This is a genomic window from Polyangium fumosum (assembly GCF_005144585.1).
GTDB lineage: Bacteria > Myxococcota_A > Polyangia > Polyangiales > Polyangiaceae > Polyangium > Polyangium fumosum.
This window is the reverse complement of record NZ_SSMQ01000011.1, coordinates 173,015-220,390: the sequence shown is the minus strand read 5'-3', so window position 1 is coordinate 220,390 and position 47,376 is coordinate 173,015. Positions and strand designations below refer to the sequence as shown.

Annotated in this window: 29 protein-coding genes and 1 pseudogene (1 of these 30 running past the window's edge); 14 read left to right on the top strand and 16 right to left on the bottom strand. The window is 70.2% G+C overall.

Translation table 11 applies throughout. The annotated features are described in order from the left end of the window. From E8A74_RS13505 to E8A74_RS13495, 3 genes and pseudogenes are all read right to left on the bottom strand, one after another. Positions 1-574, bottom strand: a pseudogene (locus tag E8A74_RS13505) (hypothetical protein); the annotation flags it as partial. Positions 575-759: 185 nt separating this feature from the next. After that, on the bottom strand, positions 760-1,266 hold the full coding sequence (locus tag E8A74_RS13500; protein ID WP_136929387.1) for a hypothetical protein: 507 nt from the start codon (positions 1,264-1,266) through the stop codon (positions 760-762). An 8-nt stretch (positions 1,267-1,274) separates the two neighbouring features. Further along, positions 1,275-2,690 (bottom strand): hypothetical protein, encoded by a 1,416-nt coding sequence (locus E8A74_RS13495; RefSeq protein WP_136929386.1) that lies wholly within the window; start codon positions 2,688-2,690, stop codon positions 1,275-1,277. Positions 2,691-3,502: 812 nt separating this feature from the next. Here E8A74_RS13495 and E8A74_RS13490 point away from each other — a divergent pair. The 9 genes from E8A74_RS13490 to E8A74_RS13450 all read left to right on the top strand — a co-directional run bounded on the left by E8A74_RS13490 (position 3,503) and on the right by E8A74_RS13450 (position 20,220). Further along, complete coding sequence (locus tag E8A74_RS13490) at positions 3,503-4,300, top strand: hypothetical protein (RefSeq protein ID WP_136929385.1); 798 nt, start codon at positions 3,503-3,505, stop codon at positions 4,298-4,300. 62 nt (positions 4,301-4,362) lie between these two features. After that, positions 4,363-8,547: an aminotransferase class V-fold PLP-dependent enzyme gene (locus E8A74_RS13485; protein WP_136929384.1), complete on the top strand. Its 4,185-nt coding sequence runs from the start codon at positions 4,363-4,365 to the stop codon at positions 8,545-8,547. A gap of 631 nt (positions 8,548-9,178) precedes the next feature. After that, complete coding sequence (locus tag E8A74_RS13480; protein WP_170229106.1) at positions 9,179-10,243, top strand: hypothetical protein; 1,065 nt, start codon at positions 9,179-9,181, stop codon at positions 10,241-10,243. 271 nt (positions 10,244-10,514) lie between these two features. Further along, positions 10,515-11,156 carry a hypothetical protein gene (locus tag E8A74_RS13475; protein ID WP_136929382.1) on the top strand — a complete coding sequence of 214 codons (642 nt, stop codon included), beginning with the start codon at positions 10,515-10,517 and terminating at the stop codon, positions 11,154-11,156. Between the two features lie 197 nt (positions 11,157-11,353). Next, a complete protein-coding gene (locus E8A74_RS13470; RefSeq protein ID WP_136929381.1) occupies positions 11,354-13,696 on the top strand; it encodes an HAD-IC family P-type ATPase in 2,343 nt (780 codons plus the stop codon). Between the two features lie 66 nt (positions 13,697-13,762). After that, positions 13,763-15,397 (top strand): hypothetical protein, encoded by a 1,635-nt coding sequence (locus E8A74_RS13465; RefSeq protein WP_136929380.1) that lies wholly within the window; start codon positions 13,763-13,765, stop codon positions 15,395-15,397. Between the two features lie 56 nt (positions 15,398-15,453). Next, complete coding sequence (locus tag E8A74_RS13460) at positions 15,454-18,513, top strand: alpha/beta hydrolase (protein WP_136929379.1); 3,060 nt, start codon at positions 15,454-15,456, stop codon at positions 18,511-18,513. A 38-nt stretch (positions 18,514-18,551) separates the two neighbouring features. Beyond that, positions 18,552-19,457 (top strand): tRNA (N6-threonylcarbamoyladenosine(37)-N6)-methyltransferase TrmO, encoded by a 906-nt coding sequence (tsaA, locus tag E8A74_RS13455; RefSeq protein ID WP_136929378.1) that lies wholly within the window; start codon positions 18,552-18,554, stop codon positions 19,455-19,457. Between the two features lie 10 nt (positions 19,458-19,467). Next, complete coding sequence (locus tag E8A74_RS13450) at positions 19,468-20,220, top strand: class I SAM-dependent methyltransferase (protein ID WP_136929377.1); 753 nt, start codon at positions 19,468-19,470, stop codon at positions 20,218-20,220. A gap of 147 nt (positions 20,221-20,367) precedes the next feature. Here the strand turns inward: E8A74_RS13450 and E8A74_RS13445 are convergent, their stop codons facing one another. Then, a complete protein-coding gene (locus E8A74_RS13445; RefSeq protein WP_136929376.1) occupies positions 20,368-23,484 on the bottom strand; it encodes a hypothetical protein in 3,117 nt (1,038 codons plus the stop codon). Positions 23,485-23,562: 78 nt separating this feature from the next. On the opposite strand from E8A74_RS13445, the gene E8A74_RS13440 reads away from it, so the two are divergent. From E8A74_RS13440 to E8A74_RS13425, 4 genes are all read left to right on the top strand, one after another. Next, positions 23,563-24,567, top strand: a complete 1,005-nt coding sequence (locus tag E8A74_RS13440; protein WP_136929375.1) for an aspartate-semialdehyde dehydrogenase — start codon at positions 23,563-23,565, stop codon at positions 24,565-24,567. A 284-nt stretch (positions 24,568-24,851) separates the two neighbouring features. After that, positions 24,852-25,247, top strand: a complete 396-nt coding sequence (locus E8A74_RS13435; RefSeq protein WP_136929374.1) for a hypothetical protein — start codon at positions 24,852-24,854, stop codon at positions 25,245-25,247. Positions 25,248-25,520: 273 nt separating this feature from the next. Next, positions 25,521-25,673 carry a hypothetical protein gene (locus tag E8A74_RS52245; RefSeq protein ID WP_170229105.1) on the top strand — a complete coding sequence of 51 codons (153 nt, stop codon included), beginning with the start codon at positions 25,521-25,523 and terminating at the stop codon, positions 25,671-25,673. A gap of 449 nt (positions 25,674-26,122) precedes the next feature. Continuing rightward, entirely contained in the window at positions 26,123-30,073 is a 3,951-nt protein-coding gene (locus E8A74_RS13425; RefSeq protein ID WP_136929372.1) for a hypothetical protein, read from the top strand. 2 nt (positions 30,074-30,075) lie between these two features. Here E8A74_RS13425 and E8A74_RS13420 read toward each other — a convergent pair whose 3' ends face one another. The 5 genes from E8A74_RS13420 to E8A74_RS53905 form a co-directional block, all read right to left on the bottom strand. Continuing rightward, entirely contained in the window at positions 30,076-31,521 is a 1,446-nt protein-coding gene (locus tag E8A74_RS13420; protein ID WP_136929371.1) for a hypothetical protein, read from the bottom strand. A 143-nt stretch (positions 31,522-31,664) separates the two neighbouring features. Continuing rightward, positions 31,665-33,188 carry a hypothetical protein gene (locus E8A74_RS13415; RefSeq protein WP_136929370.1) on the bottom strand — a complete coding sequence of 508 codons (1,524 nt, stop codon included), beginning with the start codon at positions 33,186-33,188 and terminating at the stop codon, positions 31,665-31,667. An 11-nt stretch (positions 33,189-33,199) separates the two neighbouring features. Continuing rightward, positions 33,200-34,033, bottom strand: coding sequence for a hypothetical protein (locus E8A74_RS13410; protein ID WP_136929369.1), 834 nt, complete (start codon positions 34,031-34,033; stop codon positions 33,200-33,202). Between the two features lie 2 nt (positions 34,034-34,035). Continuing rightward, on the bottom strand, positions 34,036-35,313 hold the full coding sequence (locus E8A74_RS13405) for a hypothetical protein (protein ID WP_136929368.1): 1,278 nt from the start codon (positions 35,311-35,313) through the stop codon (positions 34,036-34,038). Between the two features lie 41 nt (positions 35,314-35,354). Next, positions 35,355-36,587, bottom strand: a complete 1,233-nt coding sequence (locus E8A74_RS53905; protein ID WP_211365351.1) for a hypothetical protein — start codon at positions 36,585-36,587, stop codon at positions 35,355-35,357. 231 nt (positions 36,588-36,818) lie between these two features. On the opposite strand from E8A74_RS53905, the gene E8A74_RS13395 reads away from it, so the two are divergent. Continuing rightward, the gene (locus E8A74_RS13395; RefSeq protein ID WP_136929367.1) at positions 36,819-38,318 is read left to right on the top strand and encodes a kelch repeat-containing protein; all 1,500 of its coding nucleotides are present in this window, start codon (positions 36,819-36,821) and stop codon (positions 38,316-38,318) included. 176 nt (positions 38,319-38,494) lie between these two features. Here E8A74_RS13395 and E8A74_RS13390 read toward each other — a convergent pair whose 3' ends face one another. The 7 genes from E8A74_RS13390 to E8A74_RS13360 all read right to left on the bottom strand — a co-directional run. Continuing rightward, positions 38,495-39,982 carry a hypothetical protein gene (locus E8A74_RS13390; protein ID WP_136929366.1) on the bottom strand — a complete coding sequence of 496 codons (1,488 nt, stop codon included), beginning with the start codon at positions 39,980-39,982 and terminating at the stop codon, positions 38,495-38,497. After that, a complete protein-coding gene (locus E8A74_RS13385) occupies positions 39,979-41,466 on the bottom strand; it encodes a di-heme oxidoredictase family protein (RefSeq protein WP_136929365.1) in 1,488 nt (495 codons plus the stop codon). The genes E8A74_RS13390 and E8A74_RS13385 overlap by 4 nt, the downstream gene beginning before the upstream one ends. Further along, positions 41,463-42,941 (bottom strand): di-heme oxidoredictase family protein, encoded by a 1,479-nt coding sequence (locus tag E8A74_RS13380; RefSeq protein ID WP_170229104.1) that lies wholly within the window; start codon positions 42,939-42,941, stop codon positions 41,463-41,465. Before E8A74_RS13380 ends, E8A74_RS13385 begins: the two co-directional genes overlap by 4 nt. Positions 42,942-42,957: 16 nt before the next feature. Next, complete coding sequence (locus tag E8A74_RS13375; protein ID WP_136929363.1) at positions 42,958-43,986, bottom strand: hypothetical protein; 1,029 nt, start codon at positions 43,984-43,986, stop codon at positions 42,958-42,960. Positions 43,987-44,290: 304 nt separating this feature from the next. Further along, positions 44,291-46,267: a serine/threonine protein kinase gene (locus tag E8A74_RS13370; RefSeq protein ID WP_136929362.1), complete on the bottom strand. Its 1,977-nt coding sequence runs from the start codon at positions 46,265-46,267 to the stop codon at positions 44,291-44,293. Between the two features lie 96 nt (positions 46,268-46,363). After that, complete coding sequence (locus tag E8A74_RS13365) at positions 46,364-46,930, bottom strand: hypothetical protein (RefSeq protein WP_136929361.1); 567 nt, start codon at positions 46,928-46,930, stop codon at positions 46,364-46,366. After that, positions 46,927-47,376 carry the 3' portion of a hypothetical protein gene (locus E8A74_RS13360; protein ID WP_136929360.1) on the bottom strand. Its footprint extends 114 nt past the window's final position, so 450 of the gene's 564 nt are visible here — the last part of the coding sequence; the start codon falls outside the window, past its right edge; its stop codon occupies positions 46,927-46,929. Before E8A74_RS13360 ends, E8A74_RS13365 begins: the two co-directional genes overlap by 4 nt.

Sequence of the window (47,376 nt, the reverse complement as noted above, 5' to 3'; positions counted from 1 at the left end):
GTCTGCGCGCGCTTGCTGTCGAAGCTCGATGCGCCCGGCGGCCGGACGAACGCGCGTGCGCGCGGCGCCTGCCACGGCAGCGGGCCGGCGTCCAGACGGGGGTGAGCGAGGTGATACCATTGAGGCTCTCCTTCATCTGCTCCGCCATCTCGGCGAAAGCATTCTTCAGGACCCCATCCACCTGCGCCCGGACATCCGGCGGGATCGGCGAATCCAAGAACCAATCCGCCGTATCCATGAACTGCCGCACGTACTCCGTGACGCGAATCTGCGCCTGCAAGAACGCGCTCGTCTCTGCCTGCGAGACACTCACCCGCGCGGCCAGCGCTTTCTCGATCGCCGCCGTGTTCGACCGCCACGCCCGCACGTTGGTGACGAAGTCCCCGCGCAGGATCACCTTGCCGCCCTGCACATCCTGCGACAGCGCTTCAATCACGGCATCCGCATACGCCGCATAAGGGTCCTTCCCCGGCTCGAACGCCCCCGCCGCGCCCGAAACATCGGGCACCTCGACCCACGGCACCTCCGACGACGTCAGCGAATACTCGAACGGATCGTCCGGCGAGAATCCCACCGCCCGCGCCTCCCGCGAGCGGGAAGCGCGGTTCCTGCGAACGTTACCGCTGCGGCAGTGGTCGTGGAGGGTTTTCCGCCGTCGTTGCGATGGGCGCAGCGGACGACCGGCGCGCCTCTCCGGCCCGAGGATGCGCTGGGGCTCAGGCCTACAGGCCGTCCGCTACCCGTGACGGGTTGCCCACTTCAGTCGACGAGCTGCCCACCTGCATCGACCCACGCCTGCGCGTCCGCGCCGATGTACTCGACATACTTCGAATCACGCCGCTTCAACGATTTCTTGAGGGTCGTATGCACCATCCTCGCCCACTTCCGGAACGCCTCGCTCTTCTCCACCCACCCGCCGTCCGGACCATAAAACCCGTCGACGTAATACACGCGCCCCTCCCGCAGGATCTTCCCGTCGAAGAAGCAGCCGCTGAACTCGAGCACGGGCGAAAAAAGGTCCTCCACGGTCCAATAGCCCTGCGTTTTCACGTAATCCGTCACGACCTTGTCGAGGTCCTCGGGCCGCGCGAGGTACTTGCTCAACCACGGGTTGTCGGGCTCGGAGAAGTTCAGCGAGTCCACGACACGCGGCGACGCCGTGGGGGACTCATCGAGAAGGATGATGAAGTCCGTCTTCTCCCGAAGCCGCTGCTCAAGCTCCGCCTTGTCCGTGGGCGTGAGGTAGAAGGCTGATTGATGTCCCATGATGCTCCTCACTTGTCCTTGTTGTAGGGGTGGAACGTCGGGCGCCGCCTCTTCGCGCGTTCCACGTCGTCAAGCGCCTTTCGCTCACGTTCCACGGGCTGCCCGTCCTTCCTTTGCTTCCCGACCTGGTGGTATTCCACGGGCTGCCCCGTTTTCTTGTCAAGCCCAGCGACGTCCACGTAGCGGTTTTCCTTGTGGCCGCCCGGGGTTTTGACGTGATGTTCTTTCTTCGGCGTGAGGCCGCGATTCTTGATATCCTGCATGACCTCCCGCACCTTGTCTTGATGCGCCTCCCCGCCGTTCCTACCATTCGGATTCGGCACGCGCCTCTCGTTCGTCGCCGCGCCCGTGTTCCCGGGTGACGCCTCTCCCGCCGCAGCGCCGTTTGGCTTCCCGAAGGTCCGCGTCTTGGTCCGGACCTTCGTCTTCGGCGGGGGCTGCGGCGGGCTCGCTCCCCCACCGCTCCCCGTGGACAACGATTGCCCGTCGTGCCCGCTGGCGGTGCTCTGCTTGCCATTTTGAAAGTTTTTATGCCGAGCATGGCAAGATCCCGTGAGGCACTCCTGTGCTCGGTCGAGCAGCGCGGCCTCCTCGGGCGTTTGGCTCCAGGTCTCATACTGCCATGTTTCACCCGGGAGCACCTCGCTCGGATCCTTTGGCACGGGCGCCTCGACCGGGCGCGGCTGGTTCTCCGCGACGATTTGCTCCGTGTCGCCCCGGCCCCGGTGGACGAGGATCCTCGTGCAGGTCCGCCCGCCCGTTTTGCTGCGCCTTCGCGTCTGGCCAGGCTCTACGTACGCCGTGCAGCGATGCGCCTCGACACGCCTCTCCACCGCGGACGCGCCGCGCGGATTCGGTCGCGGCAGCGGCTTCGGCGGCTCGTCCTTCCGGGCCTCGTCCTTCTTTGGTTCGCCCTCCTTCTCCTTTGCCGCGAGCTTCTCCGGCGCGGGTTGCGGCGGCGGTCGTTTGTCGCAGGGCAGATCCTGGAATGCAATTCCCAAAAGCTTTCGGCTCTCGGGCGGCGCGCTGGCATCAAGAATGAAGATGGCCTTGGCCTCGCGGCCCTCCAGAAGCGCGTCGAGCGGCAGGGACGTCGTTCGAGGTGTTCCATCCCCGCGATCGTACCAATAACGCGCATTCGAATCGACGTGGGGATGGCGCCGGCATATACGGAACAAGCGCTTTCCGCTCGGCGTCGCCTGCGCCCACGTCTGCGTATGCGCAGGCGTCGCACCGCATGCGAGAAGCCATGCCGAGATGCAAATCGCGCCGAGGAACAGAAGCCCAAGCCGAAAGAACCGCAGCAGCGACGCGCAAATGCGCCCCTGCTCTTCGTCCTCTCCAAACGACCACAAACACCCAGGCAACACGACGCCCGGCGCCGCGACGACGAACGCCGCGACGAGAGAATCCCCTCGTCTCATTGGAATGCCCCTCCTGCGATGAGCTGTGGCCTATCTATCAAGAGGACGAACGGGTCGGGCAAGACAAATCACGAAACGCTCGGACCTTGTCTGTCCGGGGTCGAGCCCCGCGCCGCATGGCCGCGCCCCTCCCCCCTCCCGGGTCGAACCCCCTCTCCCGCCCCTCGCCCCTCCCCCGTCCCCCGCGGGGCCCCCCGCCGAGACGCCCGCGCCCCTCCCCCCACGTCACCCGAACGCCGCCACAGGACCCCCTCGGCCTCGTCCCTTCTTTCTCGATCGCGGACAAAACCGGGCCCGCCCCTCGCCGCCTCGTTCCCACGCGCGAACTTCGATGCTCTCCCCCCTCGAAAGCGCCGACCCGAACCCGACGACGGCCCCCCACGGCCCTCGAACATCGCGACACGAAGCTCGATCGGGGAGGTCGTGCCCCTCTTCCGCTCGCACGAAGGCGCGGGCGCGAGAGGCCTTGGACCTCTTTCATCGCGATGCATACGGGAACGTAAGAGGGCACGAGCCTCCTCGATCGGCGCTCGTGGAGCGCTCCTGGAGCCCCCGTGCCTCCTCGCGCGCGCATCGAGCGCGACGCGAAGACCTCCGCGCCCGCGTGGGTCCGCGCGCGTGTTCCAAACGAGGACCCCCGCGCCCTCCTTCACCGGGATCCACCCCGCAGCCCGCGCGCCCCACCCCCTCCCGCGCTCGTGTTGGGGTCCCACCTACGGAACCCGCTTGCCTTCCTCGTCGTACCTCGGGCAGCATGCGACTCGCCTCACCACCCCCCAGGCCGAGGTTCGACCCCCGAAAGGACCGCCCGCATGGATCCCCTCCTCGCGTCCCTGCTCACTTTCTACACGTTCTCGACCGGCCGCCGCCTCTTCGCCCTCTACCAGGTGCGAGAGGCTGCCGTGGCCGCGTCCCACGCAGATCTCGCCGCGCACGCGGCCCACGCCATCGCGCACGACACCGAGACACGCGCGCTGGAGGCGAAGTGGGCGGGACGCAAGCTCACGACCTATTCGCCGGAGGCCAGGCAGATCGACATTTACGTGGACGCCGCGATCACGGCATTCCGCGACGGAACCGACGCTCAGATCCGAGCCTCCGCGCCGGGCGATCCGCTCGCGGACGCGGCGCAAAAGATGATCGCGGTTCTGCTCCCGAAGGGGGCGGGCGCGATCACCTCGCTCCCCTTCGTGGAGGAGCTGGCGGAGGTCCAGCGAATCTTGTCGCGCGTCGACGAGCCCGATTACAAATCGCTCGTGACGGAGCTTGGCCTGACGCGGCAGGTGGCGCGGTTGAAAAACCTCGAAGGGCAATATCGCGCGGCCATCGAGGGGCCGGGCGGCCCGTTGACGTTCGCCAAGGTGAAGGACGCGCGCGCCAAAGGGCAGTCCCTCCTGCTGCAAGCCGTGGCGATGATCCTCGGCAAGTACCCCTCCGACAGCGAGGCCGATCGGACGGCGCGCGGCGCGCTCCTTTCGCCCATTCTCGTACAAAACGAAGCCATCCGGCGTTACCTCCGCGAGCGCAAGCCCATCGAGGACGTGAACCCGGAAACAGGTGAAATCGAGCCGGAGCCGCCTGCGCCGGGTGAGGCGCCCGCCAAGGCCTGATTTCGACGTCGTTCGCCGCTGATTCGCCTTGCCGCCCCCACGTGCTCGCCTACCATCGCGGCGTGTTCGAATCGGGCCGTTCCCCCCCGCCGCCGGCTTCCACCGCCCTCCGGTCCCTCACGGAGTTCGACGGCTATCGCCTCCTCGAGCGGCTCGGCGAAGGCGCGATGGGCGAGGTTTGGCGCGCCCTCGATCTCACGATCGATCGCCACGTCGCGATCAAAATGATCCGCGGCGCCTATCCGCAGGAGCGCGACCGCGAGCGCTTCCGCCTCGAAGCCCTCGCGCTCGGGCGGATCGAGCATCCGAACGTCGTCGCCGTCTACCGCAGCGGAGAAACGCTCGGGCAGCCTTACATCGTGTACGAGCTCGTCGCCGGGCAGAGCGTCGATACCCTCGTCGGCACCCTCGAGTGGCAAGAGATCCTCGCGCTCGGCGTCGACGTCGCGCGCGGGCTCGCGGCGGCCCATCGCGCCTCCGTCCTGCACCGCGACCTCAAGCCGGCGAATGTCATGCGCACCCGCACGGGCGCCGGCAAGCTCATCGATTTCGGCGTCGCCAAGGTGCCCGCGCGGCCCGCGTTCCTCGAAGAGGCGGGGCCCGAGAGCATCGCGCGCTTCGTGGCGAATGGGGGCCTGCCCGCCGATGTGACCCGGAAAGGGGACATCCTCGGCACGCCCCGCTACCTCGCGCCCGAGCTGTGGAAAGGCGCGCCCGCGACCGTCGCGAGCGACATCTATGCGCTCGGCCTCGTCCTGTGGGAGCTCCTCGCCGGCCATCCGCCGTATGGGCCCAAGCGGCCCTTGATGCAGCTCGTCGACGCGATCCTCAAAGAGCCCCTGCCGAGCATCGCCTCGCTCCGGCCCGACATCCCCTTCGAGCTCTCCGCGACCGTGGATCGTGCGGTGCAGAAGGATCCGGCCAAACGCTTCGCCTCGGCGGACGCCCTCGTCGCCGCCCTCGAAGGCGTGATCGCGACGATGCGCGCGCTCGGCTTGCTCCCCGAGACCGCGGCCTCCCCCTCGGAGCGGCAGGCCGAGCTCGTGCGGATGATGTTCAAGCGGGCGGTCTCGCGATCGAGCTTCCCGCAGCGATTCTACGAGCGCCTCTTCGCGCGGCACCCGGAGATGCGGCATTTGTTCCCCGAGGATCTCACGGGCCAGGGGCGCAAGCTCGTCACCGCCCTGACCGCGAGCGTCGCCTGCCTGCGCGATCCCCACGGGCTTTATGCGATGCTCGAAGAGCTCGGCGCGCGACACGTGCTTTACGGCGTCCGCGAGACCCACGTCGATTCTTTTGGCGAGGCGCTCCGCGCGGAGCTCGATCTCACCGAGGGCGGCCGCATGGACGACGAGCTCGCCGAGGCGTGGGGCCAGGCATGGGAGCAGCTCGCGGGCGCCGTACGCCGCGGGATCCAGCGCGCCTCGCTCGCGGAGGTGGAGGCCAAAGTGGACTCCGGCATCGCCCCGCGGACGTCGAGGGACCCCGACGCGCTCGCCGCCTTGCTCGGCGCCACGGCGCTCTTTTCGGATCTCGACGCCGACGAGCGGCGTGACCTCGCCGCGCGGATGCGGCCCTTCCACGCCGAGCCCGGCGAGGTCCTCTGCACGCAGGGCGCGCCGGCCGACCAGCTTTACCTCGTCGAAGACGGGCTGCTCGCGGTCTCGATCCGGACGCCCGGGGACGATCGAATCTTCGTCGGCGAGAGCGGCCCGGGGGGCGTGCTCGGCGAGCACGCCTTGAACCAGCCCATGCTCCGCGCGGCCACCGTCACCACGGTCCGGCGCGTGTCAGGCCATACGCTGGAGATCGCCGATTTCGAGCACCTCCGGCGCGTGCACAACCCCGCCGCGCTGAAGGTCCTGCGCCGCCTCTCGCGTCTCCTTTGCAACGAGCTGCGGAGCGTGACCCGCGAATGGATGGGGCCCGCGCCTCCGGCCGCGAGCCCATCGGCCTCGGACCTCGGCGAGGGCCACCCCCTCACGCCGGCCCTCGTCTCCTCCCTCCGGAGCCTGTCTTTTTTCGAATCGTTCAGCGATGAACGATTCGCGGAGGTCGCGGCCGTCCTCGTCGCGCACGAGGTGCCGCGCGGGCGTTTGATCCTCGCGGAAGGCGCGCGCCGGGGCTCGGCCTTCGTCCTCGCGCGGGGCGCCGTCGAAATCACAGCGCGCGCGGGCCACCGGCACATGCACCTCGCGGTCCTCGGGCCCGGCAAGACCATGGGCATGGAGGCGCTGCTCGACCACGGCCCGCAGCGGGTCACGTGCACCGCGCGGGAGAACGTGGTGCTCCTCGAGCTCGCGCCCGAGCCGCTCGCGCGCCTCTTCGCGTCGAGCCCGGCGATGGCCTTCGAGCTCGTCGAGGCCATCAACCGCGACCTCATCGACGCCCTCCGGCAGACCGACGCGGGCATCGTCCGGCGCGCGGCGCAGGCGCTCGTCGTCGGCACGCACGACGAGCGCGCGATGGGCACGAAGACGCTGATGCGCATGACCCTGGCCAGCACGACGCGGGCCGGCGGGGAGGAGCTCGTCGAGCAGACGCTGCGCGGGTTCGTCGACGGCCTCGGGACGTTGCTCGACATCCCCCACGCCCTGCACGACGCGGCGAACACGACCCGCATGCAAGCGTCGCCCAACGACGCGTGTTCCGACAAGGAGGTGCTGCTCGGAAAGGTGCGCGCCTCGATCCTCGGCGACGACGTGGTCCTTCACGGGCCCTTCGGCCCGCGGCGCCTGGTCGCAGCGGACGACACGGCCACGGGCCGCTCCTTGAGCTTCCTCGAAGACTTTCTACGGAGCGAGGTGATGCCCCTCTCCTCGGGCACCGGCGCGCAGACGTCGCGGTTCTGCGAGGACGCGCGCGACCTGCTCCACGAGAGCGTGGGCGGCGGGAGCGACGACGTGGTCCTCTTTTGCGGATCGGACGCCAAAGCCGCGGTCGAGGAGATGATCCGGGCGCTCGGGCTCGAGGTATCGCCGGGGCTCGACGAGCGATATCACCTGCGCGAGCGGATCCCGGAGAACGAGCGCCCCGTCGTGTTCCTCGGGCCCCACGAGCCCCCCTCGAATGAGCTGCCCTGGCGCGCATCCCTCGCCGACGTCGTGACGATCGACGTGGACGCCGAAGGCCGCATCGATCTGCACGCGCTCGAATCGGCGCTCGTTCGATATGCGGACCGCCCGCTCAAGATCGGGAGTTTTTCCCTGGCCTCCCAGGTGACGGGCATCGTCGCGGACGACGTCGCCCTCACGGCGCTGCTACACCGGCACGGAGCGCTCTCCTTTTGGGATTCCACGAGCGCCGGGAGCTCCCTCGACATTCGAATGAACCCCGAGGGCCCGCTCGCATCCAAGGACGCCCTTTTCCTCTCGCCACACGAATGCATCGGCGGCCTGGGCACACCCGGCGTCCTCATCGCCAAGCGCGCGCTCGTCGCCCGCCACAAAGAGGCTGGCGCGCCAGCCCTCGTCGACTCCATCCGCGCAGGCCTCGTCGTCCAGCTCAAAGCAGCGATCGGCACGGACACGCTCCGCGCCCGCGAGGACGATTTCGTCAAGCGCGCCCTCGCGTCCTTCCGAACGAACGAAAAGATCTGGGTGCTCGGCCCTGCGGAGGACGAACGATTGTCAATCGTGTCGATCGTGATTCGCCACGGCCCCGATCAGTTCCTCCACTGGAACTTCGTGGTCGCCCTGCTGAACGATCTCTTCGGCATCCAGGCGCGCGGCGGAGGCCCCTCGGCGGGCCCTCACGGCCACCTCATCCTGGGCATCGACCCCGAGCCGTCCGCAGCCTTCGCCGAAGCCGTGGACGCCGGCTGCGGCGTGCTCCGGCTCGGCTGGTTCCGCATCCATTTCAATGCCTTCATGACGGAGACCGTCTTCCTCTACATCGTCGCCGCGATCCACATGATCGCCCACGACGGCTGGAAGCTGCTCCCGATGTACCGATGTGACGCCGCCACGGGTCGCTGGACGCACGTGGCCGGGCGCCCCCGGCCCGCGCTGCGTTTGAAGGACCTGGCCTACCGCGGAGGCGAGCTCGAATACCGGTCGATGCGCACGAGCGAGCCAGAAAGCGCGCTCGCCGCCTACCTCGACGAAGCACGCGCCCTCCTCGCCAGCCCCGCCGTGGAAGGGCCGCCGGACCCAAACGCCGAGCCCGACATCCCAGAAGCCTTCCAGCACCTGCGCTGGTTCCCAACACCACTTTCGGCCTGGCGCGCGCATCGCGCTGGCCGGTGAAGCCGCGGAGCTGGGGCGTTGCCCCAGGCCCCAGGAGGGGGCTGTCCGCCCCCTCCACCCCGGACCAGCCAGGGGCTGGACCCGGGTCGAGGAGCTGCGCTCCGCGCAGCTCCTCGAACAGGCCCGCTCAAGACCAGCAGCGGCGTTGCCAACCGAGACAGCCGCGCTGCGGGTTCTGCTGGCGACCTGGGTTCTTCGTCGGCCTGGTTGAACAACTGCGCACCGCGCAGTTGTTCAACCCTGGGTCCAGCGCCTCGCTGGTCCGGGGTCGAGGGGGCGGACAGCCCCCCGCGGGGTCCGGGGCAGCGCCCCGGCCCGCCGTGATGGCGCTGGGCCTCCCGCGGATGGGCCCCGTGATCGCCCGCACCCTCATTTTGAATGCATTCGGGGGCGTCATCTTCGGCTGGCCTGCGTGATCCGTCGTCGGTTGAATCCCGACTGACGACAACGCCTGGTCACGCGTGCAACCACCCAGGTCTGCCGCCGCCGATGAAATGCGGTGTTTCCGCGGTCTTCCTCGTCCCGAGGGGCTGGCGCGCCTCGTGCATTGCGCGTGCGCGACGTTCGTCCGTGGACACGGCCCGGGGGACCCCGAGCCCCGGAGCTCGATTTTCCGTCAAGGAGACTTTACATGCCGTCCTTTCCCAAGAGCGCAATGGTCTTGCTCCTCGCGAGCCCCCTCGTCGCATCCGTGATTGCCGTGGGCTGTAGCGACGAACCCCAGGTTCAAACCAGCGGCTCCGGCGCGAGTGGCTCCGGCGCGAGCGGCGGCATGGGCGGCGGCGGCGGAAGCACGGGCGGCGCGGGCGGCATCGGCGGGAGCACGGGCGGCGCGGGTGGCACGGGCAACATCCCGGACGCGGGCCCGGACGGCTGGTCGGGCCCGGACGGCGGGTTCGTCATGGCCGTGTGCGTGAACCAGGTCTACCAGTGCGGCGACACGATCGACAACGACGGCGACGGCCTCGTCGACTGGCAGGATCCGGAATGCCTCGGCCCCTGCGACAACAGCGAGACCGGCCTCGGCGTCAGCATCCCCGGCGGCGCCGGCGCGGCGTGCATCACGGATTGCTTCTGGGACTCGAACTCCGGATCCGGCAATGACGAGTGCTACTGGAACCACCAATGCGACCCGCTCTCCAAGGCGCCCGACTACAACCCGGAGTGGTGGAACGGCAACAAGTGCGCGTACAACGCGAACGCGAACACGCCTGGCACGAACCTGAGCTGTGACGAGCTGCTCAACAACCAGCCGGAGACCTGCAAGCAGATCTGTCCGGAGCTCACGCCGAACGGCTGCGATTGCTTCGGCTGCTGCGTCATCTACAAGGAGGGGCAAAAGCACGGCCCGGTTTGGCTCGGCACCGAGAACGGCCAGGGCAGCTTCGCCTGCGACCTCGAGCACCTCGACGATCCGAAGAGCTGCGCCCCGTGCACGCAGGTGAAAGGCGCCTGCTTCAACGAATGTGGCACGTGCGAGCTCTGCATCGGCAAGGACACGCTGCCGCCCGAGTGCTTCCCGCCGCCCCCGGACGCGGGCGTCGACGGCGGCGGCGGCATGGGCGGCACGGACGCCGGCACCCCGCCGCCCGAGCAGTGCCCCGACGGTCTCCAGCCCTGCGGCCTGCAAGGCCAGGACCCCTGCGGCGCCGGCTTCTACTGCATCACGGGCTGCTGCATCGAGCAGCCCAAGTGAAACGCGCTCGACGCTCGGGGGCTACGCTCGGACAAGCCGCGCTGCGCCTCCAAACCCCGGGGCCTGGCCCCCAAGCACGGTTCTGCGACGAACACGGGCCCCAAACCCCCTCCCCTCACAGCACGAATCCGGTGTAAGTAGCGGACGCCTGGGCCCGTCTTACAGCCCAAGCATCGGTGAGCCGTAGCGTCGGCCCCGAGCGTCTTCCGAGGTGCGGCGACGCCGCCGCGCTCCCGAACCACGGCAGCATAGATTTCCAAGGAGCCAACCCATGCGCCTCTCGATGATCGTCCCCGTGGCCCTGCTGGGCCTCTTCGCCGTCGGCTGCGGCGGCAGCGACACCCCGGACCCGAACGACCCGTCGCAGCAGAACCAGTACGCGAACGGGCAGCAGCCGGGCGCGTACAACCCGAACCAGTACCAGCAGCCCGCCCCCACCCCGACGCCCGCCGTGACCACGCCGGCGCCCGCGGCGACCGTGGGCACGGGCGCCTCGGGTGGCAGCCCGGCCACGCCGATCGCCCCCGCCGCCGCCCAGGCCGCCACGCTCGTGCTCCAGGGCATGGCCGCCTCCGAGGCGCCCGGCATGCAGCCCGACGGCTCGCCCTTCGCCGCGCAGTTCCAGGAGGGCCAGGTCCTCGAGCAGGCGATCAACATCGAGGCCGGCAAGTGCTACTCGGTCATCGCCTCCGGCGTCGGCATCCAGCAGCTCGACGTGCAGCTCGTCCTGCACGCCGCCCCCCTGCCGCCCCAGATCCTCGCCCAGAGCAACGGCCAGGGCGCCACGGCCATCCTCGGCGGCAAGGCGAACGGTTGCTTCAAGAACCCGCTGCCCATCGGCGGCCCCGGCAAGGTCATCGTGAAGGCCACCCGCGGCGCCGGCCTCGCCGCCGCCCAGATCTACAAGAAGTAACGATCCGCCAAGCTCGGATCCCCCCACCCCCGCCGGCGACCGTCCCGGCGGCCCTCCACGTTCTCCCTTTCCCCCGCACTTTCCGCAAATACGAGGGAGGTTCCCCTCGTCCGCGTGCACGACTTGCCCGAGCCGGTCGTGATCGCCCGCGGCCCGAAGTTCGCTAGCGCACCTGGCGACTTCGGTCCGCGGCGACGATGCATCCCTCTTTCCCCACTGTGCTGGTCGATGGCGACACCCGCCCCGGGCGCGAGGGCGGGCGCGGGCGACCCGCGTTCGAGCACGAGGCGACCTTTCATGTCGAAGGCCTCTCGTGCCGGAGCTGCGCTCGCCGCGCGGAGCAAGCCTTGCGCGCGCTGCCCGGCGTCCGCGCGGGGTCCGTCGGGTTCTTCGGCGAGATCGCCCAGGCCATCTACGACGTGCGGGTCACGAGCGAGCGCGAGATCACCGCCGCCATGGCCCAGCGCGGCTTCACGTTCACGACCGCCGTGGGCGCACCGCCGAGCGAACGAGCGCGGCTCGACGCGGGGCGGTTCGGCCTCGTCGTCGCGCTGCTCGGCAACCTCGTCGCCCTCGCCTCGTGGCGGCCCGCGCGCGCCCCCGAGCGGGAAATCGCCTGGGTCGAGCTCGGCTTCACGCTGCTGCTCTTCGCCGTGGCCGGCCCGCCCCTCCTCCACCGCGCCCGCGCCCTCGCGCGCCGCGGCGTCCTCGGCACCGAGGTCGTGACGCTCGCCTGCGCCACGCTCGCGCTCGCCCTGGGCGTCGTCGCGATGCTCTTCGATCCGAGCCGCCCCGCATCCATCCTGGAGAAGCTCGCGCGCTTCGGGCTGCAGCTCGACGGCCTCTCGCTCGCGGCGTTTGAGGCGTCCGGCGCGATCCTTGGCTTCTCGATCCTCGCGCTCTACGCGCACACGGCCTTGCTCACGCGCGCCTTCCGAGGCCTCACGCGCGCCGCGCTGGCCCGCGAGGCCCGCGTGCGCCGCGTGGGCGGCAGCGGCGTGGACGAGCGCGTCGCCTGCGCCTCGCTCGCGCCCGGCGACCGCGTGCGCCTCGGCGAAGGCGACATCACGCCCGTGGACATCGTCCTCGAGAGCGCCGCGCGTGTGGCCCTGCCGGACGGCCGCGCCGTGGATCGGGCCGGCGGGCAGATCGTCGAGACCGGCGCGCGGCTGCTCTCCGGCGAGGTCACGGGGCGCGTGGCGCGGGCACCCTGCTCCGAGCTCGCCGCCGCGGCCGACGCCGAGGTGCATCGCGCCGCCCTGCGGATCGAGCGAGACGCGCGGCAGCGCACGGGAAAATCGTTCGCGCACGTCGCGTCGCTCGCGCTCTCGGTCGCGTCCGTCTCGTTCGCCGGCTTCGCGTTCGTCGTGCACGCGCTGCTCGGCCGTGGCCCGTTCCATCCGGACGGGTATCTCACCGCGATCGCCGTGCTCATCGGCGCCTCGCCCGCGGCCTTCGTGCTCGCGCTCCCGGCCGCGCGGACCATCGCCGTCGTGCGGGCGCGCGCGGCCGGCGTGGTCGTCAAGGATCCGGCGGCCCTCGAAGCGCTCGCCACGACCTCTGTCGCCTGCTTCGACAAGACGGGCACCGTGACCCTCGGCGCGCCGCGGGTCACGCGCCTCTCGTGGCGCGAGTTCCCGGACATCTCGATCCTCGAGGACGTGGCCGCGCTCGAGGCGGGCGCGATCCACCGCGCGGGCCGCGCCATCGCGCATCACCTCGCCGTGGCCGGCGTGCGTCCGGGCGCGCTCGACGAGGCGGCCGACGTGCGCCCCGACGGCGTGGTGGGCCGGGCGCGCGACGCGCTCGTGGAGGTCTCGGCCGCGCGCCCGGGGGATCCTCTGCCTCCGGACGCGCGCGAGGGCGCGAGCCTCGTGTGCGTCCGTCGCAACGGCATCGTCGAGGCCTGGTTCGAGCTCTGGGATCCGCCGCGGCTGGGGTCGGAGAAGGCCTTCCGCGCGCTCTTCCAGCGGGGGCTCGGCTGCCGGCTCGTGAGCGGCGACGGCCCGGACGCGACGCTCGCGCTCGCGCATCGGCTCGGCGTGCCCGCGCGCGGCGGCCTCGGCCCGGCGGAGAAGGCCCTGCACGTCCGTGATCTCCAGCAAGCCGGCGCGCGTGTCCTCCACATCAGCGACGGCCAGGAGGACCGCGCGAACCCGTGCCCGGCGGACGTCTCGCTCGCCATCGCGCCCGGCGCCTTGCCCGTGGCCGTGCCGGCGCCCCTCGTGCTCTGCGACGACCGCCTGGAGACCATCGCTTGGCTCGTCGACCTCGCCCGCGCCTTGCGGGCCACGGTCCGGCAAAGCCTCCTCGTCTCCGTCGCCTACAATGCGGCCGTCATTCCGCTCTGCGCGGCGGGCTTTTTGAGCCCGCTCTGCGCGGCGGGGCTCGCCCTCGGCGAGGCGCTGATCCTCTGCGGGAACGCGGCGCGCCTCCTGGTTTCGCCCGGGCTCCCTGGCAAGGCCGCCGCGCCTCCGGGTTTGCCCGCTGCGGGCGCTCTTGCGCACGTCCGGACAGACCGGGTGCCCCTTCCCCCCTGAAAAACCTCCCGCCGCGTGCGAGAGAGAGGTCGCCGCCGGCCTGGTTCCAGGGTAAACTCGCCCTCGATGCGCTTTTCTTATCGACGTGCTTGGTTTGTCCTCCTCGCCACGGCGGGGCCGCCGCTCCTCGGCTGCGCCTCGCATGACGAGCTGAGCGAGCAGACGCCCTGGTCGCCGCCCGTGGAGACGGCCCCGAAGACGCAGCTCATCTTCACGAACGAGGGGCCGCTCTCGCTCGGCATGCGGGAGCAGGCCACGATCACGGTGCGCACGGACCCGCCCTCGTCGGACGAGGTCAGGTTCGTCCTGCTCGGCGATTCGCTCGACGCGACGCTCGATCGCGTGGCCGCGCCGATGGACGCCGAGGGCGCGGCGACCGTGACGATGCGCGCGCCGAACAAGGCGACGGCGTACCGCCTCCGCGCGTGGATCAAGGACGGCCCCGCGGCCGAGCTGCCGGTGACGGTGAGCGGCGACGGCTTCGCGACGCTCCACGTTTTGCCCCAGTACAAGGGCAAACGCGCGGTCACGACGTGGACGGTCAGCGTCCTGCCGCGCTCGACGTGTGAGGCGGTCGCGCCGCTCCTGCCGGAGGACGCCCCGGCCGACATCGTCAAGAGCGAGCCGGTCGACGCGCCGCTGCTCGTGGAGAAGGCGCCCGTCGGCCCGACGCTCGCCGTCTCGGTGCGCGCCGGCCATTACGCCTGGGGCTGCGCGACGGCGAGTGGGCTCATCGCCGGGACGACGCAGACGATCAAGGTCAACATCATCGACAAACCCGTCGTCGTCGGCAAGACCGACCTCGACGTCACGCTCGACTTCGTGCCCGCGCAGACGCCGTTCCTCTCGATGATGAACGCCGCGGGCAAGAGCTTGCTCGAAAGGTTCGCGCCGGCGAACGTCGAGATGGCCACGGCGCTGCTCGACGAGATGGCCGCGCGCGTGCCCGCGCCCGATGCAGCGCTCTTCGCGGACGCCCGCGTGGCGAGCGGCTGGGACACGATCACGAAGGATCACCTCGCCGCGCAGCCGATCTCGCTGCGGAGCGCGATCGAGGGCTTCCTGCAGAAGGGCACGGCCGCTCCGCCGGCCCAGCTCGCCGGGCGTTTGACCGCGCTCACGGCCGTCCCTGGGTTCGGCATGTTCTCGCCGAGCCGCTTTGGCGTCGTCCCGGCCGACGAGGCCGGCATGCCGGGCACGCACCTCGTGAAGATCGCGTCCGAACCGGGGGACAACGTCTCCACGAGCGGCGAGATCTTCTGGCTGCCCTCGCGTTACGCGGGCGGCGCGTGCAAGAGCGTCGCGCTCGAAGGCGCGCCCGAAGGCACGACGATGGATGATGCGCTCGCGACGATCGCGGGCTGCAAGGCGCTCGGCGAGGCCCTCGTCGGCTTCGGCACCTGCGACGCCACGTGCCTCGCCGGTCTCTGCCAGGAGGCGCTCGCCACGCGCTGGGACGCTGCCCAGGATGGTTCTGCCATCGAGGGAAAAATCGGCCTGATCCAGATCTTCGCGGCGGCCGGCGCGACGGTGGACGACGTCGCGGTGCCCGTCTCGCTCCAGGGCTCGTGGCTCGGCAGCGTGACCGACGGCGTGATCGTCGCGCCGGTCGAAAAAGCGCCGATCACGGGCGTGCTCCCTGGGCTCGGCGAGACGGTGCCCGCGGACCCGCCGCCCGAGCCCGAGCCGCCCTCGCCCTGAACGGGTGAATGACGGGCGTCGCGAGCGGCGCGCGGCTTCGGTATCCTCCCGACCCCATGATATCCGCTCGCCAACGGGGCTTTTCTTCCACACGCACACGCGCGGCTTTTGTCCTCGCGCTGCTCGGCGCGATCGGCGCCGTCGCCGCGCCGAGCTGCACCACCGAAACCACGCCGGGGACCGGCTCCGGCGGCACGGAGCCGACGCTCCGGCCGGGTGATTACTGCTCGGCGCCGTCGCCCGACGTCGTCAAGCTGCGCTTCGAACCGAGCCGGGTGTTCCTCGCGAAATGCGCGGATGGGAGCGCCACGTGCGCGACGCGATCGGTCCGCCTCGTCGCCGAGCCCGACTTCTGCACGAAGACCCCCATCCGCTTCGAGACGTCGAGCGCGGACATCACGCCTACGCCGAAGGCCGACACGCTCGACCTGTACAAGGCCGGCTTCGACGTCGCGGTCGTCGCGGGCAAGACCTCTGGAAGCGCCTCGGTAAAGGCCTTCCTGCCCCGCGGCGACGGCACCGACGCGGAGGCCACGCTCGAAGTCGAGGTGCTCGACACGGCTGGCACCGCGGATCTCACGTGCGCCGCGGGCGACGGCGCGACCGGCTCCGTCGAGGGCGGCAAGACGATCACCGCGAAGGGCAGCCTCGCCGCGGCGAGCCTCGGCCTGCCCGAGCGCGCGAGTGAGCCGAACGAGGGCAGCTTCCTCTGGAGCGTCCCCAAATTCGACGCGACGATCGGCTGCGGCGACGCGAAGCCCCCGTCGGGCTACGACCCGCTCGGCCCCGCGGTCACGTTCGGCCCCGCCGCCTCGAAGTTCCAGCGCGACGTGCCGATGACGATCCCCATCAACCCTGCGCGTTTGCCCGACAAGGCGCGCCTGCGGCACCTCGCGGTCTCGTATTCGGGTCCGGCGTTCAAGGAGCCGCGCGTCGTCCCGGTCGCGGATGCTCGCATCGTGAAGATGGGCGACGGCTGGGCGCTCTCGTTCAAGGCGCCGCGGCTCGGCACCTACCAGGCCGTCGTGGAGAAAGACGCGGGCACGAGCGCCTTCCCGCGCAGGCTCACGCACCGCGCGATCCTCGGCGTCTCCATGGGCGGCGGCGGCACGGCCATGTTCGGCATGCGCCACCACCACCTCTTCGACGCCCTGGCGCCGCTCGGCGGGCCGGTCGACTGGACGTGGATGCTCGACGCGGTCAAGCGCCACTACGTCGGCGGATTCCGGCCGATCCAGAAGGGCACGGTCCTCGCCGACATCAACCTCGATCCCACGCTCTGCCAGACGAACGCCGAGTGCGCAGCGGACGAGACGTGCATCGGCGTGATCGACGGATCCCCCGGCAAGTGCGCGTGGATGCTGCCGCCGCGCGACCCGTACGAGCACACGCAGGTCTTCAACCAGTGGTGGTTCGAGTACCCGCGGAACGGCACGGGCGGCAGCTTCAGCCGCGAGTCCTACGTGCAGATCTTCCGCGACCTCGCCGCGATGTTCGGCAACCCGAACGGCGAGAACCTCACGCCCGGCGCGGAGAACCTGCCCGCGGGTGTTCGTCCGGACGACGCGAGCCAGACCGGTGGTCGGCCGACGGACGAGTGTGCGATGTGGGTCGATCCGCTCGACGGGCCGGACAAGGACAAGCAGGAAGAGCTCGCGCAGAACTGCCCTAAGGAGCGCTGCGCGAACACGCTCACGCTCACGAACTACTTCGACGACGAGTTCAACCCCGACGGCACCTTCCCGGTGATCACGGTCTGCGACGGCTCGCCGCAAAAGCAGGAGCGCAGCCCTTACGCGAACTGGTGGACCCCCGACGGCAACACCTACCCGCTCGAGCTCGCGCTCGCGGTCGACTACAACGGCAACGGCACGCGCGACGAGCTCGAGCCGATCATCCGCGCCGGCCACGAGCCCTGGGACGACGTCGGCAAGGACGGGATCCCGAGCACGATGGAGCCCGGCTACATGCTCGGCGTGAACGAGGATCCGGCCGGCGACGACTACGACGCGCAGTACAACCCCGGCGGCACCGAGCGCAACATGCGCTTCGACGACGGCGAGCCGTTCAAGGACGTGGGCCTCGACGGCGTGGCCGGCACGAAGCAACAGCCGCCCGGCGGATGGCAACAGGCGGGCGACGGCTACGACGTGGGCGAGGGCGACGGGAAGTTCACGGTCGCGAGCGGGCTCGACCGGTTCTGGGAGCGCGACGCGCACTCGATCGTGCATCGCATCACGCGCGAGGCGCCGCCCGGCGGCGAGCTCGACGACGCGGCGCTGCGTCGCATCGACGTGTGGACCGACGGCGGCACGCGCGACCTCTTCAACTTCGCGGTGAGCGCGCAGCACCTCACGGGCGCGTTCGGCGCGCGCAAGCGGAACGTCACGTACTTCTCGGACTTCACGCAGCAGCCCGAGCTCGTGCCGGGCAACTTGAACGGCTACGCGCCCTCGCGCGTGCCCTACGAGGATCTGCCCGGCATCGTGCTCCAGCGGTACGGCAAGCTCGATCCGACGGCCGACGACATCGAGAGCGGCAGCGGCCAGCACGTGGGCACGGCGAACGAGCTCGTCGCCCGCTTGCAGGGCGCGCTCTACTTCATCAGCTCGCGCTGGACCGATCCGGAGCTGCGCACGCTCGTGCTGGAGAGCAACGACGACGCGGATCCGGAGGCCGAGCCGTGCGAGGTCCAGGGCGCTTGCTCGTTCGACTTCAAATCCACGCTCGGCCGCGTCGGCCCGGTCAGCGTGGCCTTGCCGCCCGGGTATGCGCACAAGGACCAGAAGGAGCGGCGGTACCCGGTCGTCTACGCGCTGCACGGCTACGGCCAGGAGCCGAAGGATCTCGTCGCGGCGGCGACCTTGATCAAGACGTTCATGAACGCGCCGACGGACAGCGTCGAGAGCCGCTTGCCCAAGATGATCCTCGTGTTCGTCGACGGCCGCTGCCGCGTCGGACCGGACGGCAAGGCCGAGTGCATCCGCGGCACGTTCTTCGGCGAGAGCCCGCTCCAGAGCGGCGCCAAGCTCGAGTCGTGGTGGCTCGAGCTCATGAACCACATCGACGCGAACTACCGCACGATGGGCGAGTCCGAGTCGACGTGGACCGAGTGAATTGACATCCGGCGCTCCGCATCCCAAATGCGGAGCGCTTGTCCCCCGACGATCCCCGTCTCCAGCCGTTTTCGCTCACGCCGATCGGGATCCTGCGCACGCCCTTCCCCGATCGCGTGAGCACGCCCCGGCAGCCGCACGCCTCGGAGGGCGCGGAGGGCCGCATCGAGCTCGCCGCCGGGCTCGGGCTCGAACACGCGGTGAGTGATCTCGAAGGCTGGGAGTACCTCTGGGTCATCTTCTGCTTCCACTTGAACGCGGGGGTCCGGGGGCAGAGCTCGGCTCCGACGAGCGGAGCCCCCGGCATGTACCACTGGAGGCCCAAGGTGCTGCCTCCACGCAGCGCGGGAAAGCGCCGCGGCGTGCTCGCCACGCGCTCGCCGCACCGGCCGAACCCCATTGGCCTCTCGCTCGTGCGGCTCGTCTCGGTCGAGGGCCTCGTGATCCACGTGCGCGACGTCGACATGATCGACGAGAGCCCCGTGCTCGATATCAAGCCCTACATCCCCTACGCGGAGGCGCGCCCCGGCGCGCGCACGGGCTGGCTCGAATCGCTCGCCGGGGAGGCCGAGGGCGCGGGCGAAGTCCCGGCGGATCCCGAGCCGGGTTTTTCCGTCACGTGGAGCCCGTACGCCGCGGCGCAGGCTGCGTACCTGAAGGACGAACACGGCATCGACCTCGTCACGCCCGTCACGCGCACGCTCCGCCTCGGCCCGCAGCCGCACCCGTACCGCCGCATCCGCGCGTTGCCCGACGGGACCTTGCGCCTCGCGCACAAGGACTTCCGCATCGGCTTCCGGGTCGAGCGGCGCGACGTGACGGTCCTGTCGATCGGGACGGGCTACCGCGAGCGGGATCTCGCGCTCTCTGACGATCCGGCGGTCGCCGTGCATCGCGCGTTCCTCGCCCGCTTTCCTCCGGGCGGGGAACCACCAGGGTGCTAACGATCGTCCGATGCGGCCCTCCCTTTGTCTCCTCCTGCTCCCCGTTGTCGCCTGTGCAAGCGAACCTCCCCCGAAGCCCGTCTACAGCACGGCGGAGACGATGCCGCATGACGAGCTCGTGGCGAAGATGACCCCCAAACAGCATCACGCGCACGGCGGCGACCATCACGGGCACGGCGGTCCGCTCGTGCATCGCTTCGAGAAGGCCGAGGACTGGGCCAAGGAGTTCGACGATCCAGCGCGCGACGCGTGGCAGAAGCCGGCCGAGGTCGTCGCGGCGATGCGTATCTCGCCAGGCATGATCGTCGCCGACATCGGCGCGGGCACGGGGTACTTCGAGCCGCACCTCGCGCGCGCCGTCGGGCCGAGCGGCAAGGTGCTCGCGCTCGACGTCGAGGCTGACATGGTGCGCTACCTGCGCGAGCGCGCGCAGAAGGAGAAGCTCGACAACGTCGAGGCGCGTCAGGTCGGGCTCGCGGATCCGGGGCTCGGACAAGGCACCGTCGATCGCGTGCTCATCGTCGACACGTGGCACCACATCGATGGGCGCAAGGACTACGCCGCGAAGGTCAAGGACGGCCTCAAGCCCGGCGGACTCCTCATCATCGTCGACTTCACGATGGAGGCCCCGAAGGGCCCGCCGAAGGAGCACCGCATCACGCCGGAGGCGATGATCGCCGAGCTCGGAGCGGCGGGGTTGAAGGGCGAGGTCGTCCAGGAGACCTTGCCCGATCAGTACATCGTGGTCGCGAAAAGGCCCTGAGAGGCGACAGCGCGAACCGCTGCTCCCTTGTCCTTTGCATCGACCGCATCGCGGTCGATGCACCAGCGGTCCAGGGCCGTGCCCTGGTCCGGGTCGAGGGGTGGACAACCCCTCGTCGGGTCCGGGGTGAAACCCCGGCGCCACGCATCAGCGCCGACTGCAGGCGAAGCTCCACCGTCGCCCGGTCGATCGCTCCGTCGCCGCGAGAGGCACCGTCGCCGTCGCCGGCGGTTTGTCCGCGGTCGGCTTCGTCTCCTTGTCCGGCAAGAACGTCCCGTCGAGGCGCGCCGCGATCCCCTCCACGCACACAGCTCCCGGATCGATGCGCAGCCGCATCTCGATCGAGTCGAGCGCGGCCCGACCGCCCGGGATCTCCACGGCGGGCGAAGCGTCGAGCGACGTATCCATGATCCAGCCGTCCTGCCCCTCTGCGCAACGCGGGGGCAACACGCCGCCGAGATCCCGCTTGCCGAGCGCGATCGGCTCGCCCACGGCGCCCGTCTCCGGATCGACCGGGTGCACGTACATCCCGCCGAAGCGATCGCCCGGCTCCGGGATGCTCGTCACGAGCAGCCCGAGGCCCGTCCCGAGCGCGCGACGCACGAGCCGCGGCGGCTCCGGCATGGCGTACCGCGAGGGGCTCGGCCGGTAGAACGACGTGACGAGACGCAGAACGCCGAGATCCACGCGGTAGAGCGCCACCGTGTCGTACGCCGCGCCTTGCACGAGCAAAAACCAGCTCTCGCCGAGGCGCACCGCGCCTTGCGGCAGCGGCCTCGCAAACCCCGCCGTGCGCCCCGCCGCGTCTCGCAAGAGCAGCACCGGCTGCCCCTCGCTCGCCGCGAGCAACGAGCAGCTCGTGCCTCGACACACGTGCGCCAGCGCGTGACGTCCGGCCGGATCGAGGAACGATCCCCACGACGCGAGCGGGTACGAGCCGACGCCCATGCCTTCGGCCGTCGAGCTCTCGTCGGGCCAGGGCGGCGCGCTCGTCGCCGTGGAGCGAACGCCGCCTGCGGGATCGAAGCGATCGTCGAACCGCATGAGGAAATGCCCCGTGCGCGACCAGTCCGAGCCCTTCTTGCCCCAGGCGTACGCGCGCAGGCTCACGAGGTCGTAGGGCGCGCCGTTGTCGATCCCGACCTCGTCCTTCTCCAGCGCCGGCGCGAGCAGGTTGCGGAACGTGCTCCAGGGCGTCTTCTGCGGCTGCGGCTGCGGCCGGCCGAAGCCGCCGAAGCCACCAAACCCCCCGAACCGGGGCGGCGCAGGCGCGGGCGCGGCCTCCTTCTTCGCGGGTTTGTCTGGGAGCGGCTCGGTGACGGGTTTGCCCACGGGCGCGCACGAGAGCCGCACTGTCGGCGTCGTCTTCATCGGCACGTAGAGCGAAGGCGGCGCCTCGGCCGCGCCGAGATCCCCCGAGATCGCGGGTTTGCCCCAGCCCACGCGGACCCAACCCGCGAGCACGCACCCGACGGGCCCGCAGGCGCGTGTCGCCGCGTCGCCCGGCTCCGCGTCGTGCTCGGGCAGGTCGAAGACCTTCCACGTCATGCCCCCGTCGATCGACTCCGCCGCGCGCCCCCCCTCGCCCGGCGAGAGCGCGAACCGGCCCGAGATCACGACGCCGTTCTCGTTGTCGCGCGCCTCGCCCGCGGTCACCGTGCCGTCGAGTTTGACGCGCACGCCGATCACGGGGCCGCCTGCTTCGACCCAGCCGCCGAGCACGCCGGGCTCGCGCTCCTCGAACCCTTCGAGCCACATCCCGCGCTGGAGCTCGCGCGCCACGCTGCGGGGCTTTTGCGGCAGCACGAGCGGCACGTTCGTCATCTCCGCGCCCCTCAGGATCGTGAGCTGCCCCGTGCTGCCCGCGCGCGGCGGCACGAGGATCGCGACCCGCTCGTCCGAGAGCGCCACGACCCGCTCGACGCCGAGATCCCCCTTCACCCGCACCTCGCGCGTCGCGCCGCTCGCCGCGCGCACGCAGTACACCCGCGTGCCTGCGTCGCTCGCCGCGCTCGCGCTGGGCGCGCGCGCCTTCGCGCCCGGCCCTCGTGCCTCGCCTTCGCCGTCCTCGCACGCCCCGCGCACCACGAGCGCGCCCGCGCCGTTCGCCGAGACGAAACGCGGGCCCTTGAACGAAAGGACCTTTTGCATCGCGAGCGGCGGGGCGAACGCGTAGATGTTCGTCGGCCCCTCGCGCTCGCCGCAGACGAACCCGTACGAGGCGCCAAGGCGCACCGCGTGGCAATTCGCTTCGCGCTCGGGGAACGCGGCGAGGTTCAGATCGACGATCGCAGCCGTGTCGAGCGAGACGCGCGCGAGCGCGCCCGCCCGCGCGACGACGGCCGTGCGCGGCGTGTCGGGGAAACCGTCCTCCACGGCCGCGCGCAGCACCTTCTTCCCGAACGGGCCTTTGGGCACGCCCGGCGTGCTCGGGTCTCCCTCGTCGTCGGTCGCGACCTGGTTCGCGCGGAACGTCAGGTTGCCGCGCGCATCGAGCACGTACTTGCCGCCCGCGACGAACATCGTCGGCTCGCCGCCCACGACCGAGATCGCCGCGGGGCGCTCGGGGAGCTGGAGCGGCCGCCACGTCGCGCCCGCGTCGAAGGTCGCGAGCACGCCGCGCAGATCCGCGTCGACGACGCCGGTGAACCCGTCGGCGAACGCGAGCCCGCCGTACGCCGCGGCGGGCGGCAGCGGCGCGAGCGATCGCACCTCGCCCGACTCGGCGTCGACGGCGACGAGCTTTCCGTTCGAAGAGAGCCGCAGGTAGAGCCTGTCGAACCCCGGCACGACGTCGCTCGTCGTCGAGGAGAACTGCACGAGCGGCCGGAGCTTTCCGAGCCAGGACGAGGCCCGCCAGAGCTGCGTGCCGCCGCCCGACGTCGCGTGGAAGACGAACCCGCCGCCGAGCCGGCTCGGCAGCACGACGGCGTTCACGTGGCCGAGCGGCAAGAGCTCGTTCGCCCGCTCCGTCGTGCCGTCCTCGTACACGATGAGCCGCATGCGATCGACGAGCACGCGCCGCGCGCCGGCCTCGTACGCGACGAACCCGCGATCGCCGCGCACGTCGGGCAAGAGCCGCGAGGGCGAGACCATCGGGACGAGTTTCTCCGGGACGGCCGCAGGATTCGTTGCGGGCGCAGAGGCCCCCTGCACAACACGACCCGAGGCGCCCGACTTGCAGCCAGTCACGGAGAGCGACGTGAGCGGCGCGAGCGCGAGGAGGGCGAGGATGCAACTCGAAGCGCGGGAGAAGCCTCGCATCAGGAGGCATGCTAGCGCGCGGCCCGCCGAGGCGCAGCGTTCTTGCGCGGACCGCGGGCCGGGCGCTATAGCGGGCCCATGTCGTGCGTCGTTGCTGTCGTGGGCGCCACGGGCGTGGTCGGGCGGGAGATGTTGCGGACCCTGGAGCTTCGGCGCTTTCCGGCGACCGAAGTGCGCGTCCTCGCCTCGGCGCGCTCCGCCGGGAGCCGCGTCCCCTTCCGAGGCGGCGAGCTCGAAATCCAGGTCGCCCGCGCGGAAGCCTTCGACGGCGTGGACATCGCACTCTTCAGCGCCGGCGCCGCCGCCTCACGCGAGCTCGCCCCACTCGCAGCCGCACGCGGCGCCGTGGTCATCGACAACTCGAGCGCGTGGCGCGCCGATCCCGACTGCCCCCTCGTCGTGCCCGAGGTGAACATGGACGCCGCGAAGAACCGCCCCAAGGGCATCATCGCGAACCCGAACTGCAGCACGATCCAGATGGTCGTCGCGCTCGGGCCGCTCCACGCCGCGGCGAGGCTCAAGCACGTCGTCGTCTCCACGTACCAGGCCGCGAGCGGCAAAGGCCACGCGGCGATGGACGAGCTCATCACGCAGACGCGCGAGCTCGCGGCCGGCGCCGAGCCCACGGCGAGCGTCTTCCCCGGCTCGCTCGCGGGCAACCTCCTCATGGACTGGAAGCCCGGGAGCCTGCCCGATTGGTCCGAGGAGGAGCTCAAGATGGTGCACGAGACGCGCAAGATCCTGGGCGACGCGGAGATCGGCGTGACGCCGACGACGGTGCGCGTCCCGGTCGTCACGAGCCACAGCGAAGCGGTGCACGCGCAGTTCCACCGCCCGATGACGGCGGCCGAGGCGCGCGAACTGCTCCGCAACGCCCCGGGCGTCCGCCTCTTCGACGAGCCGTACGCGCCGGGCAAACACCCGCAGCCGCGCGCGGCGACCGGCACGGACGACGTGTTCGTCGGCCGCGTGCGCGACGACCTCGCGGTCCCGGGGGCGCTGAACCTGTGGATCGTCGCGGACAACCTGCGGAAGGGCGCGGCGCTGAACGCGGTGCAGATCGCGGAGCGGCTCGTCGGCTGAGGCGGACGAAGACGCAAAGCCTGGCGAACGCAGGAGTCTCGACAGCGGTGCGAAGCTGTTCTACCGCTCTGGAAGACCATGAGTGGCGAGCACGACCAGGATGCGCCTTCGGTGCCGCGCGGTGAGGGCAGCGAGGCTGCAGAGGCAATCATACCGAGGCTACGGCTGCGATCGCTCGTGGGGCGTGCGGGGCGCAGCTTGCGGGACGTCGACAACATGCTGCGAGGGCTCCGGGAGTGAACGGGGGCGTTGAAACTCCGCTCCGGCTTCGTGGTGAAGGAAGCGTGGACGGGTTCACGTGCACCACCGTGCTCGTACGCATGGCCACCACGCAGTTCCATCTCGGCCTCGGGCGCAGCGAGGAGCCGCACGAGCCCGTGCTGCACCTCGGGTGGCATTTGGATTTGCGTGACGAACCACTCGTACGCGTCGTCAGCAATCGCAAGACAGGGAGGATGCTCCCCGCCGCGGTCATCAAGCTCTCGCTCGATCCTCTGATCGATGAAACGTTGCAGGTCCTCGCCCAACGCGTTGCGCGGCGCTACGCGAATACGGGCGACGGCCTGGCGTACGGCTTCGGTGAAGCCACCGCGACGTTCGACCGAGGAACAGGAGCGCTCACGAAGACGACGCAGCGTTCACCTGCGCGACCTTCGTCCTCGCGATGCTGCGATCCGTAGGCGTCCAGTTGATCGACCCCTCACGCTGGCGGGTGCCGACCGAGGAGGATCTCCGATGGCAGCGCGACATCGGAGAATTTCTCCTCGAGTGATCCAGCGGTCCATCCATGGCGCCGACCTCGCACGCGCCGAGGAGCGTGTCGAGCAGGACCTCGAATCGCGCCGTTATCGCCCAACGGACGTAGCGGGCGCATCCATGTTCGGCCCCGAGGCATGGCCCGTCGGCGCGGACGACGTCGAGCCCCACGCGAGCATGCTGGAATCGAAGCTACCGTGGCCCGGCGTAGCGAGCACTTGACCTCCACGAAGAAGGCCACCCTCGAGCCCCACGTCCAGCACGGCAGCACCGTCGTCGATGGGCAACGCAAGGCCGAGTTCACATGCGCAGACGCTTGCCTCGCCCTCCGCGCCCGCCTCGGCCGCTGAAGCCCCTGCACGAAGAGCCGCGCAACAAACCGACGTGGGAGCCGCTCCCACGGACGTGCCCTTCGCTCCTACACGCCCGAGTGATGAGAGCTACATCACACGCCTTCCTTCAAACGGAAGCGCGGTTCCCTCAAACGGAAGCGCGGTTCGCTCAAACGGAAGTGCGGTTCCCTCAAACGGAAGCGCGGTTCCCTCCTGCGGAAGAGCCATTCGCTCGTAGCTCGCCCGCGGTTTCTTCCGACACGATCGCTTTTTCTTCCCGCACAGCGGCGCGGCCTTCCGGCACACCTGCCCCGGCTTTCGGCTCATCTTCCGCGCTGTGGGGAGCGTCCTCCGCCCCGAGGGGGTCGTTCCACGGACGAGGCGACTCCCCTTCCCTCGACATCCCTTGACACGACGCCCCGCCCGGACCTCCGATCGTCCGAGAGGCACACCTCCTCCTCACGCGCATGGCCAAGGACAAGAAAACACGACACGGCTCGCTCGACCCCGAGGACGTCCTCACAGGCCGCTCACGTCCAGAGGCCCGCGATCTCGTCCTCCTCATCCGCGAAGTGAACCCCACCGACCGCGGGCTCGATCGGCGCGAGACAGCACGGCGTTACGCCCTGAAGAGCCGCCTCCAGAGCGTGCTCGTCACGCGCTTCCGCGAGGCGATCGAGATCCGCCCCGAGCCCGACGAGCCCGGCGTCGTCCTCCTCCACCATCGCCCGTCAAACCTTGACGCCTGCCACGCCGTCATCGCGGAGCTCGACGACGACGCGCGATCCTTCGTCCAGCGCGTCGTCGACACGGCATCTTTCCCCACGATCCCGCCCCCCGAAGCACCAAGGAAGACCACGCCGCGGCCGAACGAAGCCACACGCGCGGGTGGCGCCGTCCCGGACCTCCTCCACGCGGCCGAGGAGGCACTCGCAGCGTACGACTACGAGCTCGCGCGGACGCACCTCGAAGAAGCACTCGCCCGGAGCGGAGGTGACACGCAAGCCGCAAGCGCGCTCCTGTCGCTCCTCGTGGCCACGCTCGGCGTCGATGCAGAGGCGCTTGCCCTGGAGGCCACGCTCCCCGCGGAGACGCTCGCGGATGTCGATGTGCGTCTCCTCCTCGCACTCGCCGCCGCGAGGCTCGACGAGCGCGCACGCGCCCTTCGCCTGCTCCCTGCCGCGAGCACCAAGGCCCCCCCGGCGCGTATCGCCGAGGTCTTCGTGGCGCTCGCGAGAGGCGCGCTCACGACGGGAGACCTCGTCTCTGCCGCAGACGACATCACGCGGGCGCGAGCCCTCGACGTGGCCCATCCGGAGCTCGTTGGCCTCGCGGCCGCGCTCGCGAAGGCGCGGGCCACGACACGAGGCCCCGCGGAAGCGGAAGCGACGCGGCTCTTCGCGGAGGGAGATCTCCACGGCGCAGAGGAACACGCCCGCGAGATCCTCGCGCATCACCCGGAGAGCGAGGCCGCCCGGAGGATCCTTCGTGCCGTCGAGGAGCAAAGGAAGCGGGACGAGGCGCGGCGAAAGCTCGACGACGCATGCGACGCGCTCGATCGCGGAGAACCCCAGCAAGCCGTCGCGCTGCTCGAAGCGGCGAAGGGCCTCGGGCTCCCGGAGCACGAGGCAGCGCCCATCGAGCAACGGATCGCCGTGAAGCTCGCGGCTGCGCGCGCGCAGGAAGAGGAAGCGCACGCCGCCGCGATCGCTCGGACGATCGGCGCGGGCGCGATCGCCGAGGGGCTCGCCGCATACGCCGCGTTGCCCGCCCCGGGGCGCAGCAGGGTGAAGGAGCTCGCGGGCTCGAAGTTCCTCGCGTGGATGGATGCCGTCGCGCCGCCCGGCGAGGGCGCGAGGGCAAAGCCGGCGGTGGCCGCGGTCGTCGCGCTCCACCGCGCCGCAGAGCTCGCCGAGCGCTCGCCGGAGATGGCGATGGAGCTGCTCGACGGGCATGCGAAGGTGCTGCACGGGTTCGGGCCCGCGGAGGACATCCAGAAGCACGCGCGGGCCGCGCTCGCGGAGGAGCGGCGGCGAATCGCGATGGGGCGGATCGAGGCCGCGCGGCGAGCGATGGCCGAGGGCGAGTTCGCGCAGGCGAGCAAGCTCCTCGGCGAGGTGCAACGAAAGGACCTGCCGGAGGACGAGCTCGATCCCTTCGATCGGCTCCGCGCGGAGGCGCAGCGGAGGTTCGAGCGGCAGACGCTCGCGGCGTCGCTCGATCAACTCCGGCGCGAGGGCGACGCGCTGCGCGCGCTCGCCGTGTGTGAAGAGCTCGCCGCGCGCGTGGAGGGCGCGGAGGCGGCTCGCATCACGTCCCTGCGCGGAGAGATACGCGCGGAGGTGCGGCGCCAGTTCTCGGTGCAGGTCGAGACGTTCGAGGGAGACGAAGCCCCAGCGGCAAAGCTCCACGACGCACGCGTCCCGCCGCGGTGGAAGTGGGAGACGATGCTCGTGCGGATGCGTGACGGGCGCGAGGAGGTCGTCCTCATCGTCCCCCAGACGAGGGATGCGTGGGTGTTCGTCCGCGTGATCGACATGGCGACGGGGGCGCTCCTCACGCGCGTCACGCTCCGCGCGCCGAACCCGATCGAGCTCTTGACTGCCGCGATCCGCGACGGACGCCTGCTCCTCGTCGGCAGGCGCGCGAGCCTGCTCGAAATCGACATGGATGACTGGACGGTCGAGCGCTGGTGCTCGAACGTCCTCGGCAACGGTGACGCGGTCCTGCCGACCCAAGCGTTCGAGGACGTCGACGCGATGATCCTACCCGAGGTGCACGTCGAGGAGGCGACCGTCACCTCGGATGGGCGGTGGCTCTGGCTCAACACGCTGTCGACCAGCAGGAAAGACAGCCTTCGCCGGCTCCTCTCCGTCTACGACCTCGCGGACCTGCGGCTCGCGCGCGAGATCCGCGAGCATCGCGCCACGCGCGTCCACTCCGGCGCGGTCGTCGGATCGAAGGTACCTCGCGTGGTCGTCTGCCAGTTCGACGACGACAAGGACGAGGGCCGCACGACCTTTTACGGCTCCCGTGGGTCGCCCTCTGGCCCCACGTTGCCGAACGACGCGCTCCTCGCGCGCTCGGTCGTCGCAGCCCCGGACGGCGAGCGTATCGTCGGCGTCACCAGCGATCCCGAAGGCCCGAAGGACCCTCGCGCCGCGGGGTGGGGATTCTTCGAGATCGACGCCCACGGCGCGCGGCCCATCCGTCTGTTCGAAGGCGTGCACGCCGTGCGCGAAGCGACGGCGGTCGCAAGCCTCGACACGGGGATGTGCTTCGTGCTGTTCGACCTCGAGGACGATGGGCGCTTGCTCTTCGGCCTGGAGGACGGAGAGGACGGACTCGCGATCAAGTACCGGGTGCGGGTGCCCCGGCGGGCGCAGATCGCAGGGACCGCCGACGGGAGGCGCGCGGCGCTGGTCGTGGCGTACGACGATCACCACGAGATCGTGCCGCTCGGCTCGGTGCCCCCGAAGGCCGTCACGGGCGAAGCCATCGCCACGTTCCAGTTCCCGAGCTTGCCGAGGAGCACGGTGCACGCGAAGCACCTCGACTGCCACAAGCCCACGGGGAAACACCTCGCGGCGGCCGTCGCGGAGGAGCGCGCGCTCCGGCGGGAGGGCAAGCAAGGGATCGCTCGGCGCATCGCGTGGGCGCGGCGGAAGGCAGGCCCCGACGAGGTCTTGGCGCTCGAGCACGCGCTCATTCGCCTCCACGAGGGGACGAGCGCAGGGTTCGTCAACGCGCTTGGATGCGATCGGTTCCCCGAGCATCCAAGGATCCGGCTGGGACACAGCCGGTCGCTCGTCATCGCCGGACGGTGGCGCGAGGCGCTGGATCACCTCGCGGGCGTCGATTCTTCGCGCTTCCGCGAGCCCACGGAGGCCAAGCACCTCCACCACATGCGCGGGATCGCGCTGATGATGCTCGACGAACCGGAGGCGGCGCTCGTCGAGCTTGATCGCTCGGCCGCATTCGAGGAAGGCAAGTGCGAGCCCCAGGTGCTCATCCCGCTCTGCGTGCCGCTCTCGGAGGAGAGGTCATGGACGCCCGCGCAAGCCCTCACGCGGGACTACCTGCGTATCGTCGTCGCCGCAGACGAGGCGCTCGCGCGAGGGGACGCAGGCGCGGCGCTGCGGATCCTCGACGTCCCCCTCCTCTGGGAAGCGAACGAGCTCCAGAGCATGGCGCGGCTTGCGAAGGCGCTTCTACATGAGCAAGACGAGGGCGCGCCGGTGGATCGATTCCGGAAGGCCCTCGCGCTCCTGTCCTTCTGCGAGCTCTTCGACGCGAGGAACACCATGAACCGCCGCGAGATGCCCCTGCCACGCGCGACGTGGGACGCCGAGCGCCTGTCCATGCTCGCGGTGAAGGCGCGCATGTGGGTGGAGGACGCGCTGAGGCCCCCGGCCTGACATCACCACGGGAACCACTCCCCCGGGATCGTCTGCCACGCTGTCGGCCTGCGCGGATCTCCCTCCGGCATCACGAGCGAGCCGACGAACTCCGCGTGCTCGTACACGCTCCCGATCGACCGGGCGATCCCGTCGAGATCCGCCTCGTCCACGACGCCGTTGCTCGTGGCCTTGTAGAACTGCACCGTGACCCGGATCGGGAACTTGGGATCCCGCACGAGCCGGAGGTTGTGCCCCTCGTTGTAGGGCCCGAGGTTCGGGCCGTGGCCGAGCACCGCCTGCTCCACGTCGCTCTCCTCGGCGGCCGCGCTGTCGGCGACCTTCTTCGACGGCTTGGTCGTGGCCATGGGCATCGGCGCCCCGGCGCTCTTCGGCACCGGCATCGTCGGCACCGCGCCGCCGAGCACCCCGCGCTGCGCGTGCACGAGCGGCACTTGCACGAGGAAGAGCACGTCCGCTCCCTTCGCGAGCGCGCTCTGATCCGCCTCCGTCTTCGGCCCGCCTTGCGCCTCGATGCGCGCCTTCACGTCGCTGCGCCGCTCGGCCGTGAACGAGGCGCGCTGGCCCTTGTTGTTGAAATAAAGCTCCTGCCCCATCCCGCGGATGCCCATGTCCTCCCGGCGGTTCTCGATCACGCTGATGCTCGTGCCCTCGCGCGTCACCAGGAGCGTGAGCACGGCGGGTGATTTCGGGGCCGACTGGTAATTGAAGATGACCGGGTTGAACTCGGCCTTGCCCGATTTCGGAATCGGCAAGAACACGGCCTGCGCGCTCACCAGGAAATGCGAGTCCCGCGGCGCGAGCAGGTTGCCGCTGCCGAGGATCGAGCTCGGCAAGCTGGCGAACGCGCGAATGTCCTTGAGCACGTCCTTGAGCGGCACCGACTCGATCGACCCGCCGCCCGCCTTCTGGTTGCCGACGCGCACGAAAAACCGGTCCGCCGGGATGTCGCCCGTGCGGTCGGTGAAATTCGGAAAGCGGATCACCGGCATCAACGCCGTTCGGAAATCGCTGCTGCCCTCGTCGCGGAACCGCACCTGCAGCGTCAAATCCGAGATGTTCGGTCCGAGCGAAGACCCCTGGGCCCGGCCCGTGTCCTCCCACATCACGTTCATGACCGACAAACTGCGGCGCTGCGCCCCCGCCATGACGTTGCGATCGCCGACCATCGACTCGACCCGCGTGACGACGCTCGGGTAGTCCACGGTGGGCGCCGGCGCCGGCCCCACGATCCCCCATTCGGTCGGCCCTGTCGCCACCTCGGGCGCCGTGCCGGTCGTGATGCCCGTGGGCGCGGTCTTCGCCTGCTTCTCCTGCGTCCCCTGCGAGGGGAGCGGCTCGGCGGCCTGATCACTGCTCTGCACGACCACAGGCCCGCTCGCGCACCCGACCGCGAGCCCAACCCCCGCGGCGCAGAACGCCGCCACCATCACCATGCTCCGCTTCATTCGCTCCTCCTCGCCTCCCCACAACGCTCGGGCCGGCCACGACCCTACACTTCGTCGTCCGCGCGTGCTTCGACGTGCATGCCCCACAAAAGACTTCGGCCGCGGATCGCTCCGCGGCCGAGGTCACCGGATGCCCGGCTCGGTCACACCTTGTTGACGAGCGCGGTGATGGCGTTGCCCTTGTAGAACTCCGTCACCTTCTTCATGTCGCCGTTCGCAATCGCGTAGAGGATCGCGGCGCTCGCGGCGTGCACGGACTTCATCCCGTTGTACGGGGTGCTCAGGCCCGTCGTCGGGTCGATACCCATGGCCGTGTTGTTGGTCTTCGGATGACCGTGCCAGCCGGCCGGGAGGTACCCATTGCCCATCACGTAGATCCAGTTCGCGCCGCCGGGCGTCGAATCGGGCCACGCGTTCCGCGTGAGCGGGTCGTGCGGGTGATCGCCGTGGACCGTGGTGATGACGGTCTTGTCGAGGTTCTTCGCGGTGCAGGCCGGATCCGGCGCCTTCGCGAGGTCCTGGTAGAACCGGTCGAGGAACATGCCGTAATACTTGATCACGTTCCGCGCGCCGGGGAGCTGCGCGAAGGTCTCGTGCGGATCGGTGAAGATGCCGCCGCCCGTCTCGGCGACGACGCCGATGATCACCTGGTTCGTCAATCCGAGCGCGAAGGCCTTCTTCGTGATGATGAGGGACTTCGCCAGGTTGAGGAGCCGGTCCTTGCCGTTCTGACCGCCGAAGAACTCGCTCGCCGCCATGCCCTGGACCGCGCTGGCGCCGTAAAAGTCGAGGTCCTCGGTCGACGGCCTGAGCTGATCGGCGAGGTTTCTGCCGATCAGGTTCGACGCCTTCTTGGCGATGTCGAGCTCGCGCGCCCAGGTCGGGCGCCCGGCGGCCTCGCGCAGGCCGAGGATCGCCTTGTAATAGGTCTCGAACATCGACTTGTCCTCCTGCGCGAGCAGGATCGCCTTCGACGCGGCGCTGTTGAACAGGTCGACCATCGAGTCCGCGCTCGGCACGATCGAGAGCGTGGGCGCGCCCGGCGCGGAGCCAATCGAGGCAGGCGCGACGCCGATCGACGGGAGGATCGAGGTCGTCGTGCGTTGCAATGCGCCGATCGCGGCGAAGAGCGTGACGCTGCTGCCGACGACGCCGTCGCCGCTGTTGTTCGTGTTGCCGGGGAGCGCGCCGTCGATCGTGATCTGGCGGAGCGGCTTTCGGTGATGCACGGCCGTGTCCGCGACGAGGAACGCGCTCATCGGCCGGTGCACGGTCTGCGACGCCTGATCGACGAACGGCGCGTCCGGGCCGTAATACATCGGCCGGTCGGCGGCGCCGTTCTTGAAATACGAGTTCTCGTCGACGTAGTTCGTCATGAAGCCCTGGCCGACCGCGTCGTACGCGAAGGCGGGGTTCATGGACGCGGCGACGTCGGGCAGCGGCCAGATGAGCTGCCAGAGGCAGAAATTGCCGCCGCCGGAGACGATACCGACGTGGCGGTTCGTCTCGCCGCACGCCTCGGCGGCGAGCGCGGTGCCGCCCTCGTCGGCGATGAAATTGAGCAGCCGCGAGCGCTCGAGCGCGAAGCCCGCGCCCGCCGCGGCCATCAGCCGGAGGAAGTTCCGGCGCTGGGGGCCGCGCAAATCCTTGAGTTTGTAGTTTGCCATGGCCCGTTCTCCTACTCGCAGGTATGCGCCGCGCTCAGGAACGCAGCGACGGTGAGCGCGCGCTTGTTCGCGAGATCCTTGGGATCCGCCTTGTTCGCCTGCTCGATCATCAGGTTGCAGAGGTCCATGTCGTCTTCGGTCGCCGGGCGGCCCATGATGCAGCTCAGCGAGTTGTAGACGCACCGACCGGTGGCAGCATCGAACATGGGATTGCCCACGCCGTTGATCTTGCACTCTTCGGCGTTCTCGATGTTCTGGATGATCTCGGGCGCGGCCTGGATGAAGATGTCGAGCACCTTCGCGGCCGCCGAGATCGTATAGAAATACGACTCGCCCATGCGCGCGTCGAAGTTCGCCACGCCGAGCGAATCCTTCGTCGCCGCCGATTTGTAGAGCTGGCCCGCCGTCGGGGGCTGACCCGCCGCGGCCATCTTGTTCAGATCCACGCCGCGCGTCGTGAGCAGATCGCCGAGCGCCGCATACGTCATCTTGCTGCAGGAGTGCAGCCGCGTGCGGATCTCCGGCGGACCTTCCGCCGCGCGCTTCTTCAGGATCTCGAACGGATCGTCCTGGCCCGCTTGCGTCGGGTCCATCGGGTGATGGAAGTTGTTGCTGCCATTCTCGCTCGTCTCGGGATCGCCGGTCGATTGCGCGCCCGCGCCGGCCGAGCCGCCGCCGTTGCCGCCCGCGCCGCCCGTGCCACCATTGCCGCCCGCGCCGGGACCCGACGTGGTCGGCTCGCAGTCCTCGCCCATCGGATCCGCGCTGCCGAGGCACGCCGCGAATCCGAAGCCGATCGTGAAGAACAGGCCGGGCAGCGCCCAGCCGAGGAAGCTCCGCGCCATGATCAATACCTCACGAAGTCGTCGTGGACGAACGCGGCGCGGATGATCTCGCGCAGGTTGTAGTTGGTCTTGAATTGCTTGACGAACGGGTCGATGACGCTGTCGGGCACGTCGGCCAGATCGTAGACCGCGTCGCCCTTCGACATCGCGTAGTTCCAGACGCGGACGACCGCGCAGCGCGCGACCTCGTCGTCGGCGGCCATGCGCTGGCCGTACTCGAGGAGGTTCGCCGCGGGCTGGCCGAACTTGAACGCCGTCGTCTCGCCGGGGGGCAGGTAATCGCTCTGCTTGACCTTCGGATTGCCGTCGATGGGCACCGTGGCCGAGAACTCGAGAATGCCGTCCATGCCGGCGGCGGGCTCGACGTACTTGCCGCTGTCGTCGTAGGCCGCGAAGAGCGGGGCCCGGTGGTTCATCGAGCCGTGGCAGTTCGCGCAGATCGTCGACGAGTCATCGAGGAAGTCGACACGACCGCCGTTCGCCGCGCCGGCAATCGATTCGAAGGGCCAGGGCGACGTATAGAAACCACCGCCCCTCGGCTCGGGCGTGCCTCGGTATTCGGCCGGCATCTTGCGACAGGAGAACGTCTCCTGGATGAACCGCACGCGCCGGAACGCGAGCGCGCTCGCGTACTGCGCCATGAGGCCCGCGTCCGAGAGCACGCCGGCCGCGGGCGCCGCCGCAGGGCCGTTCGCGCAATCGGCGGCCGTGAACGTACCGGCCGCCGGGTCGAACGTGGGACAGGTGCCGCTCGTCGCCGTGAAGATCTGCCGGTAATCGCCGCCCTCGACGGTGATCTTCGCCGCGAAGAGCGGCGCGTTGTTGCGGTTCGGCGTCTCGTTCGGGGCCATGGCGCCCGAGCGGAACGTGTTCTTCCAGTAATCGAGCATCATCGCCGCAAAGCGCGGCGACGCCATGTACTGGTCGACGAACGTCTCGTAGACCTGCTTCGGATCCGAGGCGCTCCGGACGCCCTCGATTTCATCGTTCTTCGGCAGCTTGCCAACGAGCTTGAGGCTCGCGGTGCGCAGCGCCTCGCTGTACGCGACGACGCGCTCGTCGAGCACGGTCTTCACGCCGCCGCCCGAGCCGGTCGTCTGCCCGCCGCTCGTCGTCGGGTCGCCGCCCGAGCCGCCATTCCCGACGGTGGCCGACGCCGTGGATCCGCCCTCTCCGCCCGCGGAGGGCGGACAGGGCTTGCCTCCATTGGCGGGCGGCCCGCCGAGGAGCTGGTTGGGATCATCGGGGTTGCACGCCGAAAGGACCAAAGAAAGTCCCATCAGCGCGGTCCCGGTCCACGCTCTCTTGCCCCATTTCATTGTCATTGCTGCTCCGCCATGATCCAAGGCTCCACCTTGGTCTTGAAAGCGTTGTATGCGTTCAGATCACCGTCGAACTTGTACATGTGCACGATCGGCTGCACCGGATCCGTCACCTGCAGGATCTGGCTCGCGGCGGAATCGCCCGGCTTGATGCGCGCCCGTACCTCCTGGCAAGCCGCTGAGGGCATCATCACGTTGAGCTCCGACAGATCCATCGTGCCCTTGGCCTGCGGGTTTGCCCCGCCATGACATTTCATCATGCACGTCTGCATGGCCGGCACGACGTTCTGCTGGAACGTCACGAGATCGTTGCAGCCCGTCCCCGGGCCCGCGTTGCCCCCGTACACCTCGATGAGCTCGAACGCGATCCCGACGTACGCCCCCTTCTGCCAGTTCGTCAGGACGACCTCCCCGGTCCCGAGCGTGTTGTTCCCGCCGAGCGTGAACGTCTGGTCGAGGTTCGAGAAGCTGTCGACCGGATCCGGATCGCCCGGTTGTCCCGGCACGTAGACCGTGAAGACCGGGTGCACGATGTGCAGCGGCTTGTTGATGACGGGGTGCACCGTGATGTTCGTCAGGCGAAGCATCGTGGGCGCGTCGCTCGTGCCGCCGAGCGCCTCCGCGAAGAACGCGATCGACATGTACTCGAAATCAGCGCCGAGCGCGTCGAGGTAAACCGTGTTCAACGCGCCGCCCGGCAAAGGCCGGAACGGACGCACGCTCGGCCCGATGTCCCCATTGCCCTCCGGCAGCCCATCGGCCTCCGCCGTGAGCCACGTGAGCACGCCAGGCTTGACGTTGTCCGGGATCCTCGGCGCCTCGCCGCCGCCGTGGTTCGCCGACTCGGGGTGCGTGAGCAGAATGCTCTGCTCGGGCGCCTTCACCACGATCCCCGGCCAGAACGTAATCGTCTGGTACCGCTCCTCGGGCGTCGTCCCCGCGAGGAACGGCGCCGGCGCCGAGCCGCCCTTCTTGTGGCAAATGTTGCAATTCGTGACGAGGTCCGGCTCGATTTTCAGGAAAAGCTCGTACGGCGTCGGCCCCGTCGGCCCGCCGCCCCCGCCTCCACCCCCGCCCCCGCCCCCGCCCGTCGCGCCGGTCCCCTCCGACGAGCCTTCCGAGTCATTGCTCGAACACGCGCTCATCCCCGCGACCGCGACCACAACACTGAGCGACAGGAGCAGCCCCAGAATGGGGCGGCCCGCGGATCCGATTTCACGAGAAGTTTTCACTGCCATAACAAGGATCGAGGGTGATCCGGGTGGATCGATGCATGCCCACCCGGGGAGGCCCGGGAACCCGAGGGCGCGCGCCTCTTCCGGCATCGATCCGCGCACCCTCGCCTCGATTCGTCTCGTCTCGAGGATCGAGGACGAGCGAGATCAGGTCCGGATTATGCGCCCCTATTCCCGCCATGGGAAGGAGTTCTTGATGCTCGAAGGCATCCTTGGTACCGAAAAAGGATGTCCCAACGCCGCGCGTCGCTCGCCCTCGCGAGCACGCTCCTCGCCGCGCTCGCCGTGTCGTCGGTCACGAGCTGCGTGCTCATCGCCGAGATTGATTACGATCTCATCCCCGAAGACACGGATGCCCCGGACGCAGGCTCCGGCGGCGGCGCGCCCGACAGCGGCAGCGACGCAGGCTGCACCTCGGACACGGCCTGCGACGACCAAAACCCCTGCACAGCCGACGCCTGCACCAACGGCGCGTGCGTCACGACGCCCCTCGCGATAGGCACGACCTGCGGCACGCCAGCACCCTGCGTCGAGAGCCTCACCTGCGACGCCGCAGGCGCATGCGCGCCGAAGCCCGTCACGACGGACGACGGCGATCCCTGCACGACCGACGCCTGCGATCCGCAGACAGGCGCGATCTCGCACACGGCCGTCGGCGGCGCTTGCCTCGCGTGGGTCCCGTTGTCCCAGGAGAACGCGCCGTCGCCGCGCTTCAACCACACCGCGATCTGGACCGGCAAGCACATGATCATCTGGGGCGGCGAGCGCAGCGGCCCCGATCCGCTGCTCGGCGACGGCGCCCGCTACGACCCGACGGCGAAGACATGGACGCCGATGAGCAGCGTCAACGCGCCCTCCCCGCGCTTCGGGCACACCGCCGTCTGGACGGGCCAAGTCATGATGGTGTGGGGCGGCTATTCAACGAACGGGATGGTCGGCTCCGGCGCAATCTACAACCCGGACACGGATACCTGGACGACGATCCCGACGATGAACGAGCCCACGCCGCGCATCCGGCACTCCGCCGTCGCAGCAGGCGCGTACATGATCGTCTGGGGAGGCACCTCGGGGAACAACCAGCCGCTGCTCTCCGGCGGCCGCTACCACATCCCCACGAAGACCTGGTCCCCGACGACGACGATGGGCGCGCCAAGCCCGCGCACGCAGCACTCCGCGACCTGGGTCGGCGATCGCATGGTCGTATGGGGCGGCATGGACTTCTTCGATTGGCTCGGCGACGGCGCGATGTACTCGCCGCTCGACAACGCATGGACAGCAAAGACCTCCATGACGAACGCCGCGTCGTTCCGCGAATCCCACACCGCCGTATGGACCGGCTCGGAGATCTACATCTGGGGCGGCTGGAACGGCGGCCCGTACCTCGACACGGGCGCGATCTTCGCGCCCCAAACCGGCGCGCAAGGCACATGGACGCCCATGACCACCACAGGCGCGCCAAGCCCGCGCCGCTCGCACGTCGCCGTGTGGACCGGGTCATCGATGATCGTCTGGGGAGGCTGCGGAGATCTCGTCTGCACCGGGAGCCTCGGCGACGGCGGGCGATACACACCCGGCATGAACGGAGGGACCTGGGAGCCCATCCCCGAGGTGCCCGCGTTGAGCACACGCCGCGACGCAACCGCCGTATGGACAGGCTCGCGGATCCTCGTGTGGGGCGGTCGCGACGCCGCAGGCGCGCTCGGCACCGGCGCCGAAGCGCAACCCTGAATAGACATTGCCACAGCAAAACCGACGCGCCTTTGCATCGACCGCATCGCGGTCGATGCATGTGCGGTCCAGGGCCGTGCCCTGGTCCGGGTCGAGGGGCGGACAGCCCCTCGTCGGGTCCGGGGTGAAACCCCGGCGCCACGCTGTGCCAGTCCCCTCTGACAAACCCTGACGGCTCAGAGGGCGAGCGTCGCGAAGAGGACACGGCCGACGGTGGGTTCGCCGTGGATCCATGCGACCACGGCGCGATCGCCCGGGCCGCCCACGGCCACGTGCGGCGTGAGCGCGTGATCGCCCGCGGGCGAGAGGACCTCGAGGAGCCCAAAGCCCGCCGCGCTGCCACGCCGCGCCGCAACGCGGAAGTGGTCGCCCACCTCCTCGCTCCACACCACGATCACGCCGCCCTCCCGGCCGACCGTGAGCACCGGCGTGATCGCCTGCGTCGCGCCTTCGGTCGAAAGCACGAGCGGTCGATCCCCCGGATGAATCCAGACGCCGTCCGGCGCGCGCTGCGCGAGGTGCACGACCGGCCCCGCCCCCGTGTCCTCGGACCAGGTGACGTACAAATGGCCCAGCCCATCGAACGCAGCCCGCGCATCTCGGCACTTGCCCTCAGGCCGCGAAAACGTGTCGGCGAGGTCCGCGGGCCGCGTCCAGGTGCCGCTCGCATCCCGCGAGGCGAGGTACACCGCGACGCCCCCCTGCCCCGTCTCCTGCGTCCACACCACGACGCCGCGACCGTCCTCGGCGAGGGCAGGCTTCGGGTTGCAAATGGGATCGTTGTCGATGGGCGCGCCCGGAGCCGAGAGATACGCATCCACGCCGGGGCGTGAAAACGCGCCCTCCGCGCCGAGGCGCTCGCTCATGAACGCCATGAGCTGGGCGCCGGCCGACTGGTACCAGGACACGAGCGCATCCCCGCGGCTGTTCACCGTGATCTGCGGCGCGTTCGAGAAAAACGAGACCGGCGAGAGCACGTCGTCCTCGGCCGAAGGCCCCTCCCACGCCTCGCCCGGGCCTCTCCTGCGCGCGATCGCGACGCCGAAATGGGAACCGCCAAACCACTGGTTCCACACGTGCAGCATCTCGCCCGAAGGCCGCGTCGCGAGCCGCGGCTCGTACGCTCGTATGCCGAACGAGACGCGATCCGCAGGCGACATCGGATCGGTCCACGTCCCATCGGGCGCACGTTCACTCCGGTGGACATCGCCCTCGCCGCCCGTGATCGACTGGCGCCACGACACGACCGCGTCGCCCGCCTCGCCGCCGAGCACGACGCCCATGCCGGCAAACCCGGGTAGCGCGGCGCTCGGCTTGCGCAGGGACAAACCCGCGTCCGTCTCCTCGGCCACGACGAGCAGGTCGGCGCCGGGCGCGGTCGCCTCGTCCCACACGAAGAGCGCGCGGCCGCGGCCGTCGATCGACGTGTACACGCGGCGCGCCCCAGGGCCGCTGATCGCTTGCGAAGGCGCGGGGTAGGTCCAGGTGCGGGCACGACAAACCTCCCCGTCTGCCACGGTCCACGCAGGGCAGCAGCCGCCCTCGGGCAAGGCGCGCGTGGGGCCGCAGGTGCAGGCGGCGGGGTCGTCACAAGCGACCTCGACCTCGCCGCATCCGAGCGCGCCGAGGCCGAGGAGAAGCAAACATGCGCTGATACGTTTCATGGAACGGAGAGCCGGCGAGCCCGGGTGAGCGAGGTGAGGAAGACGCGAAGATCGGCGCGCTCGGACTCCGAGAGCGCGGCGAACGCGTCGCGCGCGGCCTGCGCCTCGCCGCCGTGGAGCAGGATCGCATCCTCGAGGGTCGGCGCGCGGGCGTCGTGCAGGTACGGGCGGCTCCGCGCGACGCCCCATAACGGGCGCGTGAGAAACGTGCCCGGACGAACCCCGCGATCCGCCTGCTTCTCCGCGAGCCCGGGCCCCATGTCGTGCCGCTTGAGATCGCTGTAGAGGTAGACCCGCAGCGGGCCTCCGTCGAACGGCGGCGTGATCCGCGGGGCCGCGGCGTCCGCGGCGAGATCGACGCGGACCTCGGCGCCGCCCTCTCGGCTCGGGAGCGAATACACGGCGCTGTCCAGCGGGAGCGCGGGGATGTGGCAGCTCGCGCAGCCGAGCGCGTGAAAACGCGCCTCGCCCGCGCCGAGGTGCACGATGTGATCCTGATCCTCCGGCGGATCCACGACGGGCACCTCCTGCATGGCGAGGAAGAGCGCGAGCGCGGTCACCTGGCCCTCGCGGATCTCGTCCGCGACGCCGTCACCGTCGGGGTCTGTCCCGCCAAACGAGCCGATGCGCGCGGGCTCGCCGTGCGTGACGAGCCACGTCGATTGCATGCCGTGGTGGATGTTGAGCTCGTCCTCGACGACGTCGCGCAGCGAGGCGAAATGCCCCTTCCAGCCGAAAGGTTTGACCACGAGATCGGTGTCGACGCCGAGCAGGCTCGTGCCGTCGAGGGCGCCGTCGGGCCGAGCTTCGAGCTCGCCGAACGCGACGCCCTTGGCGACGAGCGGGCCACGCGCGGGTTTGCCCTCGGCCTTCGCCTTCCCGACGAGCGCGTCTCGCGCGCGGGCGAGCTCGCCGCTCATCTCGCGGGCGACGAGCTCGACGAAGCCCGCGCCCACGAGCGAGGGCGGGTTCCGGGCGAGCGCGCTCGATTGCCGATCCCCGTCGCCGGCGAGATACGTGTTGTCCGCCGCGTCGCCCGCGCCGCCGGGGCCGCCGCGCCAGTGACATGAGTCGCACCGCATGGCGTCCGGCCCGCCGCGGCGCCCCTCGTGAAAGCGCGCGAGGTGCGGCCGATCCTTGCCGCCGTACCCCATCGCAGGCGTGAAGGTCGCGTGGAAGATCTGCGCGCCGAGCTGGAAGATCTCCTCGGGCGAATGCACGCCCGCCTCGAGATCGGCCTGCTCGACGCGGATCGCACGGGCGAGGTGGCCGGGATCGGCCGCGTCGAGGAAACGATGCTCGCGCCTGCGCGCATCACGCGCGAGCGCGTCGTACGCTTGGCGTTCGAGGTCCGATTCGAGGTCTGTCGTGTACACCCCGAGCGCGCGCGCCGAGCCTTTCTGAGCCGTGGGCACGGGCGCCGGATCGAGCGCGCACGCCGCGAGCGTGGTGGCCACGAGCGAGAGGACGAGCGCGCGCCTCATTGCAGCACGTGGACCTTCGGCTCCCGCGTGAGCGAGAGCAAAAAGACGTGGAGGTCCTTCCGATCCTCCGGATCGAGCGCGCGGAACGCGTCACGCGCGGCCGTGGCCTCGCCGCCGTGCGCGTCGATGGCCTCGGGGATCGTCGCGGCGCGGCCGTCGTGCAGGTACGGCGCGGTCTCGGCGAGGCCCCATAACGGGCGCGTGAGGAACACGCTGCGCGGGACGTCCCCGGCTCCGTCGTGGGGATCGGCGAGCCCTTCGCCCATGTCGTGCCGCTTGAGATCGCTGTAGAGCCTCACGAGGCTCGTGCCCCGCGGCTGATCACCGTCACGCATGAGGTTCAGCTCGACCGGAGGGCCGCCGGTCGTATCGGGCCACTCGTCCCACCGCACGTTCATGAGCGGCAGTTCCGGGCTGTGGCAGCTCGCGCAGCCGGCCTCCTCGAACACGGCCATGCCGTTCGACCAGCGCGTGCGCAGCGCCGGATCGTGCGGCGGCAGGATCACCGGCGTCTCCAGCATCGCCATGTACACCGCGGTCGCCGTCAAGATCCCCTCCTCGATCTCGCGTTGCACGCCGTCGTTATCAGGATCCCACCAGTTCGGCCCCGCGCCGAGCCGCGGCACGTCGGGCTCCACTTGCCACTGGAGCGCGAGTACGTGCGACTGAACCCCGAAATGAATCCGCGCCGCGTCCTCGGTGAAGCGACGCAGCCGCGCGATGTCGCCCTTCCAGCCGAAGGGTTTGACCAAGAGATCCCGATCCACGCCGACGACCGCCGACGTATCGAGCGAGCCATCCGGGTGCGCCGTGAGGCTGCCAAACGAGACGCCCTTCGATTCGAGCGAGACGGTCACGTCGGTCCCGGTCTCCGCGGCCTTGGCGAGCGCGGCGCCCCGCGTTTGTCCGAGGTCGGAGGACATCTCGGCGCCGAGCGCCTGGACGAACCCGAGGCCGAGCACGTGCGGCGCGTTTCGCTGGTTCGCCGACGAGGCGCGATCGCCGTCGCCGAGGAGGAATGCGTTCTGCGTCGGCGCGCCCGCGCCGTCGGGCCCGCCGACGGAGTGGCACCCCGCGCAGGAATACGTGTCGAGCCCGCCGCGCACGCCCGAATGCACGCGCGAGAGCCCAGGCAAAGGTCGATCCCCAAAACCGTCCTCGCCGCGGAACTCGTGCGCGAAGAGCGCGTCTCCGAAGGCGAAGAGCCGTTCGAGATCGTAGGCGCCGAGATCGATGTTCGTCTGCAGCGCGAAGATGTGCTCACGATCCTCGCCCTTCTCGGCGGCTTCGAGGAACTCCTCGACGCGCTCGCGGGCGGCGAGCTCGATCGCGGCGCCGATGGCCTCGTCGAGCTCGAGGGAGGAAGGGGCGTCCCCGTGGGGCCAGGGAATGGGCTCCTCGCCCCCGGCGGCGACCAGAAGGCCGGCCGCCAGGGGGAGGATGAGCGCGAATCCGAAGCGGCGGAAGGCGCTCATCACCCAACACCTCGCGTCAGGGGCTCTGGCAGACGGGGAAGCAGCACGGGATGTAGCGCTGCACGCTGCCGCACTCGAGGCCCGGGCCCGCGCAGCCATCGGCCGGATTGCCGGTGAAGCACGCGTTCGAGTCGAGCGTGAACGCGCCCGCGATCGCGCCGGCCGAGTTCGTGATGGTCACGAACTCGCCGTCGTCGATGTGGTTCGTCATGTACGTCCAGTTGTTGCAGCGGCCGCCCGCGCCCACCGCATAACTCGTGCCGCCGATGGTCGCCATCGTGGTGCGATTGACCCACGCCGTGATCATGCCACCGGCCGGGACGCCCGTGGTGATCTTCGCGACGTCGACCGGGTGCGCGGCCTGGTTGTTGAAAATCTCGGCGAGCTGCTCGTAGTCGCACACGCCCGCCGCGCCGATCGCCTGGCACATCTTCGTGCCGGCCTCGTAGCCGAGGCTGCCCATGTAGCTCCACTGCGAGGCCTGCGGCGCCGCCGTGAAGCCGCTGAAGATGAGCTTGCCAGCGCAGGGATCGACGGGGGCGTCGGGGCCGCCGTCGTCCGGGATCTGGCAGTCGTCGGGGCACATGTCGCCGACCTCGTTCTGGCCGTCGTCGCAGTCCTCGCCCGCCTGGACGATCTTGTCGCCGCAGTACGGCTTCTTGCACTTGTCCGAGCACTCGTCGTCGGGGACGCAGTTGCCGTCGTCGCACTCCTCGCCCGGATCGAGCGTGCCATTGCCGCAGACGACCGCCGTGGAGCCACCTTCCACGCACGTGACGGGGCCGCCGCCGCCGCTGCCACCGCTGCCGCCGCTGCCGCTGCCGCAATCGCAGGCCTCGTACCCATTGCCGGCCGCGTTGCAGACCTGCACGCCCTCGAGCCCGCCGCCGCAGATGCACGCGGCGGTCGATCCGGGAATACAGCCGGTGGGGCCGCCCGAGCCCGAGTTCGTGTTGTCTCCTCCGCTGCATGCCTGCGCGAAAAACGCCGCCAAGCCGAGCGCAGTCAACGGAACGAGAATCGATTTGATAAAGCTATTACGCATGCTCCACTCCCGATGCTTTCCCCACGACGCCGTACGCGATGGACCAGTTTGTTATTTAAACAAGGGCGCGTCGGTGGGTCAACACATAAATGTCGCGAAAAGCCCGTCCCATAGGCCTCGCCGAGGGGGATCGCGTAAATTCATTCGCAGTCAAACAGATGCGTGAACACGCGACACGCGGTGCGTGGCACGAGTATGGATGTACCGCAATGCGTCGTGAGGCAGCCGACGCGCCGGGGCTCGTGTTCGCGCGTTTGGTGCAATGGGCGGGCAAGCGCGTGAATCGCGCCGGCCCTTCCCGCCTTTACTGGAGCTTGAACATCGCCATCGCGGTCTCGCCGCCCTTGATGGCCACGCTCCGCGATTTCGTAGCGCCGCTCGCAGGCTTGCAGCTCACCGAATAGGTGCCCGGCGAGAGCGAGAGCTTGAGCGTCGACGTGGTGCCCTTGGAGGCGCCGTTCACCGAAAACGCACACGTCCCGCCGACCGCGACCGCGACGAGCGTGCCGTTGCCGCCGCCCGCCGCAGGCGCAGCCGTCGGCGTCGCCGTCGCAGGCGGCTTCGCCGTGCTCGTGGCCGTCGCCGTCGCCGTGGCTTTCGGGGTCGCGCCGCCGCTCGGCGCCGTGCCCGCGGGCGCGCTGCCGCCCCCCGTATTGCCGCCGGCCGCAGGTTTGCCGACGTTCGGATCACCGGCCGGAGGCGTGTTCACCGCGACCGGATCTTCCGCCGTTGGAGGCGTGGTCTCGGTCGTGGCCGGAGGCGGCGCCGTGGCCGCCGGCTCGGCCGTCGTCGACGGCGGCGCCGCGACGGCCACAGGCCCCGCGCTGTCCGCCGTCGTGCCCTCGCCGCCCTTCTTGTCGCCGCCGACGAGCAGGAGCACGAGGATCACGGGCACAAGCACGGCCGCCGCCGCGAGCCCTCCGAAGAGGATTCGCCGATCCCTCTTCGGCGCGAATGGGTTTGGCTCGACGACCCCGCCGCCCGGGCCCGTTCCCGGCGGCGAGATCACGGCCCCCGAGGGCGTCGTCGGATCCGGACGCCCCGGGGCCCACGCGCTTTGCGCCTGAAGCGGCCCCCCCTCGGGAGCCCCCATCCCGCTCGCCGCGCCCCCGAACACGGGACCCCCGCCGCCCCCCGGGAACGGAACCGTCCCCGCTTTCGCGTCCTTGGGCGGTCCGGGCGGCTGCGGGACGAAATCGCCGGCGAGGAACATCGTCCGTTCCATCTCGCCGAGCGCGGCCGCGGAGCTCTGGATCCGCGTGACGGACTCCTCGTCCTCGATGTCCGCCGCCTGGCCGCCCGCAGAGCCGCGCGGGGGCGGCATGGGCGTGGGCAAGGGCGGCGGCGGCACGGAGCCGGTCTTCTTGCGTTGCTTGGCCGCGTGCGTGATCGCGCCGATGCGATCGATGATCACCTGCCCCTCGGCCGTCACGTACGGCCGGAGCGCATGCGCGAAGCCGTGCACGTTGGCGAAGCGGCCATCGACGTCCTTGGCCATGGCCCAGCCGAGGATCTGGTCGATCTCGGGCGGCAAATCGCGGCGGACCTGCGTCACGGGGCGCGGCTCCTCCTTCGTGATCTGCAGCATCAACATCGCCATCTCGCCCTCGAAGGGCGGGCGCGCCGTGAGCAGGTAGTAGAGGATCGCGCCGAGCGACCACACGTCGGCCCGCACGTCGATGCTCTTCGCCTTGCGCACGATCTCGGGCGAGGAGTAAGGCGAGAGGCCGAGCATCGTGGTGGCCGTCATCTCGCCCGCCATCGGCGCGGCGACGTCGCGCATGAGCTTCGCGGTGCCGAAGTCGATGACCTTGAGGAAGGGCGCGCCGCCGACACGCGTCGTCACGAAGAGGTGCTGCGGCTGGAGCTCGCGGAAGATGATGCCGTGCCCGTGCGTCTCGGCGACGGCCTCCGCCGCCTGCAAGACGAGCAAGCAGGCCTCCTGCAAGGGCAAGGGGCCGCGGGTCTTGGCGTGCGTGGCGAGGTCGGTGCCTTCGAGGAACTGGCGGACGAGGTAAAACGTGCCGTCCTGCTGGGTGCCGACGTCGATGATGCGCGCGACGTGCTCGGACTCGAGCTTGGCGAGCGTGCGCGCCTCGCGCCGGAAGCGCTCGAGCTCTTTGTCGTCGGTCTGGCCCGCGAGCAGGAGGCGGATCGCGACCCGCTGATCGAACTCGGTGTTGAAGGCCTCGACGAGGACCCCGTGCCCCCGGCCGAGAATGGTCCGGATGCGGTACTTCCCGGCCACGAGGCCGCCCGGGCGAATTTCGTCAGGTCGCATGTTTCGGATCGTGGCGGCGTCGAGGAAAGCCGCGGGGCCATTCTGGCACGTCTCGGGTCTCGGTGGGTACTTCCCGCGATCGCTTCGCAGGGTCCCCTACTTGAGGGGCTCGATCGCCGCCGTGCAAGAGGCCGCCACGGTGGCGGCGTCCTTGAAGCCGAGCCAACCGAGGATGCATAGATCCCCGGGATCCTGCTCGTTCACGATCTTGCCGCCCTTGTGCCGCTCGAGCCCCCGCGCCTTGTTGACGAGCAGGAGCTTGTCGGCCGTGGAGCCGAGATCGTCGACGACCTGCTGCATCGCCGCGGGATCGAGGTTGCAGACGGCCGCGTAGTTCGATTCGAGCTCGAGCTGCGTCGTCGAAACGCCGCCGGAGACGTTGTTCTCCGCCGGGTGGCGCAGGCCGAGCTGGCCGTAGATCCGCATGGGGCGCGTCGCCTGGCCGTGGCAGTCGAGGGTGCCGCAACGACGCTCGAGATACGGCGACACGCTCGCCGTAAAGACGGCCGGGTTCGGACACCCGTACGCTTCGAGCCCCGCCTCGCCCACGCAGCTCGAAGCCCCGAAGCCGAGGCCGAAGAGCCCCGCCGCGAGGACGCCGAGCGCCGCGAGGGAGCGCCGGCCGAGCGCCTTCCGGAGCCGTTCACGCACGTTCCGCCTCACGGCGCACCTCCACCACAAATCGAATCCGTGTCTCCGTCATCGACGATCACCACGCCGGCCGAGTCATGCCCGGCGCCGTTCCCCGGCCTGTCGTCCGAGGGCAACTTGTGGCACGCGGCGCACGAGCCCTCGCGGCCGATGATCGAGTTCATGCTGCGCTGCCCGGCCCTCACCTTGAGCGGGAAGGTGAGGTCGGCCCATTTGTCCTTCTCGATGTAGAAGTTGCCGGCCGCGTTCGTGCACGCGAAGCGCGAGGGCCCCGCCGAGTCGAAGATCTCGACCTTCACGTTGGGCGCGGCCGCGAGCGCGCCCATCGCGTTCTCCTTGTACACGGTGCCGGCGATCGCGAACGCGGGCGCGGCGGCGCCGTACGTGGAGTGGCAGGACAAACACGGCTGACCGGGCCGGTGCAGCGCGCTCGGCGACCCCTGCTCCGCGGGCAAATC

Coding starts and splice junctions, on each gene's coding strand:
- E8A74_RS13500 (WP_136929387.1), bottom strand. CDS start 1,266: ATGGGACATCAATCAGCCTTCTACCTCACGCCCACGGACAAGGCGGAG.
- E8A74_RS13495 (WP_136929386.1), bottom strand. CDS start 2,690: ATGAGACGAGGGGATTCTCTCGTCGCGGCGTTCGTCGTCGCGGCGCCG.
- E8A74_RS13490 (WP_136929385.1), top strand. CDS start 3,503: ATGGATCCCCTCCTCGCGTCCCTGCTCACTTTCTACACGTTCTCGACC.
- E8A74_RS13480 (WP_170229106.1), top strand. CDS start 9,179: ATGCCGTCCTTTCCCAAGAGCGCAATGGTCTTGCTCCTCGCGAGCCCC.
- E8A74_RS13475 (WP_136929382.1), top strand. CDS start 10,515: ATGCGCCTCTCGATGATCGTCCCCGTGGCCCTGCTGGGCCTCTTCGCC.
- E8A74_RS13470 (WP_136929381.1), top strand. CDS start 11,354: ATGCATCCCTCTTTCCCCACTGTGCTGGTCGATGGCGACACCCGCCCC.
- E8A74_RS13465 (WP_136929380.1), top strand. CDS start 13,763: ATGCGCTTTTCTTATCGACGTGCTTGGTTTGTCCTCCTCGCCACGGCG.
- E8A74_RS13460 (WP_136929379.1), top strand. CDS start 15,454: ATGATATCCGCTCGCCAACGGGGCTTTTCTTCCACACGCACACGCGCG.
- E8A74_RS13450 (WP_136929377.1), top strand. CDS start 19,468: ATGCGGCCCTCCCTTTGTCTCCTCCTGCTCCCCGTTGTCGCCTGTGCA.
- E8A74_RS13445 (WP_136929376.1), bottom strand. CDS start 23,484: ATGCGAGGCTTCTCCCGCGCTTCGAGTTGCATCCTCGCCCTCCTCGCG.
- E8A74_RS13440 (WP_136929375.1), top strand. CDS start 23,563: ATGTCGTGCGTCGTTGCTGTCGTGGGCGCCACGGGCGTGGTCGGGCGG.
- E8A74_RS13425 (WP_136929372.1), top strand. CDS start 26,123: ATGGCCAAGGACAAGAAAACACGACACGGCTCGCTCGACCCCGAGGAC.
- E8A74_RS13420 (WP_136929371.1), bottom strand. CDS start 31,521: ATGAAGCGGAGCATGGTGATGGTGGCGGCGTTCTGCGCCGCGGGGGTT.
- E8A74_RS13415 (WP_136929370.1), bottom strand. CDS start 33,188: ATGGCAAACTACAAACTCAAGGATTTGCGCGGCCCCCAGCGCCGGAAC.
- E8A74_RS13410 (WP_136929369.1), bottom strand. CDS start 34,033: ATGGCGCGGAGCTTCCTCGGCTGGGCGCTGCCCGGCCTGTTCTTCACG.
- E8A74_RS13405 (WP_136929368.1), bottom strand. CDS start 35,313: ATGGGACTTTCTTTGGTCCTTTCGGCGTGCAACCCCGATGATCCCAAC.
- E8A74_RS13395 (WP_136929367.1), top strand. CDS start 36,819: ATGTCCCAACGCCGCGCGTCGCTCGCCCTCGCGAGCACGCTCCTCGCC.
- E8A74_RS13390 (WP_136929366.1), bottom strand. CDS start 39,982: ATGAAACGTATCAGCGCATGTTTGCTTCTCCTCGGCCTCGGCGCGCTC.
- E8A74_RS13385 (WP_136929365.1), bottom strand. CDS start 41,466: ATGAGGCGCGCGCTCGTCCTCTCGCTCGTGGCCACCACGCTCGCGGCG.
- E8A74_RS13380 (WP_170229104.1), bottom strand. CDS start 42,941: ATGAGCGCCTTCCGCCGCTTCGGATTCGCGCTCATCCTCCCCCTGGCG.
- E8A74_RS13375 (WP_136929363.1), bottom strand. CDS start 43,986: ATGCGTAATAGCTTTATCAAATCGATTCTCGTTCCGTTGACTGCGCTC.
- E8A74_RS13370 (WP_136929362.1), bottom strand. CDS start 46,267: ATGCGACCTGACGAAATTCGCCCGGGCGGCCTCGTGGCCGGGAAGTAC.